Raw genomic sequence first — 56,601 nt, forward strand, 5'->3', positions numbered from 1 at the left:
TCACCCGCATCGACCAGACCCGAGTCGTTCGTGTCCTCGATCGAGGCGACCTGCTTGTCCAACGCGATCGACGGAGTATCGATCGGCGTCGTGGTGGTATCCGTGTCAGTCACCTCGGCCGGAACACCCGGACCCGCCGGCGGGGTGCCGTGCGCGGTCGCGGTGTTCACCACGGTGCCGGCGGCCTCATCAGCTGCGGTGACCACATACGGGTCGGCCGTGCAGTTGGCCACTGCGCCGGGCGCCAGCGTGGTCGGAGTGCACACCACGTTCGTCAGCTTCGGGTCATCGACCCGCACCGAGCTCAGCGGCACGTTGCCGGTGTTGGTGACGGTGAAGGAGTAGGTGATCTCGTCGCCCGCATCGGTCACACCCGAGCCGTCGACGTCGTCGATCGCGGAGACGGACTTGTCCAGCTCGATCGACGGCGCCGGCGTATCCACCCGCGTGCTCGTCGAGTCGGTGTCGGTCACGTTGGGGCCTGACGGCGGCTTGCCCGTAGCGGTCGCGGTGTTGACCACATTGCCGCCCTGGTCGGACTGCTTGATCACATACGGGTCGGCCGTGCAGGTGGCGACCCCGCCGAGGCCCAACGACGTCGGCGTACACGTCACCGCACCCAGTAGCGGGTCGTTCACCTGCACCTGCGACAACGGCACGTTCCCGGTGTTGGTCACCGTGAAGGTGTAGGTGATCTCGTCACCCGCATCGGTCAGACCCGAGCCATTGGTGTCGGCGATCCCGGCAACAGTCTTCTTCAGGTCGATCGCAGGAGCGGGCGTGCCGACCTCGGTGGTCGTGCTGTCGGTGGCCGTGACGTCGGCGCCCGTGGGCGGGGTGCCGTGGGCGGTCGCGGTGTTCACGACCTCCTCTGCCGTCTCGTCGGCCGTGGTGATCACATACGGGTTGGCCGTGCACGTAGCCACTCCGCCGGGCCCGAGCCGCGTCGGGGTGCAGGTGAGGCCGGTCAGCTTGGGGTCGGTGATGCGCACCGGGTCGAGGGTCACGTTGCCGGTGTTGGTGACCGTGAATCGGTAGTGGATGCGGTCGCCGGCGTCGACCAGGCCGGAGCCGTCGACGTCGTCGATGTGATCGACGACCTTGTCGAGGGTGAGCAAGGGCTTGGGCGTGAGGAGGACCGTGGCGGTGGCTGTGTTGCTCGTGACGGTGTCACCCACCGGACCGGTGCCGGTGGCCTTGGCGTTGTTGACGACGCGGCCGGCGTCGACGTCGCCCTGCTTGAGGGAGTAGCTGCCGGTGCACGTGGTCGAGGCACCGGGCGCCAGCGTGGTCGCTACGCAGGTGACCGCACCGATCAGCGGGTCGTCGACCTTGATGCCAGTGAGGGTGACCTGGGAGTTGTTGGTGACGGTGAACTTGTAGTTCACGACGTCGCCGACGTCGTCGCGGTTGTTGCCGTTGGTGTCGACGATCAGGCCGGAGATCTCCTTGACCAGACCGAGGCTCCGGGTGGGCACCGCGGGGGGAGCCGAGCAGGCACTGTTGTTGCCCGACGGGCCCGCCTCCTGCCCGGCGGGCAGCGAGGCGGCGTTGTAGAGACCGGTGCCAGTGCCGCTGCACGGTGCGGCGCCGGCGGTGCCGCGGTAGTGGAAGGTGACGTCGACGGTGTACGTGTGCGTGGCATTGCGGGCGATCGGTGTGCCGGCACCAGTCAGCGTGAAGGGTCCCGCTCCGTTGCCCGAACCGGCGGCCGGCGCCTGCCCGGCGCTCGCGGTGGCGGTCCAGCTGGCGCCGTTGACGACGAGCTCGGGCGAGAACTGCGGGGTGTCGACCAGCGAACCGTAGGTCGTCGCGCGGCCGGTGTTGGCGACGGTGACCTGGTAGCGGGCGGTGTAGTCGCCCGACGCCGTCGGGCCCGACGTGCTGACGTAGGACTTGCTGACGTCGAGGGCGTCGGGTCGCTGCGTGTTGGTGACGGTGCACACGACGTCCTGGTTGGGCAAGAGTCCAGCCGCGCGGGTCCAGGACCCGGCAGCACCCGCCGTCATGGAGACGGCGGCGTTGCCGTTGGCGCGATCGACGCAGGAGATCGTGGCGTCGTAGTCGGACAGCGGGCTGGCCGACCCGGGCGCCATCTGGTCGGAGATCGAGAACGAGGCGTTCTCGTTGAGGTAGGTGGCGGGGATCGTCGCGCTGGTGTTGGTGCCGGTCGTCGTCGCCGTGTACGTGCCCGGCTGCATCGCAGGTCCGGTCGCGGAGATCGTGAACTGGTCGCTGGCATCGCTACGACCGTTGACCTGCTTGACGACGGTGAGCTTGGGAGCACTGGCGATGCGGACCTGGTAGTCCTCGACCTCGCCGGCCAGAGACAGGCCGGTGGGAGCGAGGGTGTCGGTCGGTCCGACCATCCGGAGTCGCAGGATCGTCGTCGTGGTGCCAGGGGGCAGCGTGCTGGGGACCGTCCACGTGAGCCGCCCGCCGCTGGTGGTGAGCGTGTTGGACTGCTCGCCGGCCTCGAAGGTGCCATTGGCGTTGAGGTCGAGCCACGCCGCCACCTTGCCGGCGCCCTGGAAGGGCACGTTCTGGGCAAGCGTGTAGGTCGCACCGGGTTTGAGGACCAGTGTGGTCGGCGTTCCCGCGGGTTGGCCCAGGCTCAGCGCGTCCTCGTCGGCGTTCGGCCCGAACAGAGGGTCGCCGGTGATGTCGTCGCCGCGCGCGTCTGCGCTCACCGGCGAGGTGACCTCCGGGTCGACGGTGTTACCCAGACGCTGGGTCGGCTGCGCGATGTTGGCGAGATTGAAGTTGGAGAACAACGGCTGCCCGCGGTCGGTGCCTCCCTGGGAGGGCGGCAGTCCGGTGGCGGCGTTCACCGTTCCTCCGGTGAAGTTGTACTGCAGCGCGGAGGAGGCCGCACCGTAGCTGGCCGGCGCGTCACCGAAGTCGACCTGGAGCGCGACACCGAGAGCGATGGCGCTGTAGCCGCGACCCTTGACGATGACGTCCTTGGCCGACGTGGCGTTCTCCATGAAGGCGACGGCACTCGGTGCGGGCCACAGGTTGGTTGCGCCGGCGGCCTCACAGGTGTCGGCCGGCGAGCCGTAGAGCTCCAGCCTGTTGGTCGTCGCGCTGCGCCACGCGGTGGCCTCGACGGTGCACTGCGGGCCGCGGACCCGGTCGATGATCCGCCAGGTGACAGGGTCGGTACCGGACGGGACCGGCGTGGCCCCGACGTGCTCCTCCACGCTGGAGGACTCGGCGTCGGCCATCACCAGACCGGTGAGGTCGAAGGGCTGCCCCGACAGGGTCGCCGAGCAGTTGAAGTCGAAGACGGTGGTGCCGGTGTTGTTGACGTTGGCGAGACCGGCGACGAGCTGGTTGGCGCCGTCGGTCCCGCCGATGTTGTAGAGGTTGTCGAAGCCGTCGGCCCGCCACGTGCCCGACTTGTACGGGTGCAGGACGTCGCCGCGGATGTTGCTGATCGTGCAGGTCGTGCGCAGCGTCTGCCCGGCGATCACCGTGTCGACGGACTTGGTGAGAGTGGAGCCGGGCTGGATCCGGTCGTTGGGGTCACCCCACGTCATCCACTGGATCATCGGCTTGAACCGGCCGGATCCCCCAGTGGCCACGGCAGCAGATGCTGGGGCTGGGACGACAACCTGCGAGCCCAGTCCCACGACCAAGCCCGTCACGATGAGGCACAGGATCAGTCCCGCACCACGCAGCGCACGCATTCAACTACCCCCAAGTAGTACATTCTCGCGCCTGCCGCACCTAGCACAGGCGAACCGGAATCGTATCGGGAGTAACGGGTTTTCATCAGTTTTCAACGCGACCCGCGGGTGAGGTCGGTCACGACTCGACCGTTCGCTCCGAGCGCAGCGGGGGCTCCGATCAGATCAACGCGCTCCAGGTAACGGGACCCACCACGCCGTCGGCGACGAGACCCGACCGCGACTGGAAGCTCGCGACCGCCGTGCGCGTCACGCCCCCGAAGCCGCCGTCGACCAGGAGGCCGGCTCCGTGGTTGTTGAGCGCCTCCTGGAGGGCGCCGACCTTGGCGCCGGAGGCCCCGCTCACCAGCCGCTGGGTGAACGCGGCCCAGGAATAGTCACCGACCAGCCCGTCGGCCACGAGCCCCTTGATGCCCTGAACGGCCCGGACCGCGGTCGTGGTGACGGCCCCGAACCCGCCGTCGGCGAGGAGGCTGCGGCCCTCGCCGTTCAGCAGGCGTTGGAGGACCTTCACCGTGCCGCCCGAGGCGCCCTGGGAGATGCTCGGGAAGCCGGTCGACCCGACCGGGGTGCTCGAGGCGAGCCGTACGCCCTGCGCGGCGAGGAAGGCCTTGGCATCGATCTTCTGGCTGGCCGCCGGCCCCCAGTGGATCTCGAAGTGCAGGTGGTTCCCGGTGGGCCCGAGCGTGTTGCCGGTGTTGCCTACCGAGCCGACGTACTGACCACGCGAGACCACCTGTCCCAGCGCGACGGCGGCCACGGTGAGGTGGCCGTAGTAGCTGTAGCGGCCGTCAGCGTGCTTGAGCCAGACGCCGTTGCCCGTCCGGCCCGCGATGATGTGCGCGACCTTGTGTCCGCGGTAGCAGCCGTTGTAGACACCGACGACCGTGCCGTCGGCAGCGGCATACACCGGCGTCTTCGGTCCGGACGGGATGTCCCACCCGAGGTGCCCGGAGTAGGTGGTCGGCGTAGGTCCGAGTACCGGGTTCGACCAGGCGGCGCCGGCCGCCGCCGCCGGGGAGACCGCGGCCCCGACCGCGATGCCGGCACCCAGCGCCGCCGAGAGTCCGAGGAACGTGCGACGGCGCAGAGCCGGAGCTGTCATGGGGCCACTCCCGAGGTGTCGAGGACGGTCCACGACTCTACGGTCGGGGACGAGGCTGAGCGAGGGGGATTCCCCTCGCTCGGCCGCGACCCGAGAACGTCAGACCGCGACCATCGAACGCACCGAGGTGGCGCCCGCGACCGGGCTCAGCCACACCCGGGCACCCTCGGCGAGGTCGAGGGACCGGGCGTGGGTGCGGGTCAGGACGACCAGGACGTCGGCGCCGTCGTCGGTGGCGACGGTGAGACGGACCTCGAAGCCGACCCGGAGCATCCGGGTGATCGTGCCGGAGATCGCGCCCTTGGCGAGCGGGTCGAGGGCGACGTCGATGTCGTGCGGGCGCAGCGTCTGCCCACCGAGGTGCGTGACCTCGCCCAGGAAGCCCATCACGAACGGGTTGGCCGGCGCGTCGTAGAGGTCGTCCGGCGAGCCGATCTGCTCGACCCGGCCCTCGTTGATCACCACGATCTCGTCGGAGACCTCCATGGCCTCCTCCTGGTCGTGGGTCACGAACACGGTGGTCACGTGCACCTCGTCGTGCAGTCGGCGCAGCCAGTCGCGCAGCTCCTTGCGGACCTTCGCATCCAACGCACCGAACGGCTCGTCGAGCAGGAGGACGTTCGGCTCGACGGCCAGCGCTCGCGCCAGTGCGAGCCGCTGCCGCTGGCCACCCGAGAGCTGGCCCGGGAGCCGGTTCTCGAACTGGGAGAGGTGCACCAGCTTGAGGAGCTCGGCGACCTTCGCCTTGACCTCCGCCTTGGGCCGCTTGCGGATCTCCAGGCCGAAGGCGACGTTCTTGGCCACCGACATGTGCTTGAACACCGCATAGTGCTGGAACACGAAGCCGACGTTGCGCTTCTGCGGCGGCAGGTGCGTGGCCTCGCGGCCGGCGATCTCGACCGTCCCGCTGTCGGAGGACTCCAGCCCCGCGATGATGCGCAGCAGCGTCGACTTCCCACCACCACTGGGCCCGAGCAGGGCGGTCAGCTGCCCGGTCGGGATGGACACGTTGATGTCCTCGAGGGCGACGAAGTCGCCGTAGCTCTTGTTGACTCCACGTACTTCGATGCTCACGACTGGTCCTCCGGCTTGCGAATGAGTGAGACGACGATCAGTGCGAGCACCGAGGCAAGCACCAGCACGAACGCGGCGGCGTAGGCGGTCGACTCGTCGTAGTTGTTGTAACGGTTCTGGATGAGCAGGGTCGCCGTCTCGCCGCGGAACTCCGCGCCGGGACTGACGATCTTGACCGCCCCGAACTCCCCGAGCGAGCGGGCCATGCTGAGCACGACGCCGTAGACGATGGCCCACTTGATGCTGGGCAGCGTGATGCGGCGGAAGGTCTGCCACCCGCTGGCGCCGAGGCTGCTGGCTGCCAGCTCGGCGTCGGTGCCGATCTCCTCGAGCACCGGCACGACCTCGCGGATCACCAGCGGCAGGCTCACGAACGCCGTGGCCATGATCAGGCCCGGGGTGCTGCCGATGATGAACAGGCCCGCGGACTCCAGGCGCTGGCCGAACCAGCCCGAGCCGCTGCTGTAGGCCAGCACCAGCGCGAGACCGACGACGACGGGCGAGACCGACATCGGCAGGTCGATCAGCACCGAGAGGATGCGACGCCCGGGGAACCGGTAGCGCACGATGAGCAGCGAGATCCCGACCCCGAACACGGTGTTGATGACGACGGCCCAGAAGGCGACCGTGAGCGTCAGCCCGAAGGCGTAGGTGACCGCCGGGTCCTGCAGGCGCTCGACGAAGGCGCCGAAGCCGCCGGCGGCGGAGTCTCCGACCGGCGCGAACGTGCGTCGCACGACCTCGCTGAGCGGCCAGACGACCAGCACGAACAGGTAGGTGATGACGAACGCGCGGAGCAGGTAGGTGACCGGCCCCTTGCGACGGCGGATGGTGGAGGTGTCAGCCACGGCGCGCCACCCTTCTCGAGATGAGGTCGAGCGCGACGATCACGACCACGGCCACCAGGAGCAGGAGGACTGCCACAGCCGCGGCGCCGGTCTGGTTGTCACCCTCGAGGAACTTGAGGATCTTCAGCGAGGCGACCTCGGTCTTGTAGGGCGTGTTGCCCGAGATGAGCACCAGGGAGCCGAACTCGCTGATCGCGCGCGCGAAGCCGAGCGAGGCGCCCGCGGCGATGGCCGGCACCAGGCTCGGCAGGATGATGCGGCGGAACGTCGTGAAGCGGGAGGCCCCGAGCGACGCGGCGGCCTCGTCGACGTCGGCGTCGAGCTCGATGAGCACCGGCTGCACGGTGCGGACGACGAACGGCAGCGTCACGAACAGGAGCGCGACGAAGATGCCCGTGCGCGTGTTCACGATGTTGATGCCGACCGGGCTCTCCGGGCCGTACAGGCTCAGCAGCACCAGACCCGCGACGATCGTCGGCAGCGCGAACGGGATGTCGATGATCACGTCGATGATCCGCTTGCCGAAGAACTGGTCGCGGACCAGCACCCAGGCGATGATCGTGCCGACCACGACGTTCACCGCGGTGACCAGCAGCGCCTGGACGACGGTGAGCCGCAGGGCGGCGAAGGTCTGGGGGTCGGTGAGGGTGCCCCAGAAGGGGCCCCAGCCGCCTTCGACGGTGACCCCGACGACGGCCGCGAGCGGCAGCATCACCAGGATGCTGAACCACACCAGCGCGATGCCGAGGCCCAGGCCCGACGTGGGAGTCAGGCTGAACAGGCCGCCACTGGGCCGGCGCTTGGAACGCGCCGGCCCAGTGGGCTGTACGAGGGTGTCACTCACCGCTTCGTTGCTGCGTCGTACAGCTTGTTGAACCGGAGGACCTCGCCGTCGGAGCCGAACCACTCCTCGTTGATCGCGTCCCAGCCGCCGAGGTCGGCCGCCGTGCTCAGGTCACTGGGGACCGGGAACGGGTTCGACGGGTCGTTGGCGCCCTCGACCTCGACACCGGTGATGTCGAAGCCCACGGGGCGGAAGCCCTTCTTGACGAACTCGGTCTGCCCGGCCTCGCTCTCGACGTAGGCGAGCCAGTCCGCGGCCTGGGGGCTGGCGTCCTCGAGGATGGCGCCGGGGTTCTCGATGAGGAAGGAGTGGTCGGGCACGATGTAGTCGAGCTTCTCGCCCTGCTGCTTGGCGAGGATCGCCTCGTTCTCATAGGTGATCAGCACGTTGCCGACGCCCTTCTGGAACGCCTCGGTGGCCTCGCGACCGCTGGCGGCCCAGCTGGTGACGTGCGAGAAGACGTCGGTGAGGTACTTGTCGGCCTCCGCCTCGCTCATGCCGGAGTTGATGGCGTAGGTGTACAGCGCCAGCACGTTCCACTTGGCCGCGCCCGAGCTGGCGGGGTCGGCGGTGACGATCTTGACGTCGTCGCGGGTCAGGTCGGACCAGTCCTTGATCCCGAGCGGGTTGCCCTCAGGCACCACGATGACCGCGATCGAGCTGGAGACGATCCCCTTGTTCTCCCCCGCGTTCCAGTCATCGGCCACGAGTCCGGCGTCGACGAGGCGGGTCATGTCGGGCTCGAGGGAGAAGTGGACGTAGTCGACGTCCTTGCCGTCGGTGTCGACGACCTTGCGGCTCTGGTCACCGGAGGCGCCGTAGGAGCCCGAGACGCGGACGTCCTTGCCCTCCTCGGTCTTGTTCCACTGCTCTGCGATGGCCTTGTTGGCGGCCTCGGGGACCGCGAAGCCCACGATGTTGACCGTCTCCTGGTCGCTGTCTCCTCCACCCGATGCCGAGCTGCATCCGGTCAAGGCCAGCACCCCGGCAGCCACGACTGCCGCAACCTTGAACGTCCTCTTCATTGCTGTCCTGCTCTCTCGGTGGCGTCATCTGACGCGTTTCACGTAACTCGACCAGATTAGGTGACATATGAAAGTTACGCGAGTCGAACACGCCAGATGAGACGGCGATTTCGTGACGCCGCTCCCCCGGCGTCGCGGAATCACGCCTGACGCACGCCGCGGACGTGGTGAGGATCACGTCGTGGCAGGGGTCCACGAAGGGAGCAGAATCAAAGAACGACGCTGAGCCGACTATCGTGGTATGTCGGGTGCGGGGCCGTTCCGCACGCCGTCGATGAAGGTGGGACAGGTGTCGAAGCAGGTCAAGCAGCTCGACCGCGTGGTGATCCGGTTCGCGGGTGATTCCGGTGACGGGATGCAGTTGACCGGGGATCGGTTCACCCAGGAGTCGGCGGTGTTCGGCAATGACCTGGTGACGTTGCCGAACTTCCCGGCCGAGATCCGGGCGCCCCAGGGGACCCTGCCGGGGGTCTCCTCGTTCCAGGTCCACTTCGCCGATCACGACATCCTGACCGCGGGCGATGCGCCAGACGTGCTGGTCGCGATGAACCCGGCGGCGTTGAAGGCGAACCTGGGTGATCTCCGGGCCGGTGCGACGGTGATCGTGGATACCCACGACTTCACCAAGCGCAACCTCGACAAGGCCGGCTACGACGTCAACCCGCTGGACCTGCTGGGCGAGCCGGGTGACGTGCTGGCCGAGTACCAGGTGCATCCGGTCGACCTGACCGGGATGACCGTGGCCGCGGTCAAGGAGTACGGCCTGTCGCGCAAGGACGCCGCCCGGGCCAAGAACATGTTCGCGTTGGGGTTGTTGTCGTGGATGTACGGCCGTCCCACCGAGTCCACCGTCGAGTTCTTGTCCCGACGCTTCGCCAAGGTCCCCGACATCCGCGATGCGAACATCACCGCCTTCAAGACCGGGTGGAACTTCGGTGAGACCACCGAGGCGTTCGTGGTGCAGTACGAGATCAAGCCGGCCACGATGCCGCCGGGCACCTACCGCAACATCACCGGCAACCTGGCCCTGTCCTACGGCCTGATCGCCGGCGGGGTGCGCTCCGGACTCCCCCTGCTGCTGGGCTCCTACCCGATCACGCCCGCCTCCGACATCCTCCACGAGCTGTCCAAGCACAAGGCCTTCGGCGTGACCACGTTCCAGGCCGAGGACGAGATCGCCGGTGTCGGTGCCGCGATCGGCGCGTCCTTCGGTGGTGCACTGGGGGTGACGACCACCTCCGGACCGGGCATCGCGTTGAAGTCCGAGGCCATCGGGCTGGCGGTGATGACGGAGCTTCCGCTGGTCGTGGTCGACGTCCAGCGCGGCGGCCCCTCGACCGGTCTGCCCACCAAGACCGAGCAGGCCGACCTGCTCCAGGCCATGTTCGGGCGCAACGGCGAGGCGCCGGTCCCGATCATCGCGCCCCAGTCTCCCGGCGACTGCTTCGCCGCCGCCGTCGAGGCCGTGCGGATCGCGGTCACCTACCGCACGCCGGTGATGCTGCTCTCCGACGGCTACCTGGCCAACGGCTCCGAGCCCTGGCGGATCCCCGACGTCGAGGACCTCCCGGCCATCGACCCCGCCTTCGCCATCGCCAAGAACCACGGCGCCGACGAGAACGGCGAGCCGACCGACTTCTGGCCCTACCTGCGCGACGAGGAGACCCTCGCCCGCCCCTGGGCCATCCCCGGCACCCCCGGTCTCGAGCACCGCATCGGCGGCCTGGAGAAGGGCGAGGGCCACGGCAACATCTCCTACGACCCGGCCAACCACGACCTCATGGTCCGCACCCGCCAGGCCAAGATCGACCGGATCGCCGACTCACTCCCGCCGCTCGAGGTCGACGACCCCTCCGGCCAGGCCAAGGTCCTGGTCCTCGGGTGGGGCTCGACGTACGGGCCCATCGGCGCCGGCTGCCGCCGCGTGCGCAAGGCCGGCTACGACGTCGCGCAGGTCCACCTGCGCCACCTCAACCCGTTCCCGAACGACCTCGGCGAGATCCTGTCGCGCTACGACAAGATCCTGGTGCCGGAGATGAACCTCGGCCAGCTCTCGATGCTGATCCGCGCCAAGTACCTGGTCGACGCCACCGGTTACAACCAGGTCCGCGGCCTTCCCCTCAAGGCCGCCGACCTCGCCGAGGCCATCGGCAACCTGGTCGCCGAGGCCGAGGGCATCGACGTCGACCTCGGCAGCCACGGGAACCCCACCAACGCCGCAACCCAGGCCGCAACCCAGAAGGAGGACGCGTCGTGAGCACCACAGACCTGCCCGCACCCGGCCTGCGCACCGGCACCGAGACGGTGCCCGCCTACACCGGCCAGACCCCCCAGACCGGGAAGGACTTCTCCTCCGACCAGGAGGTCCGCTGGTGCCCCGGCTGCGGCGACTACGCCGTCCTCAAGGCCGTGCAGTCCTTCCTGCCCGACCTCGGGCTGCGCCGGGAGAACATCGTGTTCATCTCCGGCATCGGCTGCTCCTCGCGATTCCCCTACTACCTCGACACCTACGGGATGCACTCCATCCACGGCCGCGCACCCTCCATCGCCACCGGCCTGGCCACCGCCCGCGAGGACCTCTCGGTGTGGGTCGTCACCGGCGACGGCGACGCCCTGTCCATCGGCGGCAACCACCTCATCCACGCCCTGCGCCGCAACGTGAACATGACCATCCTGCTGTTCAACAACCGGATCTACGGCCTCACCAAGGGCCAGTACTCCCCCACCAGCGAGGCCGGGAAGATCACCAAGTCCACCCCCATGGGCTCCCTGGACCACCCCTTCAACCCCGTCTCCCTCGCCCTGGGCGCCGAGGCCACCTTCGTGGCCCGCACCATCGACTCCGACCGCAAGCACCTCACCAGCGTGCTCGCCGCAGCCGCCGCGCACCGCGGCACCAGCCTGGTCGAGATCTACCAGAACTGCCCCATCTTCAACGACGGCGCCTTCGACGCCATCAAGGACCGCGACACCAAGGACGACGCCATCATCCCGCTCGCCCACGGCGAGCCCATCACCTTCGGCGCCCCCGACGAGTCGGGCACCGGCACCAAGGCGCTCGTGCGCGACCCCGACACCGGCGGCGTGAAGGTCGTGGCCACCGCCGACGTCGACGCCGCCGACGTCCTGGTCCACGACGCCCACAACCCCGACCCGTCGACCGCCTTCGCGATCTCCCGGCTCACCGAGCTCGGTTACCTCGACCAGACCCCCATCGGGATCTTCCGCCAGGTCACCCGACCCACCTACGACGACCAGGCCCGAGCCCAGATCGCCTCGGCCCAGGAGGTCGCGCTCGACGAGGAGGACGACCAGGCCGGTCGGCTGACCAGCCTCATCAACAGCGGGGACACCTGGACCGTCGTCTAGGGCGCGCCCTGGTGCCGTGCCGCCGGGCCCGGGGTCAGAACGGGATCTTGCAGTTCTTGTTCTGCTCGACCTGGCGGTCGGTCTTGGTGCAGGTGACCCACTGGTCGCTGTAGCTGTTGCCGACGCGCGCACGCCACATCCAGCCGCGCAGCTTCGGCGGGGCTTCGATCCGCGCCTCGTAGCGTCCGTTCTTCAGGTACTTCCGCTTGTAGAACTTGAAGTTGCAGGTGTTGGTCTCCTTGTTGCACTTCGTGGCGCGCTGGATGTAGACCGGCCCCTGGCTGGGCTCGACCGATCCCACGAAGAAGAGTCCCTTGCCCCCCTTGGGCAGCCTGCGCTTCACCACGCGCGAGGTGATCGTGTACTCGTCGGTCTCGCCGGCTCGAGCGAACCCGGGGTCGCTTCCGGGATTCGACGACGGAGCCGACACGGCCGGGGCGAAGGACGAGAGCATCGTGAGGACGAGCAGCGCGAAGAATGCCGTGGCGAGGTGGGGACGGCGCATGTGGTTACTCCTCGAGGAATCAGACCTGGGTTCGCGATCTCGCACCTGCACGACCTCAGAACCCTGAACGTGGTGGGAGCCTAGTGTGCTGCGCGCCCGGCTCGCCGTCCACCACGTGAAGCGGGCGCGAACATCCGGAGTGCGCGGGGGCCGGTCCCAGTAGGCTTCTGCGATGAGTGACCAGCGCCGCGGGCTGACCTTCGGGGTGGCGGCGTACGTCATGTGGGGGCTGTTCCCGCTGTACTGGCCGCTGCTCGAGCCCGCGAGCCCGGCCGAGATCCTGGCCCACCGGATCGTGTGGTCGGCCGTCGTGATGGGTGTGCTCGTCGTCGTCCTCCACAAGGGGGCGGCCTTCCGCGCCCTGTGGGCCGACCGACGCGTCACTGCCCTGCTGCTCGTCGCGGCCATGACGATCACGGTCAACTGGGTCACCTACATCTACGGCGTCACCACCGACCGCGTCGTGGAGACCTCCCTCGGCTACTTCATCAATCCGTTGGTGACGGTGCTGATGGGCGTCCTGATCCTGCGGGAGCGACTTCGTCCGATGCAGTGGTGTGCCCTCGCCGTCGGATTCGTGGCGGTGTGCGTGCTCGCCTGGGACTACGGCCGGCCGCCCTGGATCGCGCTGGTGCTCGCGTTCTCCTTCGGCACCTACGGCCTGGCGAAGAAGTCGGCGAACGTCGGAGCCGTGGAGAGCATCACCTTCGAGACCGTCGCCCTCGCGCCGTTCGCGCTGATCTTCCTGGTCGTCTTGTGAGTCCAGGGCGCGGCCCACTTCGGCGCCGAGGGCATCGGACACGCCCTGCTGCTCACGACCACCGGCATCGTCACCGCGGTCCCGCTCATCTGCTTCGGAGCCGCGGCGACCCGCGTCTCGATGGTCTCGCTCGGCCTGCTCCAGTACCTCGCGCCCTGCCTGCAGTTCGTGCTCGGGCTGGTGGTCTTCGACGAGCAGATGACCGGCGTCCGGTGGATCGGCTTCCTCCTCGTCTGGGCGGCGCTGGTGGTCTTCACCATCGAGGCCCTCCGCCACCGCCGCCGCCAGCTGGCCCTCACCGCCGAGGCCACCGCCGCCGCCTGATCCCCCAATTCACGCTGACCCGTCCGCTATAGCTGACGGGTCACCGTCCGATTCGCGCTGACCCGTCCGCTATGGCTGACGGGTCAGCGTGGCTGGGAGGGTCGGACCTGTGGACGACAGGGGTCAGGCGGTGCGGACGGCGACGACGTCGGCGAAGTCCTCCAGGGCAGTGCGGACGGGGCCCTCGGGGAGGACGTCGAGGAGCGCCTTGGCCTCCTGGGAGCGCGCGACGACGTAGGCGCGGGCCTCGTCCATCGCCGGGTGGGCGCGCAGGAGGGCGAGGGCCTCGGCGTGCAGGGCGTCGTCGGTGAGGTCGGCGCGCAGCAGCTCGTGCAGCCGGGCGTCGGCGGGGTCGGTGGAGGCCAGGGCCAGCAACACCGGAAGGGTGGCCACCCCCTCGCGAAGGTCGGTGCCGGGGGTCTTGCCGGACTCGGCGGACTCCGAGGCGATGTCGAGGATGTCGTCGGAGAGCTGGAAGGCCGAGCCGACGATCTCGCCGTAGGCGGTCAGAGCCTCCTCGACCTCGACGGTGGCACCGCCGAAACGGGCGCCGTAGCGCGCCGAGGTGGCGATCAGCGAGCCGGTCTTGCCCGCCACCACGTCGAGGTAGTGCTGGAGCGCATCCTCGTCCGGGCCCGGCTGGACGGTCTCCATGATCTGGCCCTCGACCAGCCGGGTGAACGTCTCGGCCTGGATCCGGACGGCGTCGGCGCCGAGGAGCGCGGTCAGCTCCGACGACTTCGCGAACAGGAAGTCGCCGGTGAGGATCGCGACGTGGTTGTCCCACCGGGTGTTGGCCGAGTCGGCGCCGCGGCGCAGGTCGGCCTCGTCCATGACGTCGTCGTGGTACAGCGAGCCCACGTGGGTGATCTCCACGACGCACGCGGCGGTGATGACGTCCTCGGACTCCGGGTGCTTGCCGGCCTCGGCGGCCAGCAGCACCAGCAGCGGCCGGAACCGCTTGCCGCCCGCGGCGAGCAGGTGCTGGGCGGCCTCGGTGACGTACCCGGCCGCCCGGCTCTGCGCATGCTCGAACAGCGCCGTCTCGACCTCGGCCATCCGCGCGCGCAGCCGGTCGGCCAGGCCCTCGTCGAGGATCGGGAGGGCGAACTCGGCCGTGGTGGCGGCGCCGGGCGAGGGACTCACCTGATGAAGTCTCCCGCATTGCCCACCAGGTCGAGCACGGGGCCCGGCACGACGCCGAGAACGATCGTGGCGATCGCGCACAGCCCGATGGTGACGCTGGTGAGCGGCGAGGGCACCGTGACGGCGGCACCGGCGTCGGCCTCTGCCGGCTCGGTGAAGAACATCAAGCGGATCAGGCCGATGTAGAAGTAGACGGCGATGATGCTGGAGCCGATGGCCACGAGCACGACCGGCCAGGCGCCCGCCGACATCGCGACGGTGAAGACCGCCCACTTGCCCACGAATCCGGCGGTGAGCGGGATGCCGGCCATCGACAGCAGGAACAGCGCGAAGGTGCCCGCGACCAGCGGCGAGCGCTTCCCGAGCCCGGCCCACTTCGCGAACGACGTCGCCTCGCCGTTCGCGTCGCGCACCAGGGTGACGATCGCGAAGGCGCCGACGGTCGCGAAGGCGTAGGTGGTGAGGTAGAACAGCACGGCCTCCAGCGAGGTGACCTGGTCCTCCCCGAGCGCGCCGGTGGCCTGGAGGCCGAGCACGCCGGTCAGCAGGAAGCCGGTGTGGGCCACCGAGGAGTAGGCGAGCATCCGCTTCACGTCGGTCTGGACGACGGCGAGGATCGCGCCGATCACCATGGTGAGGATCGCGATGACCCAGAACATGGGCTGCCAGTCCCACCGGTTGGCGCCGAAGGCGACGTAGAAGAGCCGCAGGATCGCACCGAACGCCGCGATCTTCGTGGCCGCCGACATGAACGCGGTGACCGCGGTGGGGGCGCCCTGGTAGACGTCGGGCGTCCAGGCCTGGAAGGGCACCGCACCGACCTTGAACAGCAGCCCGACCGACAGCATGCCGATTCCGAGCAGCAGCAGGACCCGGTCGTCGGTCCGGTTGACCGTGGCGGCGTGGATGACCTCGAGGTTCATCGACCCGGCGTAGCCGTAGACCAGCGCGACGCCGTAGAGGAAGAACCCGGAGGAGAACGCGCCGAGCAGGAAGTACTTGAGCGCGGCCTCCTGGCTCAGCAGCCGACGGCGTCGGGCCAGACCGCACAGGAGGTACAGCGGCAGCGAGAGGACCTCGAGGCCGACGAACATCGTGAGCAGGTCGCCGGAGGCGGGGAAGAGCAGCATGCCGCCGACGGCGAACATCAGCAGCGGGTAGACCTCGGTCTGCTCCAGGCCGGAGGTCCGCCGCTCGGCCTCGCTGCCGGGGATCGCGGCGGCCTGGCCCGCGAACACCGAGACTCCGGCCTCGATGCGGCGCTCGGCGAACAGGGCGACGCCGGCCAGGGCGGTGACGAGGATGAGCCCCCACAGGTAGGTGGTGGGGCCGTCGATGACGACCGATCCCTCGCCGCCGATGATGCCCTTGCCGCCGGAGGCGTCGGGCAGGTCGACCGCGACCAGGACGGTGGCCACCAGGGCGGCGATCACGCCGATCGCGGCGACGCCGACCTGGACGGGGTGGCGCGCACTGCGAGGCACGAACGCCTCGACGAGGACGCCGATGACGGCCGCGCCGAAGATGATCAGCAGCGGCGACAGCTCGCCGTACTCGATGATGGGCTTGACGAAGTCCATGTCACTCACCCGTCTCGAACTCGGTGGCGGGGACCGTGGGCGGGTCGTCCTGGACGCCGACATGGGCGAGCAGGTTCTCCGCGTACGGGTTGCTGATGTCGAGCAGCGGCTGCGGGAAGAACCCGAAGCCCACCAGGGCGATCATCAGCGGGGCGACCGCGAGGATCTCGCGCGGCGTGGCGTCGGGCGTGCCGACGGCGTCGGCCGGCTCGGGGCCGGTCATGATCCGCTGGTACATCCACAAGACGTAGATCGCGGCCAGCACGATGCCGGTGACGGCGATCGCGCCGACCCACCAGGCGTAGTCGAAGGCCGAGAGCAGCACCAGGAACTCGGAGATGAACGGGCTCAGGCCCGGCAGGCCCAGGGTGGCCAGGCCGGCGACGAGCAGCAGCCCGGCGAGGATCGGCGTGGCCTTCTCCAGCCCGCCCATCTGGCTGATCAGCGTGGTGCCGCGGCGCCGGATGATGTAGCCGGCGACCAGGAACAGCGCGGCGGTGCCGATGCCGTGGTTGACCATGTAGAGGATCGAGCCCGAGGCGCCCTGCGTGCTGAACACGAAGATGCCCAGCGTGATGAAGCCGAAGTGGCTCAGCGAGGTGAGACCGATCAGTCGGAGCACGTCGTCCTGGGCGATGGCGACCAGGGCGCCGTAGACGATCGAGATCAGGGCGAGTGCGATGACGACCGGCGTCGCCCACTCGGAGGCCTCGGGGAAGATGCCGAGGCAGAACCGCAGCATCCCGAAGGTGCCGATCTTGTCGAGCACGCACACGAGCATCACGCTGGTGCCCGGCGTGGCCTTCTCGGTGGTGTCGGCCAGCCAGGTGTGCACCGGGAACAGCGGCGCCTTGATCGCGAAGGCGATGAAGAACCCGGCGAACAGCCAGCGCCCTGCCTCGGTGGAGATGTCGAGCTGCTCGAGGTCGGAGAGCAGGTAGGACGGCGAGCCCTGCTGGGACGACACGACGTACAGCCCGATGACCGAGGCCAGCAGCACCAGGCCTCCGGCGAGCTGGAACATCAGGAACTTCACCGCGGCGGCGCTGCGGCCGGCGCGGCCGAAGCCGCCGATGAGGAAGTAGGCCGGGATCAGCGTGGCCTCGAAGACGACGTAGAAGAAGAACACGTCGGTGGCACAGAAGACCGCGAGGGACAGCGCCTCCATCGCCAGCATCCAGCCGTAGTAGGAGCGCGGGGCGGAGTCGCCCTCGTTCCAGCAGGCAACCAGCACGATCGGCACCAGCACCACGGTGAGCAGCACCATGAGCAGTCCGAGACCGTCGACGCCGACGGCGTAGTGGACGCCGAAGGCCTTGATCCACTCGACCTCCTCGGTCAGCTGCATGCCGTCGCCGACCTTGAACTGGACGGCGGTGGCGATGCCGAGGCCGAGGGTTCCGGCCGAGACGCCCAGCGCGATGGAACGCGAGCTGGCGGCCGGCGCGAACGCGATGACCAGCGCGCCGACGAGCGGCACGAGGATGAGTGCGGTCAGCATGAGATGGCCACCTCCGGGGCCTCGAGGTCGACGAGGCGACGGCGCTGCGGGTGAGTCGTCACAGGTTCACCGCCAGCATCGCCAGGGCGACGATGACGACGCCGACGAGCACGGAGAGGGCATAGGAGCGCACGTAGCCCGACTGCGCCTTGCGCAGCTGGCCGCCGATGGCGCGGACCGACGCCGCCGCCCCGGTGAACAGCCCGTCGGCACCGCCACGGTCGAAGGCGTACAGGCCGCTGACCAGACGCCGGCCGGGGTTGACGACCAGGGCGTCGTTGATGGCGTCGCCGTAGAGGTCGTTGCGGGCGGCCGTGGTGAGGAACGAGACGTCGGTGGGGGCGGTGCGCGGGACCTCGCGGCGCTGGTAGAGCACGAACGCGATCGCGACGCCGATGGCCACGACGACCACGGTGATGAGGGTGATCGCGATGACCGGCAGCGGCAGGTCGTGGTGGACCTCGGGCCCGGTGACCGGCTCGAGCCAGTCGACGATCCAGCCGCCGAGCAGCAGCACGCCACCGAGGACCGACAGCGCGGCGAGCACGATCAGCGGCACGGTCATGACGGCGGGCGACTCGTGCGGGTGGACGTCCTTGTCCCAGCGCTTCTCGGAGAAGAAGGTCATCAGCATCAGCCGGGTCATGTAGAACGCGGTGATCCCCGCGCCGAGCAGCGCGGCGATGCCGACGATCCAGCTCTCACCGAGCGCGACCTCGATGATCTTGTCCTTGGACCAGAACCCGGAGAAACCGGGGAACCCGATGATCGCGAGGTAGCCCATCGCGAAGGTCAAGAAGGTGACCGGCATCGCCCGGCTCAGCGCGCCGTAGTGACGCATGTCGACGTCGTCGTTCATGCCGTGCATGACCGAGCCGGCGCCGAGGAACATGTTGGCCTTGAAGAAGCCGTGGGTGAGCAGGTGCAGGATCGCGAAGGCGTAGCCCGCGGCGCCGAGGCCGGCGGCCAGCATCATGTAGCCGATCTGGCTCATCGTCGATCCGGCCAGGGCCTTCTTGATGTCGTCCTTGGCGCAACCGATGACCGCACCCCACAAGATCGTGACGACGGCGACGATCACCACGACCGCCTGGGCGTCCGGGGCGTACTCGAAGATGAAGTTCGAGCGCACGATCAGGTAGACGCCGGCGGTGACCATGGTCGCGGCGTGGATGAGGGCCGAGACCGGGGTCGGGCCCTCCATCGCGTCGAGGAGCCAGGCCTGGAGCGGCACCTGCGCGGACTTACCGCAGGCACCCACCAGGAGCAGGATGCCCAGGGCGGTCATGGTGGCCTCGGAGGCGAACTCGGCCTTGGCGCTGATCAGCGTGAAGGACGTCGTGCCGAAGGTGACGAAGGCGAGGAAGATCGCCGAGACCATGCCCATGTCGCCGACGCGGTTGAGCACGAAGGCCTTCTTCGCCGCGGCCGCGGCGGTGGGCTTGTGCTGCCAGAAGCCGATGAGCAGGTAGGAGGCCAGGCCAACGCCCTCCCAGCCGAGGAAGAGGCCGAGGTAGTTCTCGGACATGACCAGCATCAGCATCGCGGCCACGAACAGGTTGAGGTAGCCGAAGAAGCGACGACGACGCGGGTCGTGGGCCATGTAGCCGATCGAGTAGATGTGGATCAGCGAGCCGACACCGGTGATGAGCAGCAGGAACAGCGAGGACAGCGGGTCGAAGAGCAGGTCCATCCCGACGTTGAGCCCGCCGACCTGCACCCAGTCGTAAAGGTGCTGGACGATCTGGCGGTCCTCGGCGTCGCGACCGAGCAGCTGCAGGAACATCAGCAGGCTGATCACGAAGGAGCCGATCGGCATCAAGGTGCCGAGCAGGTGGCCCCAGCGGTCGGTGAACCGGCCGCCGAGCAGCAGGATCGCGGCGCCGAGCAGCGGCAGCGCGATCACCAGCCACATCAGGCTGAAGACGCCGTCGGCGCTCTCAGGATGGATGACCGGGATCTCGTGTCCCGTCGACATGACGAACATCTGGTGGCCCGTCCCTTTCAGAACTTCAGCAGGCTGGCGTCGTCGACCGAGGCCGAGCGGCGGGCGCGGAAGATGGTCATGATGATGGCCAGGCCGATCACGACCTCAGCGGCGGCGACCACCATCACGAAGAAGGCGGCCACCTGCCCCTCGAGATTGCCGTGCTGCTTGGCGAAGGCGACCAGCGCGAGGTTGCAGGCGTTGAGCATCAGCTCGACGCACATGAACACGACGATCGCGTTGCGGCGCACCAGGACGCCGACCGCTCCGATCGTGAACAGGATCGAGGACAAGACGATGTACTCGGTCATGACTGGGCCCCTCCCCCGTGGTTGCTGTCGGGGTCATCGGTTCGCGAGGGGTCCGCGGGCCGGTCCGCGAGGTCGTCGACCGGCTCGGCGGAGGCAGGTCGCGCCGGGCCCGAGGGCTCGACGCCGAGCTGGCGCTTGAGCTCCTCGATGTCCTCGGCCATGGCCGGAGCCGAGCGGACGGTGCCGCGGGCGGCGAGCACCCGGGAGACCGAGGACTCCGCGGCGGTGCCGTCGGGCAGCAGCGCGGGAGTGTCGACGGCGTTGTGGCGGGCGTAGACGCCGGGGGCCGGCAGCGGACCGGGGTGGGTGCCCTTGTCGGCGAAGTCGCGCATCCGCTTGGCGGCCAGGTCCGCCTGGGTCGCCTTGGGCGTCAACCGCTCCCGGTGGGCCAGCACCATCGCGCCGACGGCAGCGGTGATCAGCAGCGAGCTGGTGATCTCGAAGGCGAGGACGTAGCGGGAGAAGATGATGTTGGCCAGCGCCGGGACGTTGCCCGGGTCGTTGGCGGCATCCAGGTTCGCCGACGCGCCCAGACTCAGCTGGCTCAGCCCGAGCACCAGGATGATCCCGAGCAGCAGTCCGGTGAAGATCGCCAGCGGCCGCTGACCCTTGATCGTCTCCACGACCGAGTCGGAGGCGTCGACGCCGACCAGCATCAGCACGAAGAGGAAGAGCATCAAGATCGCGCCGGTGTAGACGATGATCTGCACCGCGAACAGGAACGGCGCCTCGAGCGCGGCGTAGAGGACCGCCAGGCTGATCATCACCACGGCGAGCAGCAGCGCGGCGTGCACGGCCTTGCGCGCGAAGAGCATGCCGAGAGCGGCCAGCACCATGATCGGCGCAAGCACCCAGAACGTGATCACTTCGACTCCCCTCCGACGTCGGAGGTCGAGCGCCCACCGCGGTAGTAGTCGGTCTCGTCCCAGCCCTCGTGCATCGGGTGCGGGGGCTGCTCCATGCCCGGCAGGAGCGGGGCGAGCAGCTCGGACTTGGTGTAGATGAGGTCGGCGCGGTTGTCGTCGGCCAGCTCGTACTCGTTGGTCATCGTGAGCGCCCGGGTGGGGCAGGCCTCGATGCACAGCCCGCACAGGATGCAGCGCAGGTAGTTGATCTGGTAGACGCGGCCGTAGCGCTCGCCGGGGCTGTAGCGGTCGTCCTCGGTGTTGGAGGCACCCTCGACGTAGATCGCGTCGGCCGGGCAGGCCCACGCGCACAGCTCGCATCCGACGCACTTCTCCAGCCCGTCGGGCCAGCGGTTGAGCTGGTGACGGCCGTGGAAGCGTGGCGCGGTGGGCTGCTTCTCGAACGGGTACTGCTCGGTGACGACCTTGCGGAACATCGTCCGGAAGGTGACACCGAAGCCGGCGACCGGATCGATGAACTGTTCCTTGAAGGACTTGGACTCGGCCATCAGACCTCCTCCTCTGCCACGGTGGTGGCCCTGACTGTCGGCGCGGGTCTGTCGAACACGAGCGGCGCGGCGGCGCCGCGCACGGCTCCCCCGGCGGGCATGGGCGGGGTCGGGAAGCCGGTGGATCCACCGGCGGAGCCGGCGGCGACCTCGGGGGTCTCCTCGACGTCGCGTCCGCCGATGAACATCACCGCGATCAGGACGACGATCACCGCGCCGATGATGATCGGCAGCTGGTCGCTCTCCAGCCAGCCCTCGACCTTGGCCACGCGCAGCGTCGCGACCGCGACGATCCACGCCAGCGAGGCCGGGATCAGGACCTTCCAGCCGAAGGCCATGAACTGGTCGTAGCGCAGCCGGGGCAGCGAGCCGCGCAGCCAGATGAAGATGAAGATGAAGAAGAAGACCTTGCCGAAGAACCACAGCACGGGCCAGTAGCCCTCGTTGAAGCCGGCGTACAGCTCGTCGATCCAGAACGGCGCGTGCCAGCCGCCGAGGAACAGCGTGGTGGCCAGGGCCGAGACGGTGGCCATGTTGATGTACTCGGCGAGGAAGAAGAGCGCGAACTTGATCGAGGAGTACTCGGTGTGGAACCCGCCGACCAGCTCGCCCTCGGCCTCGGGGAGGTCGAACGGTGCCCGGTTGGTCTCGCCGACCATCGCGATGCAGTAGATGACGAACGACGGGATCAGGATCAGCCCGAACCACAGGTCGTCCTGGGCGGCCACGATCTCCGAGGTCGACATGGAGCCTGCGTAGAGGAAGACCGCGACCAGCGCGAGGCCCATCGCGACCTCGTAGGAGATCATCTGGGCGCTCGAGCGCAGGCCGCCGAGCAGCGAGTAGGTGGAGCCGCTGGACCAGCCGCCGAGGACGATGCCGTAGATGCCGATCGAGGCGATCGCCATGGCGAAGAGCACCGCCACCGGCATGTCGGTCAGCTGGAGCGGGGTGCGCTCGCCGAAGAAGTTCACCTCCGGCCCGAACGGGATGACGCTGAAGGTCACGAACGCCGGGATGACGGCGAGGATCGGGGCGAGGATGAAGACGACCTTGTCGGCCGCCTTCGGCAGCAGGTCCTCCTTGAACATCAGCTTCACGCCGTCGGCGAGCGACTGGAGCAGGCCGAAGGGGCCGTTCACGTTGGGACCGATGCGGTGCTGCATGCGGGCCACGACCCGGCGCTCGAGCCAGATGTTGAACAGGGTGAGGAGCACCAGGACCAGGAAGACCAGCACGACCTTGATCAGGATGACCCACCAGGTGTCGCGTCCGAAGGCCTGCAGGCCCGCGTCGACGACGAGCGGCGCCGCGGCGACGGCGTTACCGAGAATCATCAGTTGCCTCCGGTGACGGTGACCCGGGACCCGGGCTTGCCCAGGTCGGTGAGCAGTCCGTTGCCCGCGGAGTTCGCGGGGATCCAGACGACGCCCTCGACGAGGTCGTCGGCGACCTCGGCGGGCAGGGTGACCGAGCCACGCTCACCGGTGACGGTGACGGTGGGTCCGCAGGCGTCGTAGACGGCGCGGCTGACCACGGCCACCGCGGGCCGTGCGGTCGCGGCGAGGTACTTGTCGCCGTCCTGCATGGTGCCCTGGTCGAGCATCAGCTTCCAGGTGGAGAGGACCATCGCGTCGGCGTCGGCCTGGCCGGTGGCGGCGATCGCGGGATCGAACTCGGCCCGTGCGCCGTCCCAGGCGCCGAGCTGCTCCATCTCGCTCCAGACCTCCTCGACGGTGCGGAAGCCCAACGGCCTGCCCTGCCCGAGCGCGGCGAGCTCGTCGGCGATGCCGGCGAGGATGCGCAGGTCGGGCAGCGAGGCGACGTTCTTGATGGCGCGGTCGAAGTCGCGGATCCGGCCCTCCCAGTTGACGTAGGTGCCGGCCTTCTCCACCGCCGGCGCCACCGGGAAGACGACGTCGGCGGCCGCGGTGACCTCGGTGGAGCGCAGCTCGAGGGAGACCACGAACGACGCGGCGGCGATCGCCGCCCGGGTGGCCTCCGGGTCGAGGGTGTCGGCGGGGTCGACGCCGCCGATGACCAGGCCGCCGAGCTGGCCGTTGACCAGTCCGGCCACGATGGCCTCGCCGTCGCGGCCCGGGTGTGCCGGCAGCGAGTCGACGCCCCAGGCGGCGGCGACGTCGACGCGGGCAGCGGGATCGGAGACCGGACGACCACCAGGCAGCAGGGTGGGCAGGCAGCCGGTGTCGAGGGCGCCCCGGTCGCCGGCGCGCCGCGGAACCCAGGCCAGCCGGGCGCCGGTGGCCTCGGCGGTGGCAGCGGCCGCGCTGAGCGCGCCGGGCACCGTGGCCAGGCGCTCGCCGACCAGGATGATGGCGGTCTCGTCGACGCCGTGCTCGCCCTGGTTGCGCAGCTCGGTGAGCACTGCGGTCTCACCGCCCGGCGCGGTCGGGAGGAGCGTGGCGTTCATCTTGCTCAGGCCGCGCGTGGTGAACGGCGCGATGGCCAGTACCCGGGTGCCGTGGTGCAGCGCACCCTTGCGCAGGCGCAGGAAGATCGCGCCGGCCTCGTCCTCGGGCTCGAAGCCGGCGAGGACGACGGTGGCGGCGTTCTCGAGATCGGTGAAGGTGACCGATCCGGCCTCGCCGGGGCCGGTGGCAGCGACGTAGGAGGCCAGGAAGGCGGCCTCCTCGGCCGAGTGCGGCCTGGACCTGAAGTCGATGTCGTTGGTACCCAGCGCCACGCGGGCGAACTTGCTGTAGGCGTAGGCGTCCTCGCCGGTGAGCCGGCCCCCGGTGAGCACGCCGACTCCCCCGGCGGCGGCGAGCCCGCGAGCGGCGACCGCGAAGGCCTCCGGCCACGACGCCGGCCGCAGCTCGCCGTCGGCGTCGCGCACCTGCGGGTAGGTGAGCCGCTCGGGAACCGTGGCGTAGGTGAAGGCGAAGCGGTCCTTGTCGGTGATCCACTCCTCGTTGACCTCGGGGTCGTTGCCGGAGAGGCGGCGCATCACCTTGCCGCGGCGGTGGTCGATGCGGATCGCGGAGCCGCACGCGTCCTGCTCGGCGATCGAGGGGCTCGAGACGAGGTCGAAGGGGCGCGAGCGGAACCGGTAGGACTCCGAGGTGAGCGCGCCGACCGGGCAGATCTGGATGGTGTTTCCGGCGAAGTAGGAGAGGAAGGGCGCGTCCTCGGCGATGCCGATCTGCTGCATCGCGCCGCGCTCGATGAGCGAGATGAACGGGTCGCCGGGGATCTCCTCGGCGAACCGCGTGCACCGCTGGCACACGATGCAGCGCTCGCGGTCGAGCAGGATCTGCGGGGAGAGGTTGATCGGCTTGGGGAAGGTGCGCTTGACGCCGCCGGAGCCGGAGCTGAGGAAGCGCGACTCGCTGTTGCCGTTGCTGATCGCCTGGTTCTGCAGGGGGCATTCGCCGCCCTTGTCGCACACGGGGCAGTCGAGCGGGTGGTTGATCAGCAGCAGCTCCATGACGCCGTGCTGGGCCTTGTCGGCGACGGCGCTGGTCATCTGCGTGTGCACGACCATGCCGGGCGCGACGGGCAGGGTGCAGGCGGCCTGCGGCTTGGGGAAGCCGCGACCGTTGCCGGCGTCGGGCACCTCGATCAGGCACTGGCGGCACGCGCCCACCGGCTCGAGCAGCGGGTGGTCGCAGAAGCGCGGGATCTGGACGCCGATCAGCTCGGCGGCGCGGATGACGAGCATGTCCTTGGGGACGTCGATCTGGATGCCGTCGATCGTCACCGATACGAGTTCGACCTGGTCGACTTCGGTCTGGCCGTCGGTCTGGGACGTGCTCATGCGAGTGCTCCGGCGTTCGCGTAGGCGGTGGAGGCGGCCGGATCGAACGGGCAGCCCCCGTGGTCGAGGTGGGCGAGGTACTCGTCGCGGAAGTAGTGGATCGAGCTGGTGACCGGGCTGGTGGCACCGTCACCGAGCGCACAGAACGAGCGGCCCAGGATGTTGTCGCACTGGTCGAGCAGCAGGTCGAGGTCGTCGCGGTGGCCCTCGCCGCGCTCGAGCGCGGCCAGGGTCTGCACCAGCCACCACGTGCCCTCGCGGCACGGGGTGCACTTGCCGCACGACTCGTGCTTGTAGAACTCCGTCCAGCGCAGCACCGCGCGCACCACGCAGGTCGTCTCGTCGAAGATCTGCAGTGCCCGGGTGCCGAGCATGGAGCCGGCCGCCGCGACCGCCTCGAAGTCGAGCGGGACGTCGATCTCCTCGGCGGTGAGCAGCGGGGTGCTCGAGCCGCCCGGCGTCCAGAACTTCAGCTCGTGGCCGTTGCGCATGCCGCCGGCGAGGTCGATCAGCTCGCGCAGCGTGATGCCGAGCGGGGCCTCGTACTGGCCGGGGCGGTTGATGTGGCCCGAGAGCGAGAAGATGCCGTAGCCCTTGGACTTCTCGGTGCCCATCGAGGCGAACCAGGCGGCGCCGTTGGCGATGATGCTGGGCACCGAGGCGATCGACTCCACGTTGTTGATGACCGTCGGGCACGCGTAGAGGCCGGCGACGGCGGGGAAGGGCGGACGCAGGCGAGGTTGGCCGCGCCGGCCCTCGAGGCCCTCGAGGAGCGCGGTCTCCTCGCCGCAGATGTAGGCACCGGCGCCGGCGTGGACCACGACGTCGAGGTCGTAGCCGCTGCCCAGGATGTTCTTGCCGAGGTAGCCGGCGGCGTAGGCCTCGGCGACGGCGGCCTGGACCCGGCGGATCACCTGGAGCGCCTCGCCCCGGATGTAGATGAAGGCGTGGTGGGCGCGGATGGCGAAGGAGCTGATGATGACGCCCTCGACCAGCGTGTGCGGCGTGGCCATCATCAGCGGCATGTCCTTGCACGTGCCGGGCTCGGACTCGTCGGCGTTGACCACGAGGTACTTGGGCTTGGGGTTGTCCTGCGGGATGAAGGACCACTTCATGCCGGTGGGGAAGCCGGCGCCGCCACGGCCCCGCAGGCCGGAGTCCTTGACGGCGGTGATGATGTCGTCGGGGTCCATCGCGAGCGCCTTGCGCACGGCCTGGTAGCCGCCGCGGGACTCGTAGGTCGCCAGGGTCCAGCTGCGCTCGGCGTCCCAGTCGTCGGTGAGGACCGGGGTCAGAGTGTCGGTCACTTGCCCTCCTCCTTCTCCTGCGCGGGCTTGCCGGTGGGCGCCTGCTCCTCGACCGTCTCGCTCTCGGCGCGGGCGGTGTCTGCCTGGGAGACCGCGGACTCCGCGCTCTGTCCCGTGCTCTGACCGGTACCGACCGCGGCCGGAGCGTCGACGGGCGGTGCGGTCCAGTCGTGCTCGCGGGCGATCTCGAGCCCGACCAGGGAGGCCGGTCCGGCGCCGGGGCCCTCCGCCGCGCCGCCGTCGGGGAAGCCGGCGAGCACGCGCTCGGCCTCGCGCCAGGTGCACAGGCGCGGGCCGCGGGTGGAGTGGACCTCGGTGCCGGCGCGCAGGTCGTCGACGACCTCGGTGGCCCGCTGCGGCGTCATGTTGTCCATGAACTCCCAGTTGACCATCATCACCGGGGCGTAGTCGCAGGCCGCGTTGCACTCGATGTGCTCGAGGGTGATGTTCTTCAGGCCGGGGACGTCCTCGGTGGTCTCGTCGTTGCCGACGTCGAGGTGCTCCTTGAGGCGCTCGAAGATCTCGTCGCCGCCCATCACCGCGCACAGCGTGTTGGTGCAGACGCCGACCAGGTAGTCGCCGACCGGGCGGCGCTTGTACATGGTGTAGAACGTCGCGACGCCGCTGACCTCGGCGGCGGTGATGTCGAGGAGCTCGGCGCACACGTCGATGCCCTCGGGCGTGATCCGGCCCTCGACCGACTGCACCAGGTGCAGCATCGGCAGCAGGCCGGAGCGCTTCTCCGGATAGCGCGCGGCGATCTCGACGAGCTCGGCGCGGGTCTTGTCGTCGATCATGAACGCGATCCCCTCGGGTTCGGCTTCGCCACCAACTGGGGGGCCGTCGACTGCTGGGATATCACCGGTCGACGCCTCCCATCACGGGGTCGATCGAGGCGATCGCGACGATCACGTCGGCGACCTGACCGCCCTCGCTCATCACGCTGGTGCCCTGCAGGTTGGTGAACGACGGGTCCCTGAAGTGGGCACGGAAGGGCCGCGTGCCGCCGTCGGAGACGACGTGCGCGCCGAGCTCGCCGCGCGGCGCCTCGACCGGGACGTAGGCCTGGCCGGGCGGTACCCGGAAGCCCTCGGTGACCAGCTTGAAGTGGTGGATGAGCGCCTCCATGGAGTCGCCCATGATGTGCTTGATGTGGTCGAGGGAGTTGCCCATGCCGTCGGAGCCGATCGAGAGCTGGCTGGGCCAGGCGATCTTCTTGTCGGCGACCATCACCGGCGCACCCTCGAGTCCGGCGAGCCGGTCGGCGGCCTGCTCGACGATCTTCAGCGACTCCCACATCTCGTTCAGCCGCACGCGGAACCGGCCGTAGGAGTCGGCGGTGTCCCAGGTCTGGACGTCGAAGTCGTACTCCTCGTAGCCGCAGTACGGCTCGGTCTTGCGGATGTCCCAGCCGTAGCCGGTGGCCCGCAGCGGCGGGCCGGTGATGCCCAGGGCCAGGCAGCCGTCGAGCTCGAGGTGACCCACGCCCTCCAGGCGGCCCTTGAAGATCGGGTTGGCGTTGCACAGCGCGGCGTACTCGGGCAGCCGCTTCTTCATCAGGGCGATGAAGCCGCGGATCTCCTCCAGCGCACCGGGCGGGAGGTCCTGCGCCACTCCGCCGGGACGGATGAAGGCGTGGTTCATCCGCAGTCCGGTGATGAGCTCGAACAGGTCGAGCACGAGCTCGCGCTCGCGGAAGCCGATGGTCATCACGGTGAGAGCACCGATCTCCATGCCGCCGGTCGCGATCGCGACCAGGTGGGAGGAGAGGCGGTTGAGCTCCATGAGGAGCACCCGCATGACGTTGGCCTTCTCGGGGATCTGGTCCTCGATGTCGAGCAGGCGCTCCACTCCGAGGCAGTAGGCCGTCTCGTTGAACAGCGGGGCGAGGTAGTCCATGCGGGTGCAGAACGTGACGCCCTGCACCCAGGTGCGGAACTCCATGTTCTTCTCGATGCCGGTGTGCAGGTAGCCGATGCCGCATCGGGCCTCGGTGACCGTCTCGCCGTCGATCTCGAGGATCAGGCGTAGCACGCCGTGCGTGGAGGGGTGCTGCGGCCCCATGTTGACCACGACGCGCTCCTCGACGCCCTCGTTGTCGGCGAGGCCGGACACGATCTCGTCCCAGTCCTGGCCGCTCACGGTGAACACCCGGCCGTCGGTGGTCTCGGCCGAGGGGGCGTACAGGTCGTCGGAGGCGCTCATCGGAGGCCGCCCGAGGTCGTGGCAGTGGGAGTGGCCGTCGGACCAGCCATGTGACGTGGCAGATGCGAACCCATCAGTTGTAGCTCCTCCGCTGGTCGGGCGGCGGCACGGTGCCGCCCTTGAACTCGACGGGGATGCCGCCGAGCGGATAGTCCTTGCGCTGCGGGTGACCCGGCCAGTCGTCGGGCATCAGGATCCGGGTGAGCGCGGGGTGGCCGTCGAAGACGATGCCGAACATGTCCCAGGTCTCGCGCTCGTGCCAGTCGGTGGTCGGGTAGACCGACACCAGCGAGGGGATGTGCGGATCGGAGTCGGGAGCGCTGACCTCGACCCGGATCCGGCGGTTGAAGGTGAGGGAGAGGAAGTGGTAGACGGCGTGGAGCTCGGCGCCGACGTCGTCGGGGTAGTTGACGCCGTTGACCCCGGCGCAGAACTCGAAGCGCAGCCGGGGGTCGTCGCGCAGGTGCTGGGCGGTGGCCAGCAGGTCCTCGCGCGGGATGTGGAAGGTGATCTCGCCGCGGTGGATGACCACGCGACCGAAGGAGGTGACGACCTCGATGGCGTCGGCCACCTCGTCGAACCAGCCGCCGTAGGGACGCTCGGCCACGCCGGGGTAGACGATCGGCGCGACCAGGCCGCCGTAGCCGCTGGTGTCGCCGGAGCCGCGGACGCCGAACATGCCACGCCGCTCGCCGACGACCCGGACCTCGTCGGGGCGGGCCGGGGTCGCGGCCGCCTCGTCGGGGGTCTGGTCGGGGGTCTTGTCGTCGCTCACCGCAGCAGGCCCTTCATCTCGGAGGTGGGCAGGGCCTTGAGCGCGTTGTTCTCCAGCTCCTCGACCTCCGCGATCCGGTTGGCGCCGAGCTTGGCGTGCTGGACCTGGTCGTGGAGCTTGAGGATGGCGTCGATGAGCATCTCCGGGCGGGGCGGGCAGCCGGGCAGGTACATGTCGACCGGCACGACGTGGTCGACGCCCTGCACGATGGAGTAGTTGTTGAACATGCCGCCGCTGCTGGCGCATACGCCCATCGCGAGGACCCACTTGGGCTCGGGCATCTGGTCGTAGATCTGCCGCAGCACCGGCGCCATCTTCTGGCTCACCCGGCCGGCGACGATCATCAGGTCCGCCTGTCGCGGGCTGGCCCGGAAGACCTCCATGCCGAAGCGGGCCAGGTCGTACTTCGGCCCGCCGGAGGTCATCATCTCGATGGCGCAGCAGGCCAGGCCGAAGGTGGCCGGCCAGAAGCTCGCCTTGCGCATGTAGCCCGAGAGGCCCTCGATGGTGCTGAGCAGTACGCCGCTCGGCAGCTTGTCCTCGATACCCACAGTCTCAGTGCCTTCCTGGTCAGTCCCAGTCGAGTCCGCCGCGGCGCCACACGTAGGCGTAGGCGACGAACACGGTGGCGATGAAGAGGACCATCTCGACCAGCCCGAACAGCGCCATCGCGTCGAAGTTCACGGCCCACGGGTAGAGGAAGATGATCTCGATGTCGAAGACGATGAAGAGCATCGCGATGATGTAGTACTTCACCGGGAAGCGGCCGCCGCCGGCCGGCTGGGGCGTCGGCTCGATGCCGCATTCGTAGCTGTCGTCCTTGGCCCGGTTGTACCGTCGAGGCCCTACGACGAAGGCGCTGGTCACGATCGAGCCGACCGCGAAGATCGCAGCGAGTGCCGCGAGGACGAGGACGGGTGTGTAGAAGTCCATCCGGGTCTTCCCTTCCCACGACGACGGGGGTGCCTCGGATCCGGGACACGATGCGTTGTCACACTCGGTCGAACTTGTGACTTTGTGAACCGAATCACGAGGAGCGATCGCGCCTCATACTGCCACTCCGCGCCCCCGTCGTCACACCCGGGGTGACCTCCGAATCAGGCTCTGACCTGCGGATTTAACGCACTCCTCCGTTGCGTAATTGAACCGGGACTTCGGAGCCGGGGCGGCGCGCCGAGGTTTGGGCGTCGGATGCGCTGGTTAGGGTGCGCCTGTTCCCCGCCCACCCGTGACCGCAACTCCGGAGGCCCGATGGCGACGCTCACCGCCGACAAGAGAGTCCTGCACGCCGACCTGAACGGCGACAGCGTGCGCGCTGCGCAGGGCTCGATGGTCGCCTACACCGGCAACATCAACTTCAAGCACGCCGGCATGGGCGGTGGCGGCGGATTCCGCGCAGCCCTGCGCCAGCGCGTCGCCGGCGAGAGCATCACGCTCATGGAGTGCCAGGGCAACGGCCGGGCCTACCTGGCCGTCGACGGCCTCGACGTCACCGTCGTGGTCCTCGACAACGACCGGCTCACCGTGGAGTCCGAGCACATCCTTGCCGTCACCGAGGGCCTCAAGCTCGACGTCCAGTTCGCCGGGCTGCGCGGCATGACCACCGGACAGGGCCTGGCGACCACGACGGTCACCGGCTCCGGGCAGTGCGCGATCACCTCCGACGGCCCCCTCATCGGTCTCGCGGTGGCGCCCGGAATGCCGCTGGTGGTCGACCCCGACGCCTACGTCGCGGGCACCGGCCAGATCCAGATGAGCCTGGTCTCCGGTGTCACCTGGCGCAGCCTGGTCGGCGAGGGTGGCGGCGAGCCGTTCAGCCTGCGCTTCGAGGGCCAGGGCACCGTCTACATCCAGCCCGCGGAGAGGTGAGGCGAGCATGGCGTTCGAGCAGGTGAACAAGAAGGTCATCCGGACCGACATCGCTCCTGGCGCGGAGGTGATCGCCCGCCGCGGCTCGATGCTCGGCTACTCCGGCGGCGTCACCTTCCGGCCGATCAGCGGCGCCAGCGGTGTCGGCGGCATGGTCGGGCGGGCGATGAGCGGCGAGAGCGTGGCGATGATGGTCGCCGAGGGCCAGGGCAACGCGCTCTACGGCTTCCGCGGCCACTACGTGACGCTCATCGAGCTCCAGAACGAGACCCTCACCGTCGAGGCGGACCGGCTGCTGGCCCACCACGCCAACCTCTCGACGTCGGTGGAGATGATCGGCCAGGGCGGCATCCGCCAGGCCGTGCGCGGCGCGATGTCGGGGCAGGGCCTGTTCACCACGAAGGTGAGCGGCATCGGCTCGGTGGCGCTGCTCTCCCACGGAGGCACCTTCGAGATCCCCGTCAACGGCGAGCTGGTCGGCGTCGACCCGCAGGCCTACGTCGGCCACGTCGGCCCGCTCCAGATCGACTTCAAGGTCAGCGCCGGCCTGCGCGACGTCGTCGGCCGCGGCTCCGGCGAGGCGACCCAACTGCACTGCACCGGCCAAGGACGTGTCTACATCCAGGCCTCGGAGGAGAAGTTCTGATGATCCAGCTGTCCGGCGGTACGACCGTCCACGACGCGAACACGCTGCCGTCCAACGACAACGTCAACGCCTACTCGTTCTGCATCGACCTCAACGGCGAGTGGTTCACCTCCAAGGGCGCGATGATCGCCTACTACGGCAACATCGACTTCTCCGGCGTGGCCGCGTTCGCCTCCCGAGCAGCCTGGGTGGCCGCGCGCTTCTCCTCCCCGCTCTACACCGAGGACTGGATCGTCGCCGCGGGTCAGGGCAAGCTCGTGATCGGCGACCGGGGCTACGACATCAACTCCTACGACCTCGACCAGGGCAACCTGACGATCAAGGCCTCGAACCTGCTCGCCTTCGAGACCGGCCTGGAGCTCAAGCAGTCGATCATCCCCGGCTTCCTCGTCCTCATCGGCACCGGCAAGTTCCTGGCCTCCTCGTCGGGCCCGGTGATCTTCGTCGAGCCGCCCTTCCGCGCCGACCCCGACGCCCTGCTCGGCTGGGCCGACTGCCCCTCCCCCTCGGTGCACTACGACCACAACTGGATGGCGCAGTCGTTCATGGCCGGGATCCAGGGCATGTTCGGCCGCGAGTCGGGCGAGGAGCGCCAGTACGACTTCACCGGTGCCGGCACGATCCTGATGCAGTCCTCCGAGCAGCTGCGCGCCGACGGCGCCCTGATGCGCCTGGTGGAGTCGCAGACCAACCTCCTCGACGCCCAGTCCGCCGGCGCCCTCGGACATCGACTGGTCGCCCGCGCCAACCAGCAGTAGCCCGCCGCCCGCCGTCCTCGCTGTGGGGTGGGAGGCGGGGCGGGATTTCCCCGGTCGACCGGGGAAATATGAACTTGGCGGCCGATATCCCGGCCGACAAGTTCAGATTTGGGCCGCCCAGTCGGCTCGGGGCCGATCCTCCGAAGCGCAGGAACCGCCTCGTCGACGTCGGGCCGTAGTCCCCGCCGGCTGCAGTCAGCCGGGGCCTCTGGGCGACCCGCCGGGGCGGGATTTCCCCGGCCGACCGGGGAAATATGAACTTGGCGGCCGATATCCCGGCCGACAAGTTCAGGTTTGGGCCGCCCGGTCGGCGCCGGGCCGACGGACCCATGGCTCGCAACGGCGCGCACGGAGGGTGACCTACCGGGCGGGATCCGCCCGGTGGGTCACCCTCCACGCCGTCGCGCGTTGGGTCTCTCGGGTCACCCCACGGCGAACCAGCGGCCGAAGCGCTTGCGCGCGGGCGCGCTGTCGAGGGTGACGAAGTCGTCGTTGGTGGTCACGTTGACGCGCAAGCGGTCCGGCTTCTCGCCGCGGAAGGTCAGGCAGCCCACCCGGAACCGGGCGGTCAGGGTCTCGCCGCCGTCGCTCAGGCGCACGCTGCGCGGCTTGCAGCGCGCGCCGTCCAGCGGCGAGGAGAAGCCGTGGGCGCGGTCGATGAAGAGCTGGTCCGTGCCGCCGCCGTCGTCGTTGTAGGAGGCGACGAACTCGGGCCCCTTGCGCGAGCGGTCGACGTCGAAGAACACGTCGGTCTGGTACGGAACCCGACCGTTGAACTCGACGCGCATGGTGACGACCTTCTCGCCGGCGGAGATCCGGACCTGGTCGATGTCGCCGGCACTCGGCCGGGCGCCGGTCTCGTCGTCGTGGTGCCACACGGCGGCGGAGGCCCCGGAGGCGAGTGTCATCGGGAGCACGAAGCCGGCCACGGAGGCGAGGGCGAGGGGGGGCGAGGCGTCTGGTCACGAGATCTCCAATGAGAGAGAGGACAAAGTCACCCCCTAGATGCGGCGACCGGGGGAAAGGTTGCAAACCGATGCCCACGTAGTGGACACGGCGCGAATCCGGTCCCGCTCGGCTACGCGTGGGCCCGGTGCAGCGCGACGATGCCTCCGGTGAGGTTGCGCCACTGCGGCGCACTCCAGCCGGCCTCTGCGATGAGGGCGGCCAGGCCGGGCTGGTTCGGCCAGGCGCGAATCGACTCGGCGAGATAGACGTAGGCGTCCGGCGAGGAGGACACCGCGCGGGCGACCGGTGGCAGCGCGCGCATGAGGTATTCGACGTAGACCGTGCGGAACGGCGCCCAGGTCGGGTGGCTGAACTCCGAGACGACCAGGCGCCCGCCGGGGCGGGTGACGCGGCGCATCTCGCGCAGGCCCGCCACGGGGTCGACGATGTTGCGCAGGCCGAACGAGATCGTGACGGCGTCGAAGGAGTCGTCGGCGAACGGGAGGCGGGTGCCGTCGCCGGCGGTGAACGGCAGGTGCGGCAGCGACTCCTTCCCCACGCGGAGCATGCCGAGGCTGAAGTCACAGGGCACGACTGTGGCCCCCCGCTCGGCGAACGGCTGGCTCGAGGTGCCGGTCCCGGCGGCCAGGTCGAGCACCCGCTCGCCCGGCTTCGGGTCCACCGCGGCGAGCACCTCACGGCGCCAGCGCCGGTCCTGCCAGAGGGAGAGGACGTCGTTGGTGACGTCGTAGCGCCGCGCCACCGCATCGAACATGCGTCGGACGTCGGTCGGCTGCTTGTCGAGGTCGGCGCGGGTCACACGTCAAGGGTAGAGATTCCCCGACACCGGCAACCAAACGGGCACGTCCTGCGTCTCTCAGACAGCACCACATCAGATAATCCCATCCGTCACTCCAGTCACAGAGAGCCGAGTTCCAGCCATGACCGTCGTCCGCCGCCTCACCCTCACCGTCGCACTGCTGTGCGCCCTTGCGGCCCTCGTCGCCTACGGCCTGGGCTGGTCGCCGCTCACCTCGGGTGACGACGCCGAATCGGCCGCCCGCGACCACAGCTCAGCCAGCGACAACCGTCCCGGCACCGGCCGCGAGGACGCGCCGACCACGCCCGGCGACACCTCGCCGAGCGCGCCCGGGACCACCCAGCCCGGCAAGCCCGGCAAGCCCGGGACGCCGAGCACCCCGCCGAGCCCGAGCGACCCGACGTCGCCGTCCACGCCGGACGCCCCCGCGACCCCCGACGCGCCCGCGACGCCCGACGAGCCCGAGGCGCCCCCGGCGCTCCAGCCCGGACCGGCCCTGCTCTCCCCCGGCGACAACAACGACGAGGTGCGCGAGCTCCAGGCCCGCCTGCGCCAGATCGACTGGTTCAACCAGGACGTCACCGGCGTCTACGGCGACGTGACCCGCACCGCCGTCGAGGGCTTCCAGGCCAAGCGCGGCATCCCGGTGACCGGCGAGGTCGACCAGCGCACCCTGGACCGCCTGCTGGCCATGACCCACGAGCCCACCCAGGACGAGCTGACCAACAAGCCCCCCGAGACCTCCGGCTCCAACACCCCCGGCGCCCTCGACGAGCGCTGCAAGACCGGGCGCGCGCTGTGCATCGACAAGTCCAGCCGCACTCTGCGCTGGGTCGTCGACGGCCAGGTGCTCAAGACCGTCGACGTGCGCTTCGGCTCCGAGGAGCTGCCGACCCGTGAGGGCGCCTTCCAGGTCTTCCAGAAGAGCCGCGACCACGTCTCGTCGCTCTACAACACCTCGATGCCGTTCGCGATGTTCTTCTCCGGCGGCCAGGCCGTCCACTACTCGCCCGACTTCGCCGCTACCGGCTACAACGGCGCCTCGCACGGCTGCGTGAACGTCCGCGACCTCGCCGCCGTCACGTGGCTCTTCGACCAGGTGAACATCGGCGACAAGGTGATCGTCTACTGGTCCTGAGAAGCCAGCCGAGCTGATCAGTCGGCCGCGGACGTGACGAGAGAGTCGACCACGTCCGCGGCCGTCTCGGCGCTCATGCCCTGCGCCTGGATCTCGAAGGTGCGGGCGTCGTCGCCCTGCTGGCAGCGCACCGCCTGCGGCACCTCGGCAGGGTCGATCGGCTGGCCCTGCGGCACCTGCCCGCTCCAGGTGAGGGCGCAGACCGCGTCGCCGACGTCGACGAGCTCGACGTTGTTGCGGGCGACGCCGAGCAGCCCGGGGTCGATCGGTGGGAAGTCGGCCAGCATGACGCCGGCCGCGCGACCCACACCGGTCACCTGGGCGACCGAGAGGCCGTCCTCGGCCGAGTAGACCCGGAACGAGGCGGGTGCGTCGTAGAGCTCGGAGAGGCTGTCGACCGCCGACTTCTGCTGCTCGGCGAGGATCGTGGGGTCCGCGATCTGCGCCTGGAGCTCCGGCGGCAGGTCACCGCTGTCGAGAGCGATCAGGCCGCCGGGGAGCGAGTCCGGCAACGAGACGTCGGCCGACGACGAGTCGGACGAGTCGAGATCGGGTGCCTCGTCACCCTCGCTCTTCGGGAGGCCGACTGCGAAGCCGACCATGGCGGCGAGCAGCACCAGCCCGAGGACGGCGGCGAGGATCTGGGAACGCGTCGATGCAGGCACGCCCCCGATCATGCCCTCCGCGGGGAAGCCTCCGACCGGCACCCCGACGCCGATGAGTACGCTCACGGGGTGACTGATGGTGCTCCGGCCGACGACGCCGCGCTCCGGGCGTCGCCCTTGGTGGTCCGCACCACCGCGATCGAGCTCCCCGACGCGCTCTCCCTGGTCGACCTGCTCCCGGAGTCCGAGCCGGTCGCCTGGCTGCGCCGCGGGGAGGGTCTGGTCGGCTGGGGTGTCGCGGCATCGGTTCGCACCAGCGGGCCGGGGCGCTTCACCGACGCCGATGCCTGGTGGTCCGACATCGCGGGCCGCGCGGTCGTGCGCGACGACGTCGTGCTCCCTGGCAGCGGCCTGGTCTGCTTCGGCTCGCTGGGATTCACCGACGATCAAAGCGATGCCGCCAGCTCCGTGCTCGTGGTCCCGGAGGTGGTCGTGGGACTGCGCGAGGGGCGCGCCTGGCTCACCACCGCGTCGGTCGGCGAGCTACGCCGCCAGGATGTGCCGCTGGAGGCCCAGCCGGCCCCGCCGGCCCCGGTCAACCTCCGCTTCGCAGACGGCGCGCGCACCGGCGAGGAGTGGATGGGGGTCGTAGCCGACGCGGTGGCTCGGATCAACGCCGGAGCGCTCGAAAAGGTCGTGCTCGCCCGCGACCTGGTCGCCACGGCCGACGAGCCGATCGACGTCCGGTGGCCGCTGCGGCGGCTCGCGGAGTCCTATCCGACCTGCTGGACCTTCCACGTCGAGGGCATGTTCGGCGCCACCCCCGAGCTCCTCGTCCGCCGCGAGCGGGGCCTGGTCACCTCCCGTGTGCTGGCCGGCACCATCCGGCGCACCGGCGACGACGAGCGCGACCTGGCGCTGGCCGCCACCCTCGCGCGCTCCTCGAAGGACCTCGAGGAGCACGAGTACGCCGTCCGCTCGGTCGCCGACGCCCTCGGCCCGCACTGCTCGTCGATGAACGTGCCCGAGGCACCGTTCGTGCTGCACCTGCCGAACGTGATGCACCTGGCCACCGACGTCGCCGGCGTCGTCCACGACGCCGACCAGGTCTCCTCCCTCGCGCTCGCTGCCGCCCTGCATCCATCGGCCGCCGTCGGGGGCACCCCGACGAGGGTCGCCGTGGAGCTGATCGGCGAGATCGAGGGCATGGACCGAGGTCGCTATGCCGCGCCGGTCGGCTGGATGGACGCCGCCGGAGACGGTGAGTGGGGCATCGCCCTGCGCTCGGCCGAGCTCACCGGCGCCTCGGTGCGACTGTTCGCCGGCTGCGGCATCGTCGCCGACTCCGACCCCGCCTCGGAGCTGGTGGAGTCGCAGGCCAAGCTGGTGCCGGTCCGCGACGCCCTGGGCTGACCTCGACGTCCGGGCATCGGAGGTGAGCAAGCCGACGAGTGAGGAACGAGACTCGCCTGACGATCGAGTGCCGACGAATCCTCGCAACCGACCTCGGGAACGCTGGCAGGCACGGTAGCCGGGGGTTTCGTCGGCGCTCGCTGGCGCTCGCTTGCTCAACCTCCGGGGAACCGGCTCTGCGCGGACCGGGCGTTTCGTCGGCGCTCGCTGGCGCTCGCTTGCTCAACGTCCGGGCGGAACGGCCACGCGGGTCAGTCCAGGTCGTCGCCCTCGGCGAGGCGGATGAAGGTGCGGGTGCCGGTGATGGCGAGGTTGTTCATGTGCGTCTCGACCATCGTGAGGCCGATCTCGCTGTAGACCTTGTCGTGGATCGCCACGGTGCGCTGGGCGGCGACCTCGCGGACGAAGTAGATGGCCTCGCTCACCTTCAGCCACGGCGCCGACACCGGCGCGAGCAGGACGTCGACGTGCTCGCCGGGCTCGGCGAGGGAGTCGCCGGGGTGGTAGACGGTCTGGTCGCCGAGCTTGAGGAGGTAGCCGGAGTTGTCGAAGCGCGGGAGGTCGGGGTGGATGACGGCGTGCCGCTCGCCCACGACGCGCACCGGCACCCCGATGTCGATCGTCTCGCCGGGAGTCACCGTGGTGACACGGTCGGCGAGGTCGGGCGCCTCGTCTCGGATGGTGTCGGCGACGGCCTCGATGGTGTGGATCCGCGCCTTGGTGGCGCGCAGGTGGTCGGGGTCGTAGTGGTCGGCGTGCTGGTGGGTGATGAGGACGACGTCGGCCCCGTCGACTGCCTCGCGCTCGGTGAAGGAGCCCGGGTCGATGACGATGACGACGCCGTCGTGCTCGATGCGGACGCACGCATGGCCGAACTTGGTGAGCCTCATGCGCCCTACGTTAGCCGGATCGCGAACCGGTCGGCGGGACGGACCGACGCGAGCCCTTGACTTAAAGTGAAGTTGAGGTTCTACCGTCGAGGAGATGGGTACCGATCAGCCGTCCACGACCACCACGAGCCGCGCTGCCGAGACCTCCAGCTGGACCGACATGCGGCCCTACGCGGGAGCCACTGTCGTGCTCGCCGGCGGCATCCTCCTCACCGCGATCAACATCTACCTCACGACCAGCCTGCTCCCCAGCGCGGTCGCGGACATCGGTGGACGGTCGTACTACGCCTGGGTGACCACCGCATACATGATCGCGAGCGTCGTCTCCGCGATGCTGGTGAGCCAGGCGCTCGGGCGCTACGGCGCCCGGCGGGCCTATGTGATCGCGTTCGGCACGTTCGTGGCCGGCAGCCTGCTCGCGGCCGTGACGCCGGCGATGGGAGTGCTGCTCGTCGGGCGGGTGATCCAGGGACTCGGCGGCGGTGTGCTGTCGGGGTTGGCCTTCGCGACGATCCGCACCGCACTGCCTGCTCGGCTGTGGGCACAGGGCACCGCCGTCGTCTCCGCGATGTTCGCGATCGGGACGCTGGTCGGCCCCGCGCTCGGCGGGGCGTTCGCCCAGTTCGGCAGCTGGCGCCTTGCCTTCGGGTCGGTGGCGCTGCTCGGCGTGGTCCTCGGCGCACTCGCGCCCCGGGTCCTGCCGGCCACCGGCGAGGTCGACCACGTCGAGTCGGTCCCCTACCCGTCGCTGGCGCTTCTCTCGGCCGCCGCGGCCGCGATCAGCATCGGGAGCATCGTGTCCGGCGTCGTGCCGGTCGCCGCCGCGCTCGGCTGCGCGGCGATCCTGCTGCTCGGGTTCGTCGCCTGGGAACGCCGTGCTCCCACGACCGTGCTTCCCAAGCCGACCTACGACGGCGGCTCCGCGTTGAGATGGGTCTACCTGTCGATCGGGCTCACGACCGCTGCCGTCGCCACCGAGGCGTTCACGCCGCTGTTCGGGCAACGGCTCATCGGACTCGGGCCACTGGTCGCAGGATTCCTCGGCGCGACGATCTCGGGCGGCTGGTCGTTGGCCGGGCTCGGCAGCGTCCGCGCCGGCACCCGCCGGGCGCAACGACGGTTGCGGATCGTCGGGCCGGCGGTCCTGGCCGGCGGCCTCCTGGTCGCGGCGGCACTCCAGACCGAGCCGTCCAACGGCTGGCTCGTGCTGGGCTGGGCGATCGCGCTGGTCATCGCCGGCAGCGGGATCGGGCTCGCCTTCCCGCACATGTCGGTGGCCGCGATGAGCAGCAGCGACGACGAGCAGCAGGCCGCGAAGGCTGCCGCCGGGGTGCCGATGGTCGGCCTCATCAGCCAGTCGATGGTGGTGGCGATCGGCGGGGTCCTCGTCAGCGTCACCAGCCCGTCGGTGGCCGATGCCGCGCGCAGCATCTTCTCCGCCATCGCGCTGCTCGCCCTCCTGGGGCTGCTCTGCTCGGCTCGGGCGCTGCGAGCCGAGTCGTAGGGGCAGGGCAGCGCGTCGGCTCAGCCGCCGCGCTCGCCCCGGGCGGCCGCGTCGGCGAACTTGGCGATCCGCGCGGCCCGCGTCTCCGCGCGCTTGGCGGTGACGATCTGGGTGAGCATCAGCTTGCGGGCCGACGGCGGGAAGGAGTCCCAGTGCTCGCGGGCGCCGGGCCGGTCGGCCAGCGCCGCGGCGAGGTCGGCCGGCACGACGAGGTCCTCGACGTCGTCGAGGAGCGTCCAGCTGCCGTCGGCGTGGGCGCGGTCGAGCACCGCCTGGCCGGCCGGCTGCATCCGGTCCTCGGCCAACAGCTGCTCGATGCGCACCTTGTTGGGGCGCGACCACCCGCTGCCGCGGCGACGTGGCGAGAACCAGAGGCGCCGGCGACGCTCGTCGACGGTGCCGGCGGTGCTGTCGATCCAGCCCCAGGCGAGCGCCTCGAGGACCAGTTCGTCGTAGCCGACCGACTTCCCGGCATCCGAGCGCCACGAGTAGACCCACGCCCCGCCGTCGCGATCGTGGTGCTCGGCCAGCCAGGCGCGCCATTGAGCGAGAGTCTCAGGATGTACGTAGGGGCGACCGTCGTGAGCGGCGCCCTCATCAGGTTGCTCGGGCATCACCGCATGGTGCCACTACGGTCGTCGACGTGGTGGTGTTGAGGATCGCGGTCCCGGAGGACGCCGATGCCTTCTACGAGCTACACCGGGCGTGCTGGCGCGAGGCCTATGCCGGCCTGATGCCCGCCGAGGCGATCGAGCGGGCCTTCTCCGACCGCGTGGCCTACGTCGAGCGGCGCCGCGACCGGCTCGGCGACTCGGCTCGGCCGACCTGGCTGGCCGAGCAGGACGGCGTGGCGATCGGCTTCGCGACGGCGGGCCCGGCCCGCGCCGAGACGCCGCCGGTCGAGTTCGAGCTCTATGGGATCTATGCGCGCTCGGCGTACTGGGGCCAGGGCGTCGGCGCCGCGCTGCTGCAGGCCGCCGTAGGCGACCGCGCGTGCTACCTGTGGGTCCTCGACGGCAACGACCGGGCGATCGCCTTCTACCGGCGCCACGGCTTCGTGCTCGATGGCGGTCGTGAGGACCATCCCGAGGGCCTCCACCTGCGGATGGTGAGACGATCGGACCCATGACTGCCGGCACCCTCGCCCTCACCGGATCCACCGGCGCCCTCGGCGGCCTGGTGGCCCATGCGCTCGCCGACCTCCACCCGCGGCTCCTGGTCCGGGACCCGGCACGCGCCCCGAAGATCGACGCCGACGTGTACGTGGCGCCCTACGGCGACGCGACCGCCTGCACGGCCGCACTCGAGGGCGTCGAGGTGCTCTTCCTCGTCTCCGCCTCGGAGTCTGCCGAGCGCCGGACCGAGCATCGCACCATCATCGAGGCCGCCGCTCGGGTGGGCGTGCGCCAGATCGTCTACACCTCCTTCGCCGGCGCGGGCGCGGAGGCCACCTTCACCCTGGGCCGCGACCACGGCGACGCCGAGCAGGCGATCCGGGAGAGCGGCATGGCCTTCACCTTCCTGCGCGACGACTTCTACCTCGACGTCCTGCCGCTGTTCGCGGACGCCGAGGGCGTGATCCGAGGCCCCGCCGGACACGGCCGGGTGGCGGCCGTCGCCCGGCGCGACGTCGCCGACGCCGCCGTGGCGGTGTTGCGCGATCCGGCCGCCCACGCCGGCGCCACCTACACCCTCACCGGTCCGCAGTCGCTGACCCTGGAGGAGGTGGCGACCCGGGCGAGCGCCGTCCTGGGCCGGCAGCTGCGCTACGAGCCGGAGACGGTCGAGGAGGCCTATGCGTCGCGTCGAGCGGCCTATCCGGACGCCGCGCAGTGGCAGCTGGATGCGTGGGTGAGCACCTACGTCGCGATCGCCGACGGCTCGGTCGCCGAGGTGACCCACGACGTCGAGCGGCTCACCGGGCATCCGGCGCGCACACTGGAGCAGGCGCTCGAAGGCGACCTCGCCTCGTAGCTCAGGCGGTGACGTGGTGCACGTAGCACCACCGCCACTCCTCGCCGTCCTCGGCCGACTCCATCACCGGGTGGCCGGTCTCGTGGAAGTGGGCCGTGGCATGGCGGTCGGGTGAGGAGTCGCAGCAGCCGACGTAGCCGCACTCGAGACACTGGCGCAGCGCGACCCACCGGTGCCCGGCCTTCACGCACTCGTGACAGGTGCCGTCGGTGTGGGTCTCCACCGCTGGACTCGCGATCAGCTCGGCGCACTCCTCGCCGGGGCGCCGCACGACGTTGGTGCGCAGCTCGGCCCGCTCCTGGGTGGCGCTGTCGAGCATCGACTCCTCGACGTCGAGCATGGCCAGGACCTCGGCCACCACCACCGACGGCGTGGTGCCCTCCGACCTGATCTGCAGGACCCGCCTGCGTTCGGCCTCGATCATGGCGAGCCGCAGCCTGCTGTAGACCTCGCTGGGCGTCTCCTCGTCGGGGGTCGTGCCGAGCCGCTCCCAGGCGGCGAAGTTGCGCTGCTCGGTGCGCTGCCGGATCAACGCGACGACGCCGTGGAGGTCGTCGGAGTCGCCCTGTTCGCTCTTCAGCCTCTTGAGCTCTGCGAACCCGGCCTTGGATGCCTGCTGGAGCAGGGTGGCGCGGGCCAGGGCGTCGTCCATCGGGTCCGGGGACTCGACCCGCAGTCGTCGCGCGAGCATCGGGAGGGTGAGGCCCTGGATGAGCAGGGTGCCGACCACGACCGTGAAGGCGATCAGCAGCAGGACGTCGCGATGCGGCGCCTGGTGCGGGATGACATACGCGGCGGCCAGGGTGACCACCCCGCGCATGCCGGCCCACCCCAGCAGCAAGGCGTACGCCGCGGGCGGCCGGCTCTCCCGGCGACTGGGCCGCTCGAGGAGGACGAGGCGGGCGGCGAAGATCCAGACCAGCCGGAGCAGGATCACCGCGACCAGGCTCAGCCCGCAGACCAGGGCGATCCTGCCATTGGACAGGTCGCTGTCGTGCACGTCGCGGAAGAGTCCCGCGGCCTGGAGGCCGATGAGCAGGAAGACCGCGTGCTCGAGCACGAAGGAGATCGTGCGCCAGTTGGTGCGGTCGGCAAGGCGCGACTGGGCGGTCTGGGTGATCGGGGCCTTGTGCCCGAGCAGCAGGCCGGCGATCACGACCGCGATGACGCCGGAGGCATGGATCGACTCGGCCGCCACGTAGGCGCCGTAGGGAACGATGAGCGAGAGGGCGGTGTCGATCAGCGTGTCGGTGACCCGGCTGCGCATGAACGCCACGACGGCGAAGATCGCCAGGCCGATCGCGACCCCACCGCCGGCGGCGATGAGGAAGTCGAGCGCGACGCCCTGGGCGGTCGGGGTGTCGACGTGGCCGCCGCCGTGCATCGCCAGGCCGGCTGCGGCGAGCGCGGTCCGCAGCGAGACGAGCGCGGTGGCGTCGTTGAGGAGCGACTCGCCCTCCAGGACGGTGGTGATGCCTCGCGGCAGGCCGATCCGGCGCCCGACCGCCGTCGCGGCGACGGCGTCGGGCGGCGCGACGACGGCGCCGATCGCGAACGAGAGGCCCCAGCTGAGGCCGGGAAGCAGCGCGTGGACCAGGACGGCGACACCCGCCGCGGTGAACACGACCAGGCCGACGGAGAGGAACAGGATCGGGCGCAGGTTCGCCCGGAAGTCGACCAGCGAGGTCTGGATGGCCGCCGCGTAGAGCAGCGGCGGCAACAGGCCGTAGAGCACGACGTCGGCGCTGAGGTCGATCTCCAGGACGCCCGGGATGTAGGAGACGGCCACGCCGACGACGATCAGCACCAGTGGCGGCGAGATCTCGATCTTCTCGGCGAACGCCGTGACGACCAGGACGCTGACGGCGAGCGAGACGAGCAGTACGGCGATCTCCACCGGCACATTGTGGCCGCCGCGCGGGATCCTGCGCGAGTTTCGCGTCAGGCTGTGAGAGTCACTGTCGGTTGTTGGCGATCGCGGTCGCGATCGCGGTGAACGCGTCGGTGTACTCGGTGGTCGGCAGGGCGATGAAGTCGACGTTGAGGTCGAAGGCCGACTTCGCGGTCTGGTAGCTCTCGTCCAGCCCGTCGATCATCTCCGCGCTGACGGTGAGGAAGTGGTTGACCTCCGGATAGATCGGGTCGAGGTCGAGGTCGCGCACCGCGAGGTCGAAGTCGTAGACCGACTTGCGCATCTCGGCCGAGGCCTCCAGTGCCTGCGGGAAGTTGTCGTTGGTCGAGGCGCGCGACTGCTTGTCGCTCGCCTTCCCGAACGACACCGAGAACTGGTTGAGGGCGTCGGTGTAGCCGTTCGCGGCCTCGTCGCTGATCCGGTCGGTCGGCGGGGCGGTGGTGGTCTCGGTGGTCTCCTCGGTCGTCGGATCGGTGGTCGGCGGCTGGCTGGTGGTGGTGGGGTCCGCCTTCGGCTCGTCGTCACCGCCGTTGTTGGTGAGCACGATCGCCAGGACGACCGCCAGCACCACCGCCACCGCCGCGGCACCGATCCCCACGAACAGGCCGGTGCGCGACCGAGCGCCGCTGCTGCCGTGCGGGCCCGATGAGCCCGTCGAGCCCGAGTGTCCGGCAGGTTGACCTGGGGACCAGCTCGGCTGAGTCCCCGGAGCCCCGGCGGCCTGGTAGGGCTGCTGGGACGGCGGCCGGGCTGGCGGCGTGGCCGCCTGAGCGCGGCTTCGGAAGCGCGCGACGTCGGACTCGCTGAGCTGTCCCATGGCGTAGCCGAGCACGGCGAGGGCCCATTGGGCGCGGGCCACCGCGCCCGGGTCGCCGGTGCCGAACCGGTCGCCGGCCGCGCGGGCGGCGTCGGCGGGATCGGTGCCGGCGGCGATCGAGTCGAGCATCGAGCGGTAGGCACCGGTGCGGACGACCTTGAGGAGGAGGTCGGCATCGGCGTGGGAGACCTCGCCCTGACGAGCGGCCTCGTCGAGCGTCGGACCGAGCCGGCCCGAGTCGTCGAAGACCTCCCGGCCGACCTGGCGGCCGAGCTCGTAGAGGCGGTCGTGAATCTCCATGGGCGAATGGTAGGCACGACTCGCGTCCGGCGCGCCTCCAGGCCGCTCAGCGAGCGGCGAGCTCGCGGATGGCCAGGTCGAGCTCGCGGCGGTCGTCGCGACGCACGCGCACCTCGACCACCTCGATCCCGCCGTTGGGTGAGGCGAGCGCCTGCTCGAGCTCGGGGAGGCTGTCCACCCGCAGGTGCGGGGTGCGGGTCGCGGCGCACAGCGCGCCGAGGTCGACGCCGTGCGGGGTACCGAAGAGGGTCTCGAAACGGTCGGCGTACTCGGGCGCACCCTGCTCGAGGGTGGCGAAGATCGCGCCGCCGTCGTCGTTGACCACCACGATGGACAGGTCGGGGCGCGGCTCGTGCGGCCCGAGGACCAGGGCGCCGGAGTCGTGCAGGAAGGTGACGTCGCCGAGCAGCGCGATCGTGGGCGCCTCGGGGCGACCCAGTGCGGCGCCGATCGCGGTGGAGATGGTGCCGTCGATCCCGGCCAGGCCACGGTTCGCGATCGTCTTGCGCCGCTCCCCCACGCCGGTCGGGCGAGCCATCAGGTCGAGGTCGCGGATCGGGCTGGACGCCCCGACCACCAACTGCATGCCGGGTCCGACCGCACGGTGCACCGCTCCGGCCACCTCGTACGGCGTGAGCTCGGGTCGAGCCGCGAGCAGGGCATCGAGTCGGCGGGAGACCTCGCGGTCGGCGTCCTGCCACGCATCGAGCCAGCCGGCCTCGTCGGCGCCGGAGACGGTGTAGGCGGACGCCGTGTCATCGACCGAGTACGGGCGCTCGGCCCAGACCCCGCGGCCGGGGACGCTCAGGACCTCGACGTCGGCCCGGCCCAGGAGCCGCTGCACCGGCCGGGAGAGGGTCGGCGATCCGTAGACCACGGCCCGCTCGATCTGCCGGCCCAGACCCTCGGGATCGCCGAGCAGGAGGCGATAGCAGCGCAGCGCGTGGGTGCCCGTGCGCGACCCCGACGACGGCTCGGCGAACAGCGGCCACCCGGCCGTCTCGGCGAGCCGGCGCGCCGGTGGACCGGCGTCGTCACCCGCCACGACGACGGTGCGCGGCCCGAGCGGGAGGTCGATCGCGCGGGGCGACCCGGCGCGGCCGCGGGACGGGCGCTCGGCGTCCGGGCTCCATGGAGCATCGTCCGGCAGCAGCGGGTCGTCGAGCTGCACGTTGAGGTGGGTCGGCTGGGTTCCAGCGAGGTCGAGGGAGGTGGGCTCGGCCAGGTCGATCGTGGGGACCAGCGGCTCGAAGATGCCGACCTGGTCGGTGGTCTGGTTGGCGTCGGTGCCGCGCATCCGGGCCGGACGGTCGGCGGTGACGACGACGACCGGCACTCCGGCATGGGCGGCCTCCAGCACCGCCGGATGCAGGTTGGCGGCGGCGGTGCCCGAGGTGCAGAGCACGGCCGCGCGCGAGTGACTGCGAGTGAGACCGAGCGCGAGGAAGCCGGCGGTGCGCTCGTCGATGCGGGTGTGCAGTCGCACCAGACCCGCCTCCGCGGCGTCGAAGCAGGCGAAGGCGAGCGGCGCGTTGCGGCTGCCCGGGGCGAGCACCACCTCGGTGACGCCGGCCTCGATCAGCTGCCGGACGACGTCGCGGGCCAGCTCGGTCGCGGTCATCGTTCGACCTCCTCGAGGCGGTCCGCCCAGTGCGCCACCCGCTCGGCGGGGGCGGCGAGCCGGTCGAGCGCGTCCGGGTCGACCTGGGGTCTGCGGACCGGCAGCACGCCGTCGACGGGCAGCAGCGGGCTGGTGACGACGTCGTCGGCGAGCAGCTGCACGGTGGCCAGCCCGCACGCGTGTGGCAGCTCGGGCAGCGCGGCGGCCAGGGCGAGCCCGGCGGCGATGCCCACCGAGGTCTCCAGCGCGGAGGAGACCACGACCGGCAGGCCGATGTCCTCGGCGATCCGCAGGCAGGCGCGCACCCCGCCGAGGGGCTGCACCTTGAGCACCGCGACGTCGGCGGCCTCCAGGTCGCGCACCCGGTAGGGATCGGCCGCGCGGCGGATCGACTCGTCGGCGGCGACCTTCACCGCGACCCTGCGGCGCACCCGGGCCAGGTCCTCGACGCTCTCGACCGGCTGCTCGACGTACTCCAGCCCGCCGGCCGCGCGGTCGAGGCGCGCGATCGCAGCGACGGCGTCCTCGACCGACCAGGCGCCGTTCGCGTCGACCCGGATCGCGGCGTCGGGGCCGAGCGCCTCACGGACGGCGGCGACCCGGTCGGCGTCCTGGTCGAGGCTCTGGCCGGGCTCGGCCACCTTCACCTTGGCGGTGCGGCAGCCGCCGGCGCGGACGATCTCGGCGGCCCGCTCGGGGCCGACCGCGGGCACCGTGACATTGACCGGGATCTCGGCACGCAACGGGGCCGGCCAGTCGCCCGCGGCGGCCTCGCGGGCACAGGCCAGCCACGGTCGCGCGGTCGGGGCGTCGTACTCGAGGAAGGGGCTCCACTCCCCCCAGCCGGCCGGGCCCTCGACCAGGGCGGCCTCGCGGACCGTGAGGCCGCGGAACCGGGTGCGCATCGGGATGGAGACGACTCTCAGGCTCATCGGACCGCCTCCCGGAGGCGGAGCCGGTCGGGCTTGCCGTTGGGCAGCAGCGGGATCGCGTCGAGGACGACGACCTGGCGGGGCGCCCACGCGCGGGGATGTGCGGCGCCCACCCAGTCGCGCAGCTCGTCCTCGCTCACCTCGCCGCCCGAGTCGGCGGCCCGGTCGGCGCGGGGCACCACGAACGCAACGAGCCGCTGACCCCATTCCTCGTCGGGGACGCCGAGCACCTCGGCCTCGCCGATCGCCGGATGCGCACGCAGCCGGGCCGCCACCGCCGGGCCCGGCACGTTCACGCCGCCGCTGACCACTACGTCGTCGAGTCGGCCGAGCACGTGCAGCCGGCCGTCGGCGTCGAGCCGCCCGGCATCGGCGGTGCGGTACCAGCCGTCGACGAGGGTCTCGGCGGTGAGCTCGGGGTCGCCGTCGTAGCGCTCGAAGAGCGTGGGGCCGGCCAGCAGGATCCGGCCGCCGTCGGCGTCGCCCTCGAGGGCCACCTCGACGCCGTCGAGCGGCCGGCCGTCGTACACGCAGCCGCCCGCGGTCTCGGCGGCGCCGTAGGTCGCGACGAGGTGGATGCCCGCCGCAGCGGCCCGCTCGCGCAGGGCGGGGTCGATCGGGCCGCCGCCGAGCAGCACCGTGTGGGCCCGGGCGAGCGCCGCGCGGTCGGTGCCGTCGACGTCGTCGAGCATCCGGTGCAGCTGGGTGGGCACCAGGCTGGTGAACCAGCCCTCGCCGTCGGGCCAGCCGTCGGTCACCGGCTCGTGGCCGGCGGCCAGCGAGCGGCAGACGACCTGGATGCCGGCGACGTAGCCGATCGGCAGACGCAATGCCCAGGGCCCGGTGGCGCCCAGCCGTGCGGCGCTGGCCGCGACCGAGGCCAGTACGGCTCGGCGGGAGAGCACCACGCGCTTGGGGCGGCCCGAGGAGCCGGACGTCTCGACGATCAGCGGCTCCGGCTGCTCGGCGTCGAGCCAGCCGCGCAGCCAGGAGACGTCCACCCGGCGAATCTATCGACTCGCGCCCCTGCTTGAATCCGTGGGTGGCGACGGCGGCGCAGTGGGTGGCAGGGGCGCGTCCGCGCACCCTCCCGGCGGCGGTCGCGCCGGTCCTCGCCGGCACCGGTGTGGCGGCCTTCGAGGACGGCGCGGTGTGGTGGAAGGCGCTGCTCGCGCTCGTGGTGAGCCTGGCACTCCAGGTCGCGGTCAACTATGCCAACGACTACTCCGACGGCATCCGCGGCACCGACGACGTGCGGGTGGGTCCGATGCGGCTGGTCGGCTCGGGCGCGGCCACGCCGGGAGCGGTCAAGCGGGCCGCGTTCCTGGCCTTCGGCGTGGCCGGAGTGGCCGGGCTGGTGCTCGCGGCGACGACGGCCTGGTGGCTGGTCGCCGTCGGGCTCGTGTGCGTGGTGGCCGCCTGGTACTACACCGGCGGCTCGACGCCGTACGGCTACCTCGGCCTCGGCGAGGTGATGGTCTTCGTCTTCTTCGGACTGGTCGCGGTGGTCGGCACCACCTACGTGCAGACCGAGCAGTGGTCGTGGGCGGCTCTGGTGGCCGCGTGCGGGGTGGGTGCGCTGGCCTGCGCGATCCTGGTGGCCAACAACCTGCGCGACATCCCCACCGACACCGAGGCCGGCAAGCGGACCCTCGCCGTCCGGCTCGGCGACCGCGCCACTCGCGGCCTCTACATCGCGCTCGTGGTCGCCGCGGCGCTTGCGGTGGTCGGCGTAGCCGCCCTGACGACGTGGTGGGCCCTGCTCGGCCTCGGCTTCCTGGCGATCGCCGGGCGTGCGGTGCTGATCGTCCGCGGCGGCGCCACCGGCCCCTCGCTGATCCCGGTGCTCCAGTCGAGCGGGATGGCGGAGCTGGCCTGGGCGGTTCTGGTCGCCGTCCCGCTGTTCGTGCGCGGCTAGCGCCTAGGCTGAGCACATGTGGTTCTGGATCCTGCTCATCGTCGTCGTCGCGGCGGTGGCCGCCTACCGGTTCCGGGTGCCGCTGCTCGCCAAGATCCTCGGCCAGCCCGAGAGCCGCATCCAGCGCCAGCTCGAGCGGCGCAGGCGCAACTAGCGCATCGCGGCCCGCCGGAGGTTGAGCAAGCGAGCGTCAGCCCTCCGCCGGAGGTTGAGCAAGCGAGCGCCAGCGAGCGCCGACGAAACCCCGGCAACCCACCAACCAAGATCCCCCAGGACGCCTACGCGGTCTCGTCGGCGCCGGCGGAGCCCGTTCGCCCGTCCAGCTTGCTCAGACTCGGGCGCGACGACTCGGCGTCCGCGTCACGCTGCGCGGCCTCGGCTGCGTCGTCCTCCTCGTCCTCCTTGGTGCGCGCCCGCTCGATCGCGCGGTCGGCCCGGGTCTCGACGTGCCGGGCGAGGCGGTCGCGGGGGCCGCTGAGGACGAAGTAGGAGCCGATCCCGCTGAGGAGGAAGGCGATCAGGAAGGTCAGTCCGAGCGCCGCCTCGCCCGCCACGAGCAGCCAGGCACCGGTCACCGCCGCCCAGGTCAGCAGGAAGAGTCCGAGGCGCAGCAGGGTGTAGACGAGGAAGTCCTTCACGGTTCCAGGGTATGCGGTGACCAGGAACGTTCTACATTGGAGTCGTGCTCCGGTTCCTGTTCCTCGTCGTGCTCTTCGCGGTGGCCGTCTATCTGCTGGTCCGCGTGTTCCAGGAGCGCGGCCCGGGCGCGGGCGCAGGCGGCCATCGCCCGCGTCGTCCCCACCGTCCGGCGCGACCCACGATCATCGCCCCCGACGACGACGAGGAGTTCCTCCGCGAGCTCGACCGCAAGCGTCGCCACCCCGAGGACCCCGACTCCTGAATTCGCGCTGACCCGTCCGCTATAGCTGACGGGTCACCGTGACTTTTGCGCTGACCCGTCCGCTATAGCTGACGGGTCAGCGTGGATTCGGGAGTCGCGTGGACGGTCTGCGCGGCCGGGGTGGACAGTGCGTAGGAGTGCTGGGAGCTGGTGGAGAAGTAGTTGATGCCGATGAAGTTGAACCACAGGGTCGCCAGGCCGACGCAGGCGAGGATCGCGGCGTTGCGGCCCTTCCAGCCGGCGGTCGCCCGGGCGTGGAGGTAGGCGGCGTAGACCACCCAGGTGATGAACGCCCACACCTCCTTGGGGTCCCAGTTCCAGTACCGCGACCACGCCTCGTGCGCCCAGATGGGGCCGGTGATGAGGACGGCGAAGGTCCACACCGGGAAGGCGAAGGCGTGGATCCGGTACGCCGTGCGGTCGAGCACCGTGAGGGACGGCACCCGGGACAGCGGGCCGGTGGTGGCGTCGCCCTTGCGCAGCTTGATCAGGTAGACGATCGAGAGGATGCCGCCGATCGTGAACGCGCCGGTGGCGATGACCGCCGAGACGACGTGGATCACCAGCCAGTAGGAGTTCAGGGCCTCGGTGAGCGGCGCGACCTCGTCGTGCAGCCAGACCACCGCGACCATGAGCGTGGCGGTGACGAAGGCGATCACGATCGGCGCCATCCACTGCAGCGAGTAGCGGCGCATCAGCAGCAGGTACATCAGCGCGACCACGAAGGTGCCGGAGATGGTGAACTCGTACATGTTGCCCCACGGCACCCGGTTGGGGTCCGCGGCCATGCCGCGCCCGAGCAGGGCGATGAAGTGCGCACCGACGGCGATGATCGTGAGCAGGACGCCCAGGCGCCCCAGGAAGTCGGTGCGCTGCCCCTGCGCCGCGGGGGCCTTCTCCGGCCCGACGTCGGTGAGCACCGAACCCGGCTCGGCCCCGTCGGCCTTCGCCGAGGCGGCCACGGCCTTCGGCTGCCGCATCGAGGCCCACTCGGCGAGATGGACGATGAGGGCGAGGAAGTAGACGATGCCGGCCGCGCCGATCGCCTGGTTGCTCAGCGTCTCCCAGCCAGCGTCGGTCATGGACTCATCTCCTTCTCGGATCGGCCACCAACGGCCGTCACGATCTCATCGAGCACGTCGCCGAGGTCGGCACCGCCGGAGCGATCCAGGATGCCGATCTCGACCATGGTCCCATCCCCGTCCTCGTCGTCTCGACGCCGGGCACGGATCCACACCCGGCGCGGCCGGATGAACAGCGACCCGAGCAGCCCCAGCAGCGCAAGGACGACGCCGCCGAGCGCGATCCGCTTTCCCGGGGTCTGGCTGATCTGCACGCGCACCCACGGCTGGACGTCGTCGAAGCTCACCGAGCCGAGGCCGTCGGGCAGCTGGGCGGTCTCTCCGAGCTGGAGGTCGAGGCGCAGCGGCTTGCCGTCGGCGTTCTCGACGGGGGTCGCCTTCTCGGTGTCGAGCACGTAGACCGACTGCGGGACGCCGCTGTCCAGCCCGAGGTCGCCGGTCCAGACGAGCATCGAGATGAGCGGGTTGGTCAGCGCCGGGAAGTAGGTCGTCGGGTTGCCGTCGGCCAGGACGAACGAGGGGTACAGCAGGCCGTCGAGCCCGACCGAGCCCGACTTCGCCGGCGCCTTGACCACCCCGAAGGAGAGGAACGACTGGTCCTGCGGCAGGAAGACGGTGGGGCCCTGGTAGGTGATCTCGCCCTCGGCGTCGCGGACGGTGATCACCGGCGCATACCCGTGGCCGATGAGGAAGACGTCGGTGTCGCCGATCGTCAGCGGGTGGTTGACCCGCAGGTCGTAGGACTTCTCCGGTCCGTCGACGCCCTCGCGGTAGCTCAGCTGCGCCCGGAAGTCGCGGGCCGTCCCTCTGGCCGATCCCTTGGTGAGCCAGGTGACCTTGAAGTCGTCGACGGTGAAGGTGAACGGGTCGAAGTCGTCGGCACCGAACAGGCTGCCGGGGTCGAGGTCGTCGTAGGAGGCCGCGGTGTTGGCGAACGTGCCGCCGCTCAGATCCCGCTCGGGGTCGCCGGCCAGCACGATCACGCCGCCCTGGTAGCCGAGCAGCGACCCGAGGGCGAAGCCCACCAGCACCACGATCACCGAGACGTGAAAGACCAGGTTGCCGAACTCGCGCAGGTAGCCCTTCTCCGCGCTCACGCCCGACCCGTCCTCGGCCTTGCGGAGTCGGTAGCGCTTGCGACGCAGCACCTCGCGGGCCCGCTCGAGCACCACGTCGACGTCGTCGTCGGTGGCGAACGTCGCGTGCTCGGGCAGCCGGGAGAGGTTGCGGGGCACCGGCGGCGGCTGGGCGCGCAGCGCACGGGCGTAGACGAAGCAGCGCGGGATGATGCAGCCGACCAGCGAGACCATCAGCAGCAGGTAGATCGCGGAGAACCACGCCGAGTCGTAGACCGAGAACAGTCCGAGGCGCTCGTAGATCGGGGCGAGGTTCGGGTGGGCCTGCTTCCACCGCGACACCTCCAGCGCGTCGACCCCCGACTGCGGGATCAGCGACCCCGGGACGGCGGCCAGGGCGAGGAGCAGCAGCAGGATCAGCGCGGTGCGCATCGAGGTGAGCTGGCGCCACAGCCACCGGGCGAGCTCGACCGCGCCGAGCTCGCCGGCGCGGCGATCGGGGGCGGGACGGCGTTCGGTGGTGGTCATACCGGTAGCTCGAATCCGTTGACCAGACGCACCTGGACCCATTGCACGGCCCAGTCCCACCAGCCGGTGAGCATCAGGACACCGATCGCGATCAGCAGGCCGCCGCCGATCTGCATCACCACGCGCTGGTGCTTGCGGACCCACGACAGGGCGCGCAGCGATCGGGCGTAGAAGATCCCGACCAGGATGAACGGGATCCCGAGACCCAGCGCGTAGGCGCCGGCCAGGACCGCGCCGCGGGTGGCGGTGGCGCCGTCGTCGCTGTAGGTGAGGCCGAGGATGATCCCGAACGTCGGACCGATGCACGGCACCCAGCCGAAGGCGAACAGCGCGCCGAGGAGGGGGGCCGCGCCGACCCCCACGGCAGGCACCTTGTGGATGCGCCACTCCCGCTGCAGGAAGGGGACGGCCCCGGCGAAGACCAGACCCAGCAGGATCAGCAGGATCCCCATGCCGATGGTGATCTGGTCGTTGTAGCGCCGCAGCCAGGTGCCCACGCTGCCGAACGCCGTCCCGGCCAGGACGAAGACCACCGCGAAGCCGAGCACGAAGAGCACCGAGCCGAGCAGCATCCGGCCACGCCGGGTGGAGGCGCGGCCCTCGGCGAGGTCGGCGCCGGAGATGCCGGTGGCGTAGGAGAGGTAGCCGGGCAGCAGCGGGATGACACAGGGACTGAAGAAGGAGACGAGTCCGGCGATCACCGCGACCGGCAGAGCGAGACCGAGCGGGCCGATGGCCGCCTGCTCGCGGAACCACTCGGTCATGACGACCCGTCGTCTGCTGGGGTGTCGGCGGCCACATCCTCGACGAGCCCCTCGATGGTCGCCGCGGAGGTGACCTCCTCGGTGATCAGCGCAGCCACCCGGCCCTGGGGGTCGAGGATGTAGGTGGTCGGCGGCGAGACCGGCGCGTACTTGCCCAGGCGCAGGGCGCCGTCGCCGGTGTCGGCGATGGTCGGGTAGCCGATGTCGAACTCGCGCTCGAAGGCACGGGCGTTCTCGAAGGAGGTCTCCCGGAAGCTCATGCCGACGAAGGCGGCGTCGACCTCCTCGGCGGCGGTCCTGAGCACCGGAGCCTCGGCCCGGCACGGGGTGCACCAGGAGCCCCACAGGTTGAGCACCACCACCTGGCCGCGCAGGTCGGCCAGGTCGATCCGGTCGCCGTCGAGGGTCTCGCCGGAGATCTCGACCGGGGCCTCGCGGTCCGCGGGCGCCACGGCGACGATGGCGCCGTCTCCGGAGACGTAGTTGGCGTCGCCGGTGCCCTCGAGGCCGCCGCTGCATGCCGCGAGGGCGGGCAGCAGCAGCGCCAGCAGGATGCTGGAAGCCCGGCGTGCGCGCATCAGGGTCGCCTCGCCTCCGGTGCGTTGCCGGCCGAGAACGGCGCACTCTTGTCGCCCACGGGGATCAGGTCGCCGGCGGGCTCGCTGTAGGAGACCTGGGTGAGCCGGTCGCCCACGAAGTGGAGCGAGGTCAGCGAGCACAGGGTGCACTGCCGGCCGCGGGGGTCGTGCAGGTAGGAGCGGTGCTCGGCGTGCAGCCGGGTGATCCAGATCGGCAGCTGGTGCGACACGATCACGGCCTCGTGGCCGGCCGCGGTGTCGCGGGCCTCGATGATCGCGGACTTCATCCGGGCCACGACCTCCTTGTACGGCTCCCCCCACGACGGCCGGAAAGGGTTCCACAGCAGTCGCCAGGTGGCCGGGTTGCGCAGCGAGTTGCGTCCCTTGCCGAAGGTCATGCCCTCGAACTTGTTGGTCGACTCGATCACCCGCTCGTCGAGGACGACGTCGAGCCCTCGGGCGGCGGCCAGCGGCGCCGCGGTCTCCTGGGCGCGCTCCAACGGCGAGGACACCATGTGCACGATGTCGCGGTCGCCGATGGTGTCGGCGACCCGCTGGGCCATCTGGTTGCCGAGGTCGGAGAGGTGGAAGCCGTCGCGGCGGCCGTAGAGCACGCCCTCGGGGTTGTGCACCTCTCCGTGGCGCAGCAGGTGGACGATGGTGTCAGGAGTGCTCACTTGGTGGCCTTACCGGCCTCAGCGGCCGCTCGGGCGGCGCCCGGGAGGGCGTCCACGATGGTCTGGACGGCGGCGTCGTCGTGCGCCGCGGACAGGAACCACGCCTCGTAGGCCGACGGCGGGAGGTAGACCCCGGCGTCGAGCATGGCGTGGAAGAACGCGGCGTAGGCGGCCGCGTCGGTGCGGGAGGCGTCGGCGAAGTCGCGGACGGGTCCCTCGCAGAGGAACACCGAGAACATCGTGCCGGACGAGGAGATCGTGTGCGGGACACCGGCGTCGGTGAGCGCCTCGGCGGCCGCGGCCTTGATGGTCTCCCCGGCCTTCGTGAGGTGGGCGTAGACGTCGTCGGTGGCCAGGCGGAGCGTGGCGAGGCCGGCGGTGGTGGCCACGGGGTTACCCGACAGGGTCCCGGCCTGGTACACGGGTCCTTCGGGGGCGAGCCGGCTCATCACGTCGGCGCGGCCGCCGAACGCCGCGGCCGGGAAGCCGCCGCCCATCACCTTGCCGAAGGTCATCAGGTCGGGGGCCCAGCCCTCGAGCGCGCCGTCGAGGCCCCACTGGCCCTGGGGTGAGGCGCGGAAGCCGGTCATCACCTCGTCGCTGACGAACAGCGCGCCGTGGGCCGCGCAGGTCTCGGCGAGGAAGGCGTTGAAGCCGGGCTCGGGCGGGACGACGCCCATGTTGCCCGGCGCCGCCTCGGTGATCAGGCAGGCGATGCGGTCGCCGTGCTCGGCGAAGGCGGCGGTGACGGCGTCGCGGTCGTTGTAGGGCAGCACCAGCGTGAGCTCGGTGGAGGACGCCGGGACGCCCGGCGTCCCCGGGACCGCGAAGGTGGCCAGGCCCGACCCCGCGGAGGCGAGCAGCGCGTCGACGTGGCCGTGGTAGCAGCCGGCGAACTTGATCACGACGTCGCGGCCGGTGAACCCGCGCGCCAGCCGGATCGCCGACATGGTGGCCTCGGTGCCCGACGAGACGAACCGGACCAGGTCGACCGGGGTGCGCCCGACGATCTCCTCGGCGAGCTCGACCTCGGGCTCGGTGGGGGTGCCGAAGGAGGTGCCGCGGCGCACCGCGGCCTCGACGGCGGCCTGGACCTCGGGATGGGCGTGGCCCAGCAGCATCGGCCCCCACGAGGCGACGAGGTCGACGTAGCGGTTGCCGTCGGCGTCGGTGAGGTAGGCGCCCTGCGCGGAGGTGATGAAGCGCGGGGTGCCGCCCACGGCGTTGAACGCGCGCACGGGCGAGGAGACGCCACCGGGGATCACGGCGTGGGCGCGCTCGAAGAGCTCGCGGGAGCGGAGGTCGGTCGTTCGGCTCACCGGGTCATCCTCCCCGAGGGCTGGTTGAGCATTCGCGCCACCTCGCTGGCCCAGTAGGTGA

General features: G+C 70.6%; 55 protein-coding genes (1 of these 55 cut by a window edge). 15 read left to right on the forward strand and 40 right to left on the reverse strand.

What is annotated here, in order from left to right:
* From WMR31_RS20815 to WMR31_RS20840, 6 genes are all read right to left on the reverse strand, one after another.
* The coding region (locus tag WMR31_RS20815; RefSeq protein ID WP_340540818.1) for a CshA/CshB family fibrillar adhesin-related protein at positions 1-3,587 on the reverse strand (3,587 nt) is incomplete at its 3' end.
* Between the two features lie 265 nt (positions 3,588-3,852).
* Positions 3,853-4,797: a peptidoglycan-binding protein gene (locus WMR31_RS20820; RefSeq protein WP_340540819.1), complete on the reverse strand. Its 945-nt coding sequence runs from the start codon at positions 4,795-4,797 to the stop codon at positions 3,853-3,855.
* A gap of 99 nt (positions 4,798-4,896) precedes the next feature.
* The gene (locus tag WMR31_RS20825; protein ID WP_340540820.1) at positions 4,897-5,871 is read right to left on the reverse strand and encodes a sulfate/molybdate ABC transporter ATP-binding protein; all 975 of its coding nucleotides are present in this window, start codon (positions 5,869-5,871) and stop codon (positions 4,897-4,899) included.
* Positions 5,868-6,719: a sulfate ABC transporter permease gene (locus WMR31_RS20830; RefSeq protein ID WP_340540821.1), complete on the reverse strand. Its 852-nt coding sequence runs from the start codon at positions 6,717-6,719 to the stop codon at positions 5,868-5,870. The genes WMR31_RS20825 and WMR31_RS20830 overlap by 4 nt, the downstream gene beginning before the upstream one ends.
* Positions 6,712-7,563 carry a sulfate ABC transporter permease subunit CysT gene (cysT, locus tag WMR31_RS20835; RefSeq protein WP_340540823.1) on the reverse strand — a complete coding sequence of 284 codons (852 nt, stop codon included), beginning with the start codon at positions 7,561-7,563 and terminating at the stop codon, positions 6,712-6,714. Before cysT ends, WMR31_RS20830 begins: the two co-directional genes overlap by 8 nt.
* Entirely contained in the window at positions 7,560-8,588 is a 1,029-nt protein-coding gene (locus tag WMR31_RS20840; protein WP_340540825.1) for an extracellular solute-binding protein, read from the reverse strand. Before WMR31_RS20840 ends, cysT begins: the two co-directional genes overlap by 4 nt.
* A gap of 241 nt (positions 8,589-8,829) precedes the next feature.
* Between WMR31_RS20840 and WMR31_RS20845 the strand changes: the two genes are divergently transcribed.
* Together WMR31_RS20845 and WMR31_RS20850 are read left to right on the forward strand one after the other, a co-directional pair.
* The gene (locus WMR31_RS20845; RefSeq protein ID WP_445321661.1) at positions 8,830-10,845 is read left to right on the forward strand and encodes a 2-oxoacid:acceptor oxidoreductase subunit alpha; all 2,016 of its coding nucleotides are present in this window, start codon (positions 8,830-8,832) and stop codon (positions 10,843-10,845) included.
* Complete coding sequence (locus tag WMR31_RS20850; RefSeq protein WP_445321662.1) at positions 10,842-11,957, forward strand: 2-oxoacid:ferredoxin oxidoreductase subunit beta; 1,116 nt, start codon at positions 10,842-10,844, stop codon at positions 11,955-11,957. The genes WMR31_RS20845 and WMR31_RS20850 overlap by 4 nt, the downstream gene beginning before the upstream one ends.
* A gap of 34 nt (positions 11,958-11,991) precedes the next feature.
* Here the strand turns inward: WMR31_RS20850 and WMR31_RS20855 are convergent, their stop codons facing one another.
* Positions 11,992-12,462: a hypothetical protein gene (locus tag WMR31_RS20855; RefSeq protein ID WP_340540828.1), complete on the reverse strand. Its 471-nt coding sequence runs from the start codon at positions 12,460-12,462 to the stop codon at positions 11,992-11,994.
* 172 nt (positions 12,463-12,634) lie between these two features.
* Here WMR31_RS20855 and rarD point away from each other — a divergent pair, with 172 nt between their 5' ends.
* Entirely contained in the window at positions 12,635-13,222 is a 588-nt protein-coding gene (gene rarD, locus WMR31_RS20860; RefSeq protein ID WP_340540830.1) for an EamA family transporter RarD, read from the forward strand.
* Between the two features lie 120 nt (positions 13,223-13,342).
* A complete protein-coding gene (locus WMR31_RS20865; protein WP_340540831.1) occupies positions 13,343-13,546 on the forward strand; it encodes a hypothetical protein in 204 nt (67 codons plus the stop codon).
* A gap of 123 nt (positions 13,547-13,669) precedes the next feature.
* Here WMR31_RS20865 and WMR31_RS20870 read toward each other — a convergent pair whose 3' ends face one another.
* The 15 genes from WMR31_RS20870 to WMR31_RS20940 form a co-directional block, all read right to left on the reverse strand.
* On the reverse strand, positions 13,670-14,692 hold the full coding sequence (locus tag WMR31_RS20870) for a polyprenyl synthetase family protein (protein WP_340540832.1): 1,023 nt from the start codon (positions 14,690-14,692) through the stop codon (positions 13,670-13,672).
* The gene (gene nuoN, locus WMR31_RS20875; RefSeq protein WP_340540833.1) at positions 14,689-16,272 is read right to left on the reverse strand and encodes an NADH-quinone oxidoreductase subunit NuoN; all 1,584 of its coding nucleotides are present in this window, start codon (positions 16,270-16,272) and stop codon (positions 14,689-14,691) included. The genes WMR31_RS20870 and nuoN overlap by 4 nt, the downstream gene beginning before the upstream one ends.
* Before the next feature lies 1 nt (position 16,273).
* Positions 16,274-17,773 (reverse strand): NADH-quinone oxidoreductase subunit M, encoded by a 1,500-nt coding sequence (locus tag WMR31_RS20880; RefSeq protein ID WP_340540835.1) that lies wholly within the window; start codon positions 17,771-17,773, stop codon positions 16,274-16,276.
* 58 nt (positions 17,774-17,831) lie between these two features.
* Complete coding sequence (gene nuoL / locus WMR31_RS20885) at positions 17,832-19,760, reverse strand: NADH-quinone oxidoreductase subunit L (RefSeq protein WP_340540836.1); 1,929 nt, start codon at positions 19,758-19,760, stop codon at positions 17,832-17,834.
* Between the two features lie 17 nt (positions 19,761-19,777).
* Positions 19,778-20,071 carry an NADH-quinone oxidoreductase subunit NuoK gene (nuoK, locus tag WMR31_RS20890; protein ID WP_340540837.1) on the reverse strand — a complete coding sequence of 98 codons (294 nt, stop codon included), beginning with the start codon at positions 20,069-20,071 and terminating at the stop codon, positions 19,778-19,780.
* Positions 20,068-20,937 (reverse strand): NADH-quinone oxidoreductase subunit J, encoded by an 870-nt coding sequence (locus WMR31_RS20895; protein ID WP_340540838.1) that lies wholly within the window; start codon positions 20,935-20,937, stop codon positions 20,068-20,070. Before WMR31_RS20895 ends, nuoK begins: the two co-directional genes overlap by 4 nt.
* On the reverse strand, positions 20,934-21,485 hold the full coding sequence (nuoI, locus tag WMR31_RS20900) for an NADH-quinone oxidoreductase subunit NuoI (RefSeq protein ID WP_340540839.1): 552 nt from the start codon (positions 21,483-21,485) through the stop codon (positions 20,934-20,936). The genes WMR31_RS20895 and nuoI overlap by 4 nt, the downstream gene beginning before the upstream one ends.
* Positions 21,485-22,822, reverse strand: a complete 1,338-nt coding sequence (gene nuoH, locus WMR31_RS20905) for an NADH-quinone oxidoreductase subunit NuoH (RefSeq protein ID WP_340540840.1) — start codon at positions 22,820-22,822, stop codon at positions 21,485-21,487. The genes nuoI and nuoH overlap by 1 nt, the downstream gene beginning before the upstream one ends.
* Complete coding sequence (locus WMR31_RS20910; protein ID WP_340540842.1) at positions 22,822-25,263, reverse strand: NADH-quinone oxidoreductase subunit G; 2,442 nt, start codon at positions 25,261-25,263, stop codon at positions 22,822-22,824. Before WMR31_RS20910 ends, nuoH begins: the two co-directional genes overlap by 1 nt.
* A complete protein-coding gene (nuoF, locus tag WMR31_RS20915; protein WP_340540843.1) occupies positions 25,260-26,570 on the reverse strand; it encodes an NADH-quinone oxidoreductase subunit NuoF in 1,311 nt (436 codons plus the stop codon). The genes WMR31_RS20910 and nuoF overlap by 4 nt, the downstream gene beginning before the upstream one ends.
* On the reverse strand, positions 26,567-27,367 hold the full coding sequence (gene nuoE, locus WMR31_RS20920; protein WP_340540844.1) for an NADH-quinone oxidoreductase subunit NuoE: 801 nt from the start codon (positions 27,365-27,367) through the stop codon (positions 26,567-26,569). Before nuoE ends, nuoF begins: the two co-directional genes overlap by 4 nt.
* A gap of 61 nt (positions 27,368-27,428) precedes the next feature.
* Positions 27,429-28,775: an NADH-quinone oxidoreductase subunit D gene (locus tag WMR31_RS20925; protein WP_340540845.1), complete on the reverse strand. Its 1,347-nt coding sequence runs from the start codon at positions 28,773-28,775 to the stop codon at positions 27,429-27,431.
* Positions 28,776-28,848: 73 nt separating this feature from the next.
* Positions 28,849-29,550: an NADH-quinone oxidoreductase subunit C gene (locus tag WMR31_RS20930; protein ID WP_340540846.1), complete on the reverse strand. Its 702-nt coding sequence runs from the start codon at positions 29,548-29,550 to the stop codon at positions 28,849-28,851.
* Positions 29,547-30,101: a NuoB/complex I 20 kDa subunit family protein gene (locus WMR31_RS20935; protein WP_340540847.1), complete on the reverse strand. Its 555-nt coding sequence runs from the start codon at positions 30,099-30,101 to the stop codon at positions 29,547-29,549. Before WMR31_RS20935 ends, WMR31_RS20930 begins: the two co-directional genes overlap by 4 nt.
* Before the next feature lie 19 nt (positions 30,102-30,120).
* Positions 30,121-30,483, reverse strand: coding sequence for an NADH-quinone oxidoreductase subunit A (locus tag WMR31_RS20940; protein WP_340540848.1), 363 nt, complete (start codon positions 30,481-30,483; stop codon positions 30,121-30,123).
* A 318-nt stretch (positions 30,484-30,801) separates the two neighbouring features.
* Between WMR31_RS20940 and WMR31_RS20945 the strand changes: the two genes are divergently transcribed.
* From WMR31_RS20945 to WMR31_RS20955, 3 genes are read left to right on the forward strand one after another with little or no spacing between them, the layout of a single operon-like run.
* Complete coding sequence (locus WMR31_RS20945; protein ID WP_340540849.1) at positions 30,802-31,419, forward strand: AIM24 family protein; 618 nt, start codon at positions 30,802-30,804, stop codon at positions 31,417-31,419.
* 7 nt (positions 31,420-31,426) lie between these two features.
* Positions 31,427-32,065, forward strand: coding sequence for an AIM24 family protein (locus WMR31_RS20950; protein ID WP_340540851.1), 639 nt, complete (start codon positions 31,427-31,429; stop codon positions 32,063-32,065).
* A complete protein-coding gene (locus WMR31_RS20955) occupies positions 32,065-32,823 on the forward strand; it encodes an AIM24 family protein (RefSeq protein ID WP_340540853.1) in 759 nt (252 codons plus the stop codon). The genes WMR31_RS20950 and WMR31_RS20955 overlap by 1 nt, the downstream gene beginning before the upstream one ends.
* 422 nt (positions 32,824-33,245) lie before the next feature.
* On the opposite strand, the gene WMR31_RS20960 is transcribed toward WMR31_RS20955, so the two are convergent.
* A complete protein-coding gene (locus WMR31_RS20960) occupies positions 33,246-33,731 on the reverse strand; it encodes a hypothetical protein (RefSeq protein ID WP_340540854.1) in 486 nt (161 codons plus the stop codon).
* Positions 33,732-33,901: 170 nt separating this feature from the next.
* Positions 33,902-34,591, reverse strand: coding sequence for a demethylmenaquinone methyltransferase (locus WMR31_RS20965; protein ID WP_340540855.1), 690 nt, complete (start codon positions 34,589-34,591; stop codon positions 33,902-33,904).
* 121 nt (positions 34,592-34,712) lie between these two features.
* Here WMR31_RS20965 and WMR31_RS20970 point away from each other — a divergent pair, with 121 nt between their 5' ends.
* The gene (locus WMR31_RS20970; protein WP_340540856.1) at positions 34,713-35,729 is read left to right on the forward strand and encodes a L,D-transpeptidase family protein; all 1,017 of its coding nucleotides are present in this window, start codon (positions 34,713-34,715) and stop codon (positions 35,727-35,729) included.
* Between the two features lie 17 nt (positions 35,730-35,746).
* On the opposite strand, the gene WMR31_RS20975 is transcribed toward WMR31_RS20970, so the two are convergent.
* Complete coding sequence (locus WMR31_RS20975) at positions 35,747-36,460, reverse strand: hypothetical protein (RefSeq protein WP_340540857.1); 714 nt, start codon at positions 36,458-36,460, stop codon at positions 35,747-35,749.
* A 3-nt stretch (positions 36,461-36,463) separates the two neighbouring features.
* Here WMR31_RS20975 and WMR31_RS20980 point away from each other — a divergent pair, with 3 nt between their 5' ends.
* Positions 36,464-37,747 carry an isochorismate synthase gene (locus tag WMR31_RS20980; protein WP_340540858.1) on the forward strand — a complete coding sequence of 428 codons (1,284 nt, stop codon included), beginning with the start codon at positions 36,464-36,466 and terminating at the stop codon, positions 37,745-37,747.
* A 251-nt stretch (positions 37,748-37,998) separates the two neighbouring features.
* On the opposite strand, the gene WMR31_RS20985 is transcribed toward WMR31_RS20980, so the two are convergent.
* Positions 37,999-38,637 (reverse strand): MBL fold metallo-hydrolase, encoded by a 639-nt coding sequence (locus WMR31_RS20985; protein WP_340540859.1) that lies wholly within the window; start codon positions 38,635-38,637, stop codon positions 37,999-38,001.
* Between the two features lie 94 nt (positions 38,638-38,731).
* Between WMR31_RS20985 and WMR31_RS20990 the strand changes: the two genes are divergently transcribed.
* Entirely contained in the window at positions 38,732-40,141 is a 1,410-nt protein-coding gene (locus WMR31_RS20990) for an MFS transporter (RefSeq protein ID WP_340540860.1), read from the forward strand.
* A 20-nt stretch (positions 40,142-40,161) separates the two neighbouring features.
* Here WMR31_RS20990 and WMR31_RS20995 read toward each other — a convergent pair whose 3' ends face one another.
* On the reverse strand, positions 40,162-40,755 hold the full coding sequence (locus WMR31_RS20995; RefSeq protein WP_340540862.1) for a YdeI/OmpD-associated family protein: 594 nt from the start codon (positions 40,753-40,755) through the stop codon (positions 40,162-40,164).
* A 29-nt stretch (positions 40,756-40,784) separates the two neighbouring features.
* On the opposite strand from WMR31_RS20995, the gene WMR31_RS21000 reads away from it, so the two are divergent.
* Together WMR31_RS21000 and WMR31_RS21005 are read left to right on the forward strand one after the other, a co-directional pair.
* Positions 40,785-41,270: a GNAT family N-acetyltransferase gene (locus WMR31_RS21000; protein ID WP_340540863.1), complete on the forward strand. Its 486-nt coding sequence runs from the start codon at positions 40,785-40,787 to the stop codon at positions 41,268-41,270.
* Positions 41,267-42,115 (forward strand): SDR family oxidoreductase, encoded by an 849-nt coding sequence (locus WMR31_RS21005; RefSeq protein WP_340540865.1) that lies wholly within the window; start codon positions 41,267-41,269, stop codon positions 42,113-42,115. The genes WMR31_RS21000 and WMR31_RS21005 overlap by 4 nt, the downstream gene beginning before the upstream one ends.
* Position 42,116: 1 nt before the next feature.
* Here the strand turns inward: WMR31_RS21005 and WMR31_RS21010 are convergent, their stop codons facing one another.
* The 5 genes from WMR31_RS21010 to WMR31_RS21030 are packed head-to-tail and all read right to left on the reverse strand — an operon-like array spanning position 42,117 to position 48,698.
* Positions 42,117-44,012, reverse strand: coding sequence for a cation:proton antiporter domain-containing protein (locus tag WMR31_RS21010; protein ID WP_340540867.1), 1,896 nt, complete (start codon positions 44,010-44,012; stop codon positions 42,117-42,119).
* 58 nt (positions 44,013-44,070) lie between these two features.
* A complete protein-coding gene (locus WMR31_RS21015; protein WP_340540868.1) occupies positions 44,071-45,144 on the reverse strand; it encodes a hypothetical protein in 1,074 nt (357 codons plus the stop codon).
* Positions 45,145-45,190: 46 nt separating this feature from the next.
* Entirely contained in the window at positions 45,191-46,765 is a 1,575-nt protein-coding gene (menD, locus tag WMR31_RS21020) for a 2-succinyl-5-enolpyruvyl-6-hydroxy-3-cyclohexene-1-carboxylic-acid synthase (protein WP_340540869.1), read from the reverse strand.
* Positions 46,762-47,697: an o-succinylbenzoate synthase gene (locus WMR31_RS21025; RefSeq protein WP_340540870.1), complete on the reverse strand. Its 936-nt coding sequence runs from the start codon at positions 47,695-47,697 to the stop codon at positions 46,762-46,764. The genes menD and WMR31_RS21025 overlap by 4 nt, the downstream gene beginning before the upstream one ends.
* Positions 47,694-48,698 (reverse strand): AMP-binding enzyme, encoded by a 1,005-nt coding sequence (locus WMR31_RS21030; protein ID WP_340540871.1) that lies wholly within the window; start codon positions 48,696-48,698, stop codon positions 47,694-47,696. Before WMR31_RS21030 ends, WMR31_RS21025 begins: the two co-directional genes overlap by 4 nt.
* A 41-nt stretch (positions 48,699-48,739) precedes the next feature.
* Between WMR31_RS21030 and WMR31_RS21035 the strand changes: the two genes are divergently transcribed.
* Positions 48,740-49,615: a 1,4-dihydroxy-2-naphthoate polyprenyltransferase gene (locus WMR31_RS21035; RefSeq protein WP_340540873.1), complete on the forward strand. Its 876-nt coding sequence runs from the start codon at positions 48,740-48,742 to the stop codon at positions 49,613-49,615.
* Between the two features lie 16 nt (positions 49,616-49,631).
* Positions 49,632-49,769 (forward strand): hypothetical protein, encoded by a 138-nt coding sequence (locus WMR31_RS21040; protein WP_340540875.1) that lies wholly within the window; start codon positions 49,632-49,634, stop codon positions 49,767-49,769.
* Positions 49,770-49,893: 124 nt separating this feature from the next.
* Here WMR31_RS21040 and WMR31_RS21045 read toward each other — a convergent pair whose 3' ends face one another.
* Entirely contained in the window at positions 49,894-50,253 is a 360-nt protein-coding gene (locus WMR31_RS21045; protein WP_340540876.1) for a DUF4229 domain-containing protein, read from the reverse strand.
* A gap of 44 nt (positions 50,254-50,297) precedes the next feature.
* Between WMR31_RS21045 and WMR31_RS21050 the strand changes: the two genes are divergently transcribed.
* A complete protein-coding gene (locus tag WMR31_RS21050) occupies positions 50,298-50,516 on the forward strand; it encodes a hypothetical protein (protein WP_340540878.1) in 219 nt (72 codons plus the stop codon).
* A 62-nt stretch (positions 50,517-50,578) separates the two neighbouring features.
* On the opposite strand, the gene ccsB is transcribed toward WMR31_RS21050, so the two are convergent.
* The 7 genes in view from ccsB to hemB are tightly spaced (each overlapping or abutting the next) and all read right to left on the reverse strand, a layout consistent with a single transcriptional unit that may run on beyond the window.
* A complete protein-coding gene (ccsB, locus tag WMR31_RS21055) occupies positions 50,579-51,598 on the reverse strand; it encodes a c-type cytochrome biogenesis protein CcsB (RefSeq protein WP_340540880.1) in 1,020 nt (339 codons plus the stop codon).
* Positions 51,595-53,202 carry a cytochrome c biogenesis protein ResB gene (resB, locus tag WMR31_RS21060; RefSeq protein WP_340540882.1) on the reverse strand — a complete coding sequence of 536 codons (1,608 nt, stop codon included), beginning with the start codon at positions 53,200-53,202 and terminating at the stop codon, positions 51,595-51,597. The genes ccsB and resB overlap by 4 nt, the downstream gene beginning before the upstream one ends.
* Positions 53,199-53,966 (reverse strand): cytochrome c biogenesis CcdA family protein, encoded by a 768-nt coding sequence (locus WMR31_RS21065; protein ID WP_340540883.1) that lies wholly within the window; start codon positions 53,964-53,966, stop codon positions 53,199-53,201. Before WMR31_RS21065 ends, resB begins: the two co-directional genes overlap by 4 nt.
* Positions 53,963-54,544, reverse strand: coding sequence for a TlpA family protein disulfide reductase (locus WMR31_RS21070; RefSeq protein WP_340540884.1), 582 nt, complete (start codon positions 54,542-54,544; stop codon positions 53,963-53,965). The genes WMR31_RS21065 and WMR31_RS21070 overlap by 4 nt, the downstream gene beginning before the upstream one ends.
* Positions 54,544-55,221, reverse strand: a complete 678-nt coding sequence (locus WMR31_RS21075; RefSeq protein WP_340540885.1) for a histidine phosphatase family protein — start codon at positions 55,219-55,221, stop codon at positions 54,544-54,546. Before WMR31_RS21075 ends, WMR31_RS21070 begins: the two co-directional genes overlap by 1 nt.
* Positions 55,218-56,540, reverse strand: coding sequence for a glutamate-1-semialdehyde 2,1-aminomutase (gene hemL / locus WMR31_RS21080; protein ID WP_340540886.1), 1,323 nt, complete (start codon positions 56,538-56,540; stop codon positions 55,218-55,220). The genes WMR31_RS21075 and hemL overlap by 4 nt, the downstream gene beginning before the upstream one ends.
* Positions 56,537-56,601, reverse strand: partial view of a porphobilinogen synthase gene (gene hemB / locus WMR31_RS21085; protein ID WP_340540887.1) — the 3' end only. It continues 973 nt past the right edge of the window; the window shows 65 of its 1,038 coding nt (coding positions 974-1,038); its start codon lies off the right edge, out of view — the gene reads right to left on this strand; its stop codon occupies positions 56,537-56,539. The genes hemL and hemB overlap by 4 nt, the downstream gene beginning before the upstream one ends.

It is taken from the genome of Nocardioides epinepheli (assembly GCF_037936805.1).
Classification (GTDB): Bacteria; Actinomycetota; Actinomycetes; order Propionibacteriales; family Nocardioidaceae; genus Nocardioides.

Bases quoted from the DNA above. Each gene is read 5' to 3' on its own strand.
- WMR31_RS20820 (WP_340540819.1), bottom strand. From the start codon at position 4,797: ATGACAGCTCCGGCTCTGCGCCGTCGCACGTTCCTCGGACTCTCGGCG.
- WMR31_RS20840 (WP_340540825.1), bottom strand. From the start codon at position 8,588: ATGAAGAGGACGTTCAAGGTTGCGGCAGTCGTGGCTGCCGGGGTGCTG.
- WMR31_RS20845 (WP_445321661.1), top strand. From the start codon at position 8,830: ATGTCGGGTGCGGGGCCGTTCCGCACGCCGTCGATGAAGGTGGGACAG.
- WMR31_RS20855 (WP_340540828.1), bottom strand. From the start codon at position 12,462: ATGCGCCGTCCCCACCTCGCCACGGCATTCTTCGCGCTGCTCGTCCTC.
- rarD (WP_340540830.1), top strand. From the start codon at position 12,635: ATGAGTGACCAGCGCCGCGGGCTGACCTTCGGGGTGGCGGCGTACGTC.
- WMR31_RS20865 (WP_340540831.1), top strand. From the start codon at position 13,343: ATGGTCTCGCTCGGCCTGCTCCAGTACCTCGCGCCCTGCCTGCAGTTC.
- nuoN (WP_340540833.1), bottom strand. From the start codon at position 16,272: ATGGACTTCGTCAAGCCCATCATCGAGTACGGCGAGCTGTCGCCGCTG.
- WMR31_RS20880 (WP_340540835.1), bottom strand. From the start codon at position 17,773: ATGCTGACCGCACTCATCCTCGTGCCGCTCGTCGGCGCGCTGGTCATC.
- nuoL (WP_340540836.1), bottom strand. From the start codon at position 19,760: ATGTTCGTCATGTCGACGGGACACGAGATCCCGGTCATCCATCCTGAG.
- nuoK (WP_340540837.1), bottom strand. From the start codon at position 20,071: ATGACCGAGTACATCGTCTTGTCCTCGATCCTGTTCACGATCGGAGCG.
- nuoI (WP_340540839.1), bottom strand. From the start codon at position 21,485: ATGGCCGAGTCCAAGTCCTTCAAGGAACAGTTCATCGATCCGGTCGCC.
- nuoH (WP_340540840.1), bottom strand. From the start codon at position 22,822: ATGATTCTCGGTAACGCCGTCGCCGCGGCGCCGCTCGTCGTCGACGCG.
- WMR31_RS20910 (WP_340540842.1), bottom strand. From the start codon at position 25,263: ATGAGCACGTCCCAGACCGACGGCCAGACCGAAGTCGACCAGGTCGAA.
- nuoE (WP_340540844.1), bottom strand. From the start codon at position 27,367: ATGATCGACGACAAGACCCGCGCCGAGCTCGTCGAGATCGCCGCGCGC.
- WMR31_RS20925 (WP_340540845.1), bottom strand. From the start codon at position 28,775: ATGAGCGCCTCCGACGACCTGTACGCCCCCTCGGCCGAGACCACCGAC.
- WMR31_RS20940 (WP_340540848.1), bottom strand. From the start codon at position 30,483: ATGGACTTCTACACACCCGTCCTCGTCCTCGCGGCACTCGCTGCGATC.
- WMR31_RS20945 (WP_340540849.1), top strand. From the start codon at position 30,802: ATGGCGACGCTCACCGCCGACAAGAGAGTCCTGCACGCCGACCTGAAC.
- WMR31_RS20950 (WP_340540851.1), top strand. From the start codon at position 31,427: ATGGCGTTCGAGCAGGTGAACAAGAAGGTCATCCGGACCGACATCGCT.
- WMR31_RS20955 (WP_340540853.1), top strand. From the start codon at position 32,065: ATGATCCAGCTGTCCGGCGGTACGACCGTCCACGACGCGAACACGCTG.
- WMR31_RS20960 (WP_340540854.1), bottom strand. From the start codon at position 33,731: ATGACACTCGCCTCCGGGGCCTCCGCCGCCGTGTGGCACCACGACGAC.
- WMR31_RS20970 (WP_340540856.1), top strand. From the start codon at position 34,713: ATGACCGTCGTCCGCCGCCTCACCCTCACCGTCGCACTGCTGTGCGCC.
- WMR31_RS20985 (WP_340540859.1), bottom strand. From the start codon at position 38,637: ATGAGGCTCACCAAGTTCGGCCATGCGTGCGTCCGCATCGAGCACGAC.
- WMR31_RS20990 (WP_340540860.1), top strand. From the start codon at position 38,732: ATGGGTACCGATCAGCCGTCCACGACCACCACGAGCCGCGCTGCCGAG.
- WMR31_RS20995 (WP_340540862.1), bottom strand. From the start codon at position 40,755: ATGCCCGAGCAACCTGATGAGGGCGCCGCTCACGACGGTCGCCCCTAC.
- WMR31_RS21005 (WP_340540865.1), top strand. From the start codon at position 41,267: ATGACTGCCGGCACCCTCGCCCTCACCGGATCCACCGGCGCCCTCGGC.
- WMR31_RS21015 (WP_340540868.1), bottom strand. From the start codon at position 45,144: ATGGAGATTCACGACCGCCTCTACGAGCTCGGCCGCCAGGTCGGCCGG.
- menD (WP_340540869.1), bottom strand. From the start codon at position 46,765: ATGACCGCGACCGAGCTGGCCCGCGACGTCGTCCGGCAGCTGATCGAG.
- WMR31_RS21025 (WP_340540870.1), bottom strand. From the start codon at position 47,697: ATGAGCCTGAGAGTCGTCTCCATCCCGATGCGCACCCGGTTCCGCGGC.
- WMR31_RS21040 (WP_340540875.1), top strand. From the start codon at position 49,632: ATGTGGTTCTGGATCCTGCTCATCGTCGTCGTCGCGGCGGTGGCCGCC.
- ccsB (WP_340540880.1), bottom strand. From the start codon at position 51,598: ATGACCGACGCTGGCTGGGAGACGCTGAGCAACCAGGCGATCGGCGCG.
- resB (WP_340540882.1), bottom strand. From the start codon at position 53,202: ATGACCACCACCGAACGCCGTCCCGCCCCCGATCGCCGCGCCGGCGAG.
- WMR31_RS21065 (WP_340540883.1), bottom strand. From the start codon at position 53,966: ATGACCGAGTGGTTCCGCGAGCAGGCGGCCATCGGCCCGCTCGGTCTC.
- WMR31_RS21070 (WP_340540884.1), bottom strand. From the start codon at position 54,544: ATGCGCGCACGCCGGGCTTCCAGCATCCTGCTGGCGCTGCTGCTGCCC.